Annotated in this window: 52 protein-coding genes and 3 rRNA genes (1 of these 55 only partly in view); 6 read left to right on the plus strand and 49 right to left on the minus strand. The window is 71.1% G+C overall.

What is annotated here, in order from left to right:
- A protein-coding gene (locus tag CMN_RS09570) for an acyl-CoA dehydrogenase family protein (RefSeq protein ID WP_015490612.1) crosses the window boundary here: on the plus strand, positions 1 to 738 show its 3' portion. It extends 606 nt beyond the left edge of the window; the window shows 738 of its 1,344 coding nt (coding positions 607-1,344); the start codon falls outside the window, past its left edge; the stop codon is at positions 736 to 738.
- 88 nt (positions 739 to 826) lie between these two features.
- Here the strand turns inward: CMN_RS09570 and der are convergent, their stop codons facing one another.
- The 20 genes from der to tyrS all read right to left on the minus strand — a co-directional run bounded on the left by der (position 827) and on the right by tyrS (position 24,867).
- The gene (gene der / locus CMN_RS09575; protein WP_015490613.1) at positions 827 to 2,335 is read right to left on the minus strand and encodes a ribosome biogenesis GTPase Der; all 1,509 of its coding nucleotides are present in this window, start codon (positions 2,333 to 2,335) and stop codon (positions 827 to 829) included.
- A 39-nt stretch (positions 2,336 to 2,374) separates the two neighbouring features.
- Positions 2,375 to 3,118, minus strand: coding sequence for a (d)CMP kinase (cmk, locus tag CMN_RS09580; RefSeq protein ID WP_015490614.1), 744 nt, complete (start codon positions 3,116 to 3,118; stop codon positions 2,375 to 2,377).
- Positions 3,115 to 4,233, minus strand: coding sequence for a prephenate dehydrogenase (locus CMN_RS09585; protein ID WP_015490615.1), 1,119 nt, complete (start codon positions 4,231 to 4,233; stop codon positions 3,115 to 3,117). Before CMN_RS09585 ends, cmk begins: the two co-directional genes overlap by 4 nt.
- Positions 4,230 to 5,102 carry a pseudouridine synthase gene (locus CMN_RS09590; protein WP_015490616.1) on the minus strand — a complete coding sequence of 291 codons (873 nt, stop codon included), beginning with the start codon at positions 5,100 to 5,102 and terminating at the stop codon, positions 4,230 to 4,232. Before CMN_RS09590 ends, CMN_RS09585 begins: the two co-directional genes overlap by 4 nt.
- Positions 5,086 to 5,703: an SMC-Scp complex subunit ScpB gene (gene scpB, locus CMN_RS09595; RefSeq protein ID WP_015490617.1), complete on the minus strand. Its 618-nt coding sequence runs from the start codon at positions 5,701 to 5,703 to the stop codon at positions 5,086 to 5,088. The genes CMN_RS09590 and scpB overlap by 17 nt, the downstream gene beginning before the upstream one ends.
- Positions 5,693 to 6,553 (minus strand): segregation and condensation protein A, encoded by an 861-nt coding sequence (locus CMN_RS09600; protein WP_015490618.1) that lies wholly within the window; start codon positions 6,551 to 6,553, stop codon positions 5,693 to 5,695. The genes scpB and CMN_RS09600 overlap by 11 nt, the downstream gene beginning before the upstream one ends.
- Positions 6,537 to 7,385: a ParA family protein gene (locus CMN_RS09605; RefSeq protein ID WP_374058281.1), complete on the minus strand. Its 849-nt coding sequence runs from the start codon at positions 7,383 to 7,385 to the stop codon at positions 6,537 to 6,539. Before CMN_RS09605 ends, CMN_RS09600 begins: the two co-directional genes overlap by 17 nt.
- Before the next feature lie 107 nt (positions 7,386 to 7,492).
- Complete coding sequence (locus CMN_RS09610; protein WP_015490620.1) at positions 7,493 to 8,479, minus strand: site-specific tyrosine recombinase XerD; 987 nt, start codon at positions 8,477 to 8,479, stop codon at positions 7,493 to 7,495.
- Complete coding sequence (locus CMN_RS09615; RefSeq protein WP_041465273.1) at positions 8,476 to 9,120, minus strand: NUDIX domain-containing protein; 645 nt, start codon at positions 9,118 to 9,120, stop codon at positions 8,476 to 8,478. Before CMN_RS09615 ends, CMN_RS09610 begins: the two co-directional genes overlap by 4 nt.
- Positions 9,117 to 10,859 (minus strand): CTP synthase, encoded by a 1,743-nt coding sequence (pyrG, locus tag CMN_RS09620; protein WP_015490622.1) that lies wholly within the window; start codon positions 10,857 to 10,859, stop codon positions 9,117 to 9,119. Before pyrG ends, CMN_RS09615 begins: the two co-directional genes overlap by 4 nt.
- A gap of 73 nt (positions 10,860 to 10,932) precedes the next feature.
- A complete protein-coding gene (gene recN / locus CMN_RS09625) occupies positions 10,933 to 12,648 on the minus strand; it encodes a DNA repair protein RecN (RefSeq protein WP_015490623.1) in 1,716 nt (571 codons plus the stop codon).
- Complete coding sequence (locus tag CMN_RS09630; RefSeq protein ID WP_045929227.1) at positions 12,641 to 13,600, minus strand: NAD kinase; 960 nt, start codon at positions 13,598 to 13,600, stop codon at positions 12,641 to 12,643. Before CMN_RS09630 ends, recN begins: the two co-directional genes overlap by 8 nt.
- Complete coding sequence (locus CMN_RS09635; protein ID WP_015490625.1) at positions 13,564 to 14,424, minus strand: TlyA family RNA methyltransferase; 861 nt, start codon at positions 14,422 to 14,424, stop codon at positions 13,564 to 13,566. Before CMN_RS09635 ends, CMN_RS09630 begins: the two co-directional genes overlap by 37 nt.
- Positions 14,417 to 14,599 carry a hypothetical protein gene (locus CMN_RS09640; protein ID WP_015490626.1) on the minus strand — a complete coding sequence of 61 codons (183 nt, stop codon included), beginning with the start codon at positions 14,597 to 14,599 and terminating at the stop codon, positions 14,417 to 14,419. Before CMN_RS09640 ends, CMN_RS09635 begins: the two co-directional genes overlap by 8 nt.
- 9 nt (positions 14,600 to 14,608) lie before the next feature.
- Entirely contained in the window at positions 14,609 to 15,649 is a 1,041-nt protein-coding gene (locus CMN_RS09645; RefSeq protein WP_015490627.1) for an HAD-IIA family hydrolase, read from the minus strand.
- Entirely contained in the window at positions 15,639 to 16,547 is a 909-nt protein-coding gene (locus tag CMN_RS09650) for a tetratricopeptide repeat protein (protein ID WP_015490628.1), read from the minus strand. Before CMN_RS09650 ends, CMN_RS09645 begins: the two co-directional genes overlap by 11 nt.
- 1,131 nt (positions 16,548 to 17,678) lie before the next feature.
- Positions 17,679 to 17,795: ribosomal RNA gene (rrf, locus tag CMN_RS09660) — 5S ribosomal RNA — on the minus strand.
- A gap of 118 nt (positions 17,796 to 17,913) precedes the next feature.
- Positions 17,914 to 21,033 (minus strand): 23S ribosomal RNA (locus CMN_RS09665).
- Between the two features lie 425 nt (positions 21,034 to 21,458).
- A 16S ribosomal RNA gene (locus CMN_RS09670) occupies positions 21,459 to 22,979 on the minus strand.
- The 16S, 23S and 5S rRNA genes sit together here, the layout of an rRNA operon.
- Positions 22,980 to 23,526: 547 nt before the next feature.
- Positions 23,527 to 24,867, minus strand: coding sequence for a tyrosine--tRNA ligase (gene tyrS, locus CMN_RS09675; protein ID WP_041465275.1), 1,341 nt, complete (start codon positions 24,865 to 24,867; stop codon positions 23,527 to 23,529).
- A gap of 171 nt (positions 24,868 to 25,038) precedes the next feature.
- Between tyrS and CMN_RS09680 the strand changes: the two genes are divergently transcribed.
- Entirely contained in the window at positions 25,039 to 25,716 is a 678-nt protein-coding gene (locus CMN_RS09680; protein WP_015490630.1) for a hypothetical protein, read from the plus strand.
- Positions 25,713 to 26,312, plus strand: coding sequence for a hypothetical protein (locus CMN_RS09685; RefSeq protein WP_015490631.1), 600 nt, complete (start codon positions 25,713 to 25,715; stop codon positions 26,310 to 26,312). Before CMN_RS09680 ends, CMN_RS09685 begins: the two co-directional genes overlap by 4 nt.
- 18 nt (positions 26,313 to 26,330) lie before the next feature.
- Here CMN_RS09685 and CMN_RS09690 read toward each other — a convergent pair whose 3' ends face one another.
- The 19 genes from CMN_RS09690 to infC all read right to left on the minus strand — a co-directional run bounded on the left by CMN_RS09690 (position 26,331) and on the right by infC (position 44,798).
- Positions 26,331 to 26,945: a DNA-3-methyladenine glycosylase gene (locus tag CMN_RS09690; RefSeq protein WP_015490632.1), complete on the minus strand. Its 615-nt coding sequence runs from the start codon at positions 26,943 to 26,945 to the stop codon at positions 26,331 to 26,333.
- 7 nt (positions 26,946 to 26,952) lie between these two features.
- Positions 26,953 to 27,090, minus strand: coding sequence for a hypothetical protein (locus CMN_RS15125; RefSeq protein WP_015490633.1), 138 nt, complete (start codon positions 27,088 to 27,090; stop codon positions 26,953 to 26,955).
- The gene (gene argH / locus CMN_RS09695) at positions 27,087 to 28,568 is read right to left on the minus strand and encodes an argininosuccinate lyase (RefSeq protein WP_015490634.1); all 1,482 of its coding nucleotides are present in this window, start codon (positions 28,566 to 28,568) and stop codon (positions 27,087 to 27,089) included. Before argH ends, CMN_RS15125 begins: the two co-directional genes overlap by 4 nt.
- A 4-nt stretch (positions 28,569 to 28,572) precedes the next feature.
- The gene (locus CMN_RS09700) at positions 28,573 to 29,814 is read right to left on the minus strand and encodes an argininosuccinate synthase (RefSeq protein WP_015490635.1); all 1,242 of its coding nucleotides are present in this window, start codon (positions 29,812 to 29,814) and stop codon (positions 28,573 to 28,575) included.
- Between the two features lie 48 nt (positions 29,815 to 29,862).
- Complete coding sequence (argF, locus tag CMN_RS09705; protein ID WP_015490636.1) at positions 29,863 to 30,786, minus strand: ornithine carbamoyltransferase; 924 nt, start codon at positions 30,784 to 30,786, stop codon at positions 29,863 to 29,865.
- Between the two features lie 149 nt (positions 30,787 to 30,935).
- The gene (locus CMN_RS09710; protein WP_015490637.1) at positions 30,936 to 32,153 is read right to left on the minus strand and encodes an acetylornithine transaminase; all 1,218 of its coding nucleotides are present in this window, start codon (positions 32,151 to 32,153) and stop codon (positions 30,936 to 30,938) included.
- Positions 32,150 to 33,061, minus strand: a complete 912-nt coding sequence (gene argB, locus CMN_RS09715) for an acetylglutamate kinase (protein ID WP_015490638.1) — start codon at positions 33,059 to 33,061, stop codon at positions 32,150 to 32,152. The genes CMN_RS09710 and argB overlap by 4 nt, the downstream gene beginning before the upstream one ends.
- 23 nt (positions 33,062 to 33,084) lie before the next feature.
- The gene (gene argJ / locus CMN_RS09720) at positions 33,085 to 34,239 is read right to left on the minus strand and encodes a bifunctional glutamate N-acetyltransferase/amino-acid acetyltransferase ArgJ (protein ID WP_015490639.1); all 1,155 of its coding nucleotides are present in this window, start codon (positions 34,237 to 34,239) and stop codon (positions 33,085 to 33,087) included.
- A complete protein-coding gene (gene argC, locus CMN_RS09725; RefSeq protein WP_015490640.1) occupies positions 34,236 to 35,285 on the minus strand; it encodes an N-acetyl-gamma-glutamyl-phosphate reductase in 1,050 nt (349 codons plus the stop codon). The genes argJ and argC overlap by 4 nt, the downstream gene beginning before the upstream one ends.
- A 119-nt stretch (positions 35,286 to 35,404) precedes the next feature.
- The gene (gene pheT, locus CMN_RS09730) at positions 35,405 to 37,948 is read right to left on the minus strand and encodes a phenylalanine--tRNA ligase subunit beta (RefSeq protein WP_015490641.1); all 2,544 of its coding nucleotides are present in this window, start codon (positions 37,946 to 37,948) and stop codon (positions 35,405 to 35,407) included.
- A 2-nt stretch (positions 37,949 to 37,950) separates the two neighbouring features.
- Complete coding sequence (gene pheS, locus CMN_RS09735; protein ID WP_015490642.1) at positions 37,951 to 38,988, minus strand: phenylalanine--tRNA ligase subunit alpha; 1,038 nt, start codon at positions 38,986 to 38,988, stop codon at positions 37,951 to 37,953.
- 130 nt (positions 38,989 to 39,118) lie between these two features.
- Positions 39,119 to 39,943 carry an amino acid ABC transporter permease gene (locus CMN_RS09740; protein WP_015490643.1) on the minus strand — a complete coding sequence of 275 codons (825 nt, stop codon included), beginning with the start codon at positions 39,941 to 39,943 and terminating at the stop codon, positions 39,119 to 39,121.
- Positions 39,940 to 40,587, minus strand: a complete 648-nt coding sequence (locus tag CMN_RS09745; RefSeq protein WP_015490644.1) for an amino acid ABC transporter permease — start codon at positions 40,585 to 40,587, stop codon at positions 39,940 to 39,942. The genes CMN_RS09740 and CMN_RS09745 overlap by 4 nt, the downstream gene beginning before the upstream one ends.
- Before the next feature lie 117 nt (positions 40,588 to 40,704).
- The gene (locus CMN_RS09750) at positions 40,705 to 41,628 is read right to left on the minus strand and encodes a glutamate ABC transporter substrate-binding protein (RefSeq protein ID WP_015490645.1); all 924 of its coding nucleotides are present in this window, start codon (positions 41,626 to 41,628) and stop codon (positions 40,705 to 40,707) included.
- Positions 41,629 to 41,776: 148 nt separating this feature from the next.
- Positions 41,777 to 42,565, minus strand: a complete 789-nt coding sequence (locus CMN_RS09755; protein ID WP_015490646.1) for an amino acid ABC transporter ATP-binding protein — start codon at positions 42,563 to 42,565, stop codon at positions 41,777 to 41,779.
- A 150-nt stretch (positions 42,566 to 42,715) separates the two neighbouring features.
- Entirely contained in the window at positions 42,716 to 43,516 is an 801-nt protein-coding gene (locus CMN_RS09760) for a TrmH family RNA methyltransferase (RefSeq protein WP_015490647.1), read from the minus strand.
- 62 nt (positions 43,517 to 43,578) lie between these two features.
- Entirely contained in the window at positions 43,579 to 43,971 is a 393-nt protein-coding gene (gene rplT / locus CMN_RS09765) for a 50S ribosomal protein L20 (protein WP_012038696.1), read from the minus strand.
- A 46-nt stretch (positions 43,972 to 44,017) separates the two neighbouring features.
- The gene (gene rpmI, locus CMN_RS09770; protein WP_015490648.1) at positions 44,018 to 44,212 is read right to left on the minus strand and encodes a 50S ribosomal protein L35; all 195 of its coding nucleotides are present in this window, start codon (positions 44,210 to 44,212) and stop codon (positions 44,018 to 44,020) included.
- Positions 44,205 to 44,798, minus strand: a complete 594-nt coding sequence (gene infC / locus CMN_RS09775; RefSeq protein WP_015490649.1) for a translation initiation factor IF-3 — start codon at positions 44,796 to 44,798, stop codon at positions 44,205 to 44,207. The genes rpmI and infC overlap by 8 nt, the downstream gene beginning before the upstream one ends.
- A gap of 372 nt (positions 44,799 to 45,170) precedes the next feature.
- Here infC and CMN_RS09780 point away from each other — a divergent pair, with 372 nt between their 5' ends.
- On the plus strand, positions 45,171 to 45,635 hold the full coding sequence (locus CMN_RS09780) for a DUF1844 domain-containing protein (RefSeq protein WP_015490650.1): 465 nt from the start codon (positions 45,171 to 45,173) through the stop codon (positions 45,633 to 45,635).
- A 57-nt stretch (positions 45,636 to 45,692) separates the two neighbouring features.
- Here CMN_RS09780 and CMN_RS09785 read toward each other — a convergent pair whose 3' ends face one another.
- From CMN_RS09785 to CMN_RS09805, 5 genes are all read right to left on the minus strand, one after another.
- Positions 45,693 to 46,460 (minus strand): SseB family protein, encoded by a 768-nt coding sequence (locus CMN_RS09785; protein ID WP_015490651.1) that lies wholly within the window; start codon positions 46,458 to 46,460, stop codon positions 45,693 to 45,695.
- On the minus strand, positions 46,457 to 47,206 hold the full coding sequence (gene priA / locus CMN_RS09790; protein ID WP_015490652.1) for a bifunctional 1-(5-phosphoribosyl)-5-((5-phosphoribosylamino)methylideneamino)imidazole-4-carboxamide isomerase/phosphoribosylanthranilate isomerase PriA: 750 nt from the start codon (positions 47,204 to 47,206) through the stop codon (positions 46,457 to 46,459). Before priA ends, CMN_RS09785 begins: the two co-directional genes overlap by 4 nt.
- 65 nt (positions 47,207 to 47,271) lie before the next feature.
- Positions 47,272 to 47,913, minus strand: coding sequence for an imidazole glycerol phosphate synthase subunit HisH (hisH, locus tag CMN_RS09795; protein WP_015490653.1), 642 nt, complete (start codon positions 47,911 to 47,913; stop codon positions 47,272 to 47,274).
- The gene (gene hisB / locus CMN_RS09800; RefSeq protein ID WP_015490654.1) at positions 47,910 to 48,518 is read right to left on the minus strand and encodes an imidazoleglycerol-phosphate dehydratase HisB; all 609 of its coding nucleotides are present in this window, start codon (positions 48,516 to 48,518) and stop codon (positions 47,910 to 47,912) included. The genes hisH and hisB overlap by 4 nt, the downstream gene beginning before the upstream one ends.
- Before the next feature lie 110 nt (positions 48,519 to 48,628).
- The gene (locus CMN_RS09805) at positions 48,629 to 49,009 is read right to left on the minus strand and encodes a LysM peptidoglycan-binding domain-containing protein (RefSeq protein ID WP_015490655.1); all 381 of its coding nucleotides are present in this window, start codon (positions 49,007 to 49,009) and stop codon (positions 48,629 to 48,631) included.
- Between the two features lie 361 nt (positions 49,010 to 49,370).
- Here CMN_RS09805 and lexA point away from each other — a divergent pair, with 361 nt between their 5' ends.
- The gene (lexA, locus tag CMN_RS09810) at positions 49,371 to 50,051 is read left to right on the plus strand and encodes a transcriptional repressor LexA (protein ID WP_012038705.1); all 681 of its coding nucleotides are present in this window, start codon (positions 49,371 to 49,373) and stop codon (positions 50,049 to 50,051) included.
- 90 nt (positions 50,052 to 50,141) lie between these two features.
- On the opposite strand, the gene hflX is transcribed toward lexA, so the two are convergent.
- Positions 50,142 to 51,707 (minus strand): GTPase HflX, encoded by a 1,566-nt coding sequence (gene hflX / locus CMN_RS09815; protein ID WP_015490656.1) that lies wholly within the window; start codon positions 51,705 to 51,707, stop codon positions 50,142 to 50,144.
- Positions 51,708 to 51,747: 40 nt separating this feature from the next.
- Between hflX and CMN_RS09820 the strand changes: the two genes are divergently transcribed.
- Positions 51,748 to 52,365 (plus strand): class I SAM-dependent methyltransferase, encoded by a 618-nt coding sequence (locus CMN_RS09820; protein ID WP_015490657.1) that lies wholly within the window; start codon positions 51,748 to 51,750, stop codon positions 52,363 to 52,365.
- Positions 52,366 to 52,407: 42 nt separating this feature from the next.
- On the opposite strand, the gene dapF is transcribed toward CMN_RS09820, so the two are convergent.
- Genes dapF through CMN_RS15325 form a run of 4 tightly spaced genes read right to left on the minus strand, consistent with a single transcriptional unit; the run spans position 52,408 to position 56,896 of the window.
- Positions 52,408 to 53,286 carry a diaminopimelate epimerase gene (gene dapF, locus CMN_RS09825; RefSeq protein WP_015490658.1) on the minus strand — a complete coding sequence of 293 codons (879 nt, stop codon included), beginning with the start codon at positions 53,284 to 53,286 and terminating at the stop codon, positions 52,408 to 52,410.
- Between the two features lie 9 nt (positions 53,287 to 53,295).
- Positions 53,296 to 54,219 (minus strand): tRNA (adenosine(37)-N6)-dimethylallyltransferase MiaA, encoded by a 924-nt coding sequence (gene miaA / locus CMN_RS09830; protein WP_015490659.1) that lies wholly within the window; start codon positions 54,217 to 54,219, stop codon positions 53,296 to 53,298.
- Positions 54,216 to 55,796, minus strand: a complete 1,581-nt coding sequence (gene miaB, locus CMN_RS09835) for a tRNA (N6-isopentenyl adenosine(37)-C2)-methylthiotransferase MiaB (RefSeq protein WP_015490660.1) — start codon at positions 55,794 to 55,796, stop codon at positions 54,216 to 54,218. The genes miaA and miaB overlap by 4 nt, the downstream gene beginning before the upstream one ends.
- Positions 55,797 to 55,846: 50 nt before the next feature.
- Complete coding sequence (locus CMN_RS15325) at positions 55,847 to 56,896, minus strand: regulatory protein RecX (RefSeq protein WP_227077672.1); 1,050 nt, start codon at positions 56,894 to 56,896, stop codon at positions 55,847 to 55,849.
- Between the last annotated feature and the right edge of the window lie 52 nt (positions 56,897 to 56,948).

Below are 56,948 nucleotides of genomic sequence, written 5' to 3' on the forward strand. Positions count from 1 at the left end.
GACCTCACGGTGCTCGAGGGCGTCCTCGAGGGCACCGACACGCACGTGTTCGCGATCGTGCCGACGGACCAGCCGGGCATCGTCTTCGGGCACGACTGGGACAGCCTCGGGCAGCGGCTCACGGAGTCGGGCTCGGTGGAGATCCGCGACGTGCGGGTGCCGTGGACCGACGCGGCCGGGTTCGTCGACAAGGTCTTCCAGCCGCTGGTCTACGGCACGCTCAACGTCCCCGCGATCCAGCTGGTGTTCGCGAACTTCTACCAGGGCATCGCCGAGGGCGCGCTCACGACGGCCGCCGCGTACACGCGCAGCACCACGCGCGCCTGGCCGTACGGCGGCGACGACAAGGAGCGCGCGACCGACGAGTGGTACGTGCTCGAGGGCTACGGGCAGCTGCAGTCGAAGCTCTGGGCGTCGGAGGCGCTGCTGGATCGGGTGGGCGCGGAGATCAGCGCCGTGCTGCACGCGCCGCGCGAGAAGCTCACCGAGCGGAAGCGCGGCGAGATCGCCGTCCGGGTCGCGGCGGCCAAGGCGCGCATCGTGGAGGACGGGCTCGAGGTCGGCACGCGCGTGTTCGAGCTGACCGGTGCGCGCGCGACCGCGTCCAAGGTCGGGCTCGACGTCTTCTGGCGGAACCTCCGCACGCACAGCCTCCACGACCCGATCGCCTACAAGCGCCGCGAGGTCGGCCGGCACGTGCTGCTCGGCGAGATCCCGGAGCCGACCTGGTACACGTGATCCGCGCCCGGGGGACGACGGACGGCGCCGACCCCGCGAGGGATCGACGCCGTCCGTCGTGCTGCGAGCCGAGGCCCGCAGAAGCCAGCTAGCGCTTCCGCTTCTCCCGCACGCGCATGTTGACGATGATCGGGCTGCCCTCGAAGCCGTAGATCTCGCGCAGGCGGCGCTGGATGTAGCGACGGTACTGCGGGTCGAGGTACCCGGTCGTGAAGAGCACGAATGTCGGCGGACGGCTGGAGGCCTGCGTGCCGAACAGGATGCGCGGCTGCTTGCCGCCGCGCACGGGGTGCGGGTGCGCCGCGGTGAGCTCGGCGAGGAACGCGTTGAACTTGCCCGTCGCGATGCGGGTGTCCCACGACTCCAGCGCCGTCTCGAGCGCCGGCACGAGCTTCTCCATGTGGCGGCCGGTGCGGGCGGAGATGTTGACGCGCGGCGCCCACGACACGTGCGCGAGGTCGGTCTCGATCTCGCGCTCGAGGTAGCGGCGGCGCTCGTCGTCGAGGAGGTCCCACTTGTTGAACGCCAGCACGAGCGCGCGGCCCGACTCGAGCACCAGCTCGATGATGCGGATGTCCTGCTCGCTGATGACCTCGGAGACGTCGATCATGACGACCGCGACCTCCGCCTTCTCCAGCGCCGCGCTCGTGCGCAGCGACGCGTAGAAGTCGGCGCCCTGGGCGAGGTGCATGCGGCGGCGGATGCCGGCGGTGTCGACGAAGCGCCACACCTTGCCGGCGATCTCCACCTGCTCGTCGACCGGGTCGCGCGTGGTGCCGGCGAGCTCGTTGACGACCACGCGCTCCTCGCCCGCGGCCTTGTTGAGCAGGCTCGACTTGCCGACGTTCGGGCGGCCGAGGATGGCGACGCGGCGGGGTCCGCCGACCTCCTCCTTGGCGACCTTGGAGACGAGCGGCAGGGTCTTCAGCACGAGGTCGAGGAGATCCGCGACGCCGCGGCCGTGCAGCGCGGAGACGGGGTGCGGCTCGCCGAGGCCGAGCGACCACAGCGAGGCGGCGTTCGGCTCCTGGCGCGCGTCGTCGACCTTGTTGGCCGCGAGGATCACCGTTTTCTTGGTCTTGCGGAGCAGGCGGACGACGTGCTCGTCCGTGCTCGTGGCGCCCACGTTCGCGTCGACGACGAAGAGCACGGCGTCGGCGAGGTCCATCGCGATCTCGGCCTGCATGGCCACGGACGCGTTGATGCCCTTCGCGTCGGGCTCCCAGCCGCCGGTGTCGACGAGCGTGAACCAGCGTCCGCCGTACTCGGCCTTGTAGGAGACGCGGTCGCGCGTGACGCCGGGGGTGTCCTCGACGACGGCCTCGCGGCGACCGAGGATGCGGTTGATGAGCGCCGACTTGCCGACGTTCGGGCGGCCGACGACCGCGAGCACGGGCAGCGCCGGCAGGTACGTGACCTGGTCGGGGTCGTCCGTCGCGGCCTCGAGGACCTCGAGGTCCTCGTCGTCCAGGTCGTAGTCCTCGAGCCCGGCGCGGAGCGTCTGCGCGCGCTGGGCCGCGAGCTCCTCGTCGATGCTCGACAGGCGCTCGTGGAGCCCGCTGTCGAGCTCGGGGAAGTCGTCGTCGTGATCAGCCATGTTGTCCTCTGGCGTGTCGGCCCGTCGCCGGGCCGCGCCTCAATCTGTTCGTGCGTGAACGAGATCGACCACCGCCTGGACGGTCTGGTCGAAGTCGATGTCCGTGGAGTCGATGGTGGTCACACCATCTGCGGCGTTCATGAAATCGACGACCTGCGAGTCGGCCCGATCCCGGGAGGCGAGTGATTCGCCGACCGCGGCTGCCGACTGGGTCGACGTCTCCGCGGAACGCCTGCTCATCCTAGCTTCCGGGGAGGCCGTCAGCAGAATGCGGACCTGGGCGTCGGGCGCGACGACCGTCGTGATGTCGCGGCCCTCGACCACGATGCCGGGCTTGTCGCTCGACGCCATGAGCGACCGGAACAGCTCCACCATGTAGTGCCGCACCTCGGGCACGCGGGCCACGCGGCTCACGACGGCGGAGACGCGGGGCTCGCGGATCGCCTCGGTGACGTCGGTGCCGCGAACGGAGACCCGGGTCTCGGACGGGTCGATCGCGATGTCGTAGTCGAAGCCCTCGATGAGGCTCGTGACGGTCGCGGGATCCTCGGTGTCGACGCCGCTCTCCAGCGCGAACCAGCTGAGCGCGCGGTAGGCGGCGCCCGTGTCCTGGTAGTCGAAGCCGAGGGCGCGCGCGGCGGCGCGGCTCACGCTCGACTTGCCGCTGCCTGCGGGGCCGTCGACGGCGACGACCGTGCGGTTGAGCGTGGCGTCGACCAGCAGGGCGTCCTCGAGGGGATCCCTCTCCACGGGGTCGGGTGCGTTCACAGCGTCTCCGGTCATCCGGCGATCCTCCAGTCACGTTCGTCGAGCCGCGCGACCAGGCGGTCGCGGGCCTCGGGCAGCACGGCGATCTCCACGAGACCCACCTGCGCGCCCTGGGAGTGCTCGAGGCGCAGGTCCTCGATGCTGACGTCGGCGGCGCCGACGTCGGAGATCAGCGCGGCCAGCTGGCCGGGGCGGTCGTCGATCATCACGGTCACGGCGGCGAAGCGGCGGTCCTGGCCGTGCTTGCCGGGGATGCGCGCGACGCCGGCGTTGCCCGCGTGGATCCGCTCGGCCACCCGCAGCCGGGCCCCCTGCGCGTCGACGTCGTCGAGCGCGTCGATCACCTCGTCGAGGTCGGTGCGGAGGGCCTTGAGGATCGGCACGATGCGGGAGGCGTTCGCGCCGAGGATCTGCACCCACAGCGCGGCGTCGCTCGACGCGATGCGCGTCGTGTCGCGGAGGCCCTGCCCGGAGAGGCCGAGCGCCGCCGCGTCGCCGTCGGCGAGCCGCGACGCCAGGAGGCTCGCGACGACCTGCGGCACGTGCGAGACGAGCGCCACGGAGGCGTCGTGCTCGTCCGCCGTCATCTCGATCGGCACCGCGCCGAGGTCGAGGATCAGCTGCTCGACGGGCGCGCCCGCGGCGTACGTGATGCCGTCGTGGCCCGCGATGACCCAGGGCCGGCCGAGGAAGAGGTCGCCCGTCGCGGAGACGGGGCCGCCGCGCTCGCGCCCGGCGAGCGGGTGGGAGCCGAGGTAGCGGGAGAGGTCGGCGCCCATCGCGGCGAGCTCCGCGAGCGGCGCGGCCTTCACGCTCGCGACGTCGGTGACGAGCGCGTCCGGGTGCGCGGCGAGCTCGGCGGCGACCACGCGCGCGGTCACGTCCGGCGGGACGCAGACGATGACGAGCGACGGCCGGTCGGGCGTCGGCGAGATGTCGGCGATGCGGCCCGCGCCCATGTCGGCCGCGAGGCGGAGCGTGGTCGGCGACGCGTCGGCCAGCACCACGTCGACGCCGCGCGCCCGCAGCCCGAGCGCGATGCTCGTGCCGAGGAGGCCCGTGCCGACGATGCGGACGGTCCCCTGCACGCGCGTGTCGGTGGCGGCGGCCGCGCCCGCGGCCTCGCTCACTCGCCGTCCTCGCGGTCCACGTCCCCCTGCGCCTCGGCGTCCGCGCTCGCGCCCTGCGGCGTCGCGGGTCCGGCCTGCGCGCGGGCCTCGCGCGAGATGGTGAGGAGCTGGCCGAGCTCGTCGGAGGTGAGGTCGCGCACGCGGCCGACCCCGAGGGATCCGAGGTGCAGCGGCCCGAACTGGCGGCGCACCAGCTCCTCCACCGGGTGGCCGACCTCGTCGAGCATGCGGCGCACGATGCGGTTGCGGCCCGAGTGCAGCGTGATCTCCACGAGCGTCTGGTCGCCGCCGCCCGAGAGGATGCGCGCGCGGTCCGCCTGGATCGGCCCGTCCTCGAGGTCCACGCCCTGCGTGAGGCGCTGGATCGTCTGCGGCGTGACCCGGCCCGTGACCTTCGCGATGTACGTCTTCAGCACGCCGAAGGACGGGTGCGCGAGCACGTGCGCCAGGTCGCCGTCGTTCGTGAGGATCAGCAGCCCGCTCGTCTCCGCGTCGAGGCGGCCGACGTTGAACAGGCGCTCCTCGAACTCCTCCGTGAACTCGCGGAGGTCGGGGCGCCCGCGCTCGTCGCGCAGCGAGGAGTAGATGCCGACGGGCTTGTTGAGCATGAGGTAGCGCTTGGAGGTGTCGAGCTGCACGGCCTGGTCGTCGACCGCGACCTCGTCGACGTCGGGGGCGATCCGGCGGCCGGGCTCGGTGACGACCTCGCCGTTCACGGTGACGCGGCCCGCGGCGATCATGTCCTCGCAGACCCGGCGGCTGGCGACGCCGGCGGCGGCCATCACCTTCTGCAGGCGGACGCCCTGCACCGGCTCGTCCGCCTGTGCATTCGAGTGGGGCTGCCAGGCATGGTCAGAGGAGGGGGTCATGGAAGCCTTCCGCCCCGTCGGGGAGCAACGGGGAGATCGGGGGGAGCTCGTCGAGCGAGTTGATGCCGAGCTGCGTGAGCAGGTGGTCTGTCGTACCGTAATGGATCGCGCCGGTCTCGCCGTCGGTGAAGGCCTCGGTCACGAGCCCCCGTGCGAGCAGCGTCCGCACCACCGAGTCGACGTTCACGGCGCGGATCGCGGCGACCTGGCTGCGGCTGATCGGCTGCTTGTACGCGATCACCGCGAGCGTCTCGAGGGCCGCCTGCGAGAGGCGCGTGGGGTTCTGCGTGAGCACGTGGTCGCGGATCACGGTGTCGTACTCGGGCCGCACGTACACGCGCCAGCCGCCGCCGACCTCGCGCAGCTCGAAGCCGCGGCGCACTCCCCCGGTCCGCCCGTCGAAGTCGTCGACGAGCCGCTGGATCGCGCGGCGCACCTCCTTCACGGGCGTGGAGGTGGCCGTCGCGAGGGTCGTCACGCTCTGCGGCTCGTCGGCGACCATGAGCAGCGCCTCGAGCGCTCGGTCGAGGTCGATCGGGGCGTCGGCGTCCGCCGGCTCGGCGACGGTGCCGTCTGCGGGATCCACCGGCTCAGCTGCCATAGCCCGCCCCCAGACTCGCGAGGGTGTCGTCGGTCCAGCTCTCGGCGGTCCACGTGAGCGTGAGCTCCCCGAGCGCCTCCGGCTGGTCGAACTCGATCGCGGCGACCCGGTACAGCTCGAGCACCGCGAGGAAGCGCGCGATGACGACGCCCGTGAGCCCCGCGTCCGCGACGAGATCCCGGAACGTCACCGGCACGCCGCTCCGCAGCCGCGCGACGACGACGGCGGCCTGCTCGCGGATGCTCACGAGCGGCGCGTGCAGGTGATCGAGCCCCACGGTCGGGATCTCGCGCGGCGCGAGCGCGAGCAGCGCGATGGCCGCGAGGTCGGCGGGCGACGTGGTCCAGACGAGCTCGGGCACCTGCGCGCGGAACCGCTCCTCGAGCGGCACGTCGCGGAACGCGCGGCCGGACTCCGCGGCCAGCCGCTCCTGGAACCAGCTGGCCGCCTGCTTGAACGCGCGGTACTGCAGCAGCCGGGCGAAGAGCAGGTCGCGCGCCTCGAGCAGCGCCACGTCCTCGGCGTCCACGAGCTCGCCCTGCGGCAGGAGCCCCACGAGCTTGAGGTCGAGCAGCGTCGCGGCGACCACGAGGAACGAGCTCGCCTCGTCGAGGTCCTCCGGCCCGTCGAGCCCGCGGATGTGCGCGATGAACTCGTTAGTCACGAGGCTGAGGCTCACCTCGGTGATGTCCATCTCGTGGCTGCCGATGAGCGACAGCAGCAGGTCGAACGGGCCCTCGAAGTTGCCGATGCTGACGCGGAAGGCGCGCTCCGGATCCGCCCGGACGACGGAGGCGTCGGCCGCGAGCTCCGGCTCGGCCAGGGGTGCGCCCCTACGCGACGGCGCCACGCGCGACGAGCTCCCGCGCCACCTTGCGGTACGCGAGCGCGGCCGGGTGCTCGGGCGCGAACTGGATGATGGGCTTGCCCGCCACCGACGCGTCCGGGAACTTCACGGTGCGGCCGATCACGGTCTCGAGCACGCTGTCGTCGAACGCCTCGACCACGCGCTGGAGCACCTCGCGCGAGTGCAGCGTGCGCGAGTCGTACATGGTCGCGAGGATCCCGTCGAGCGCGAGCCCCGGGTTCAGCCGGTCCTTGACCTTCTCGATCGTCTCGACGAGCAGCGCGACGCCGCGGAGGGCGAAGAACTCGCACTCGAGCGGGATGAGCACGCCGTGGCTCGCCGTGAGGGCGTTGACGGTGAGGAGGCCGAGCGACGGCTGGCAGTCGATGAGGATGACGTCGTAGTCGGCGCTCACCTTGCGCAGCACGCTGGCGAGGATCTGCTCGCGGGCGACCTCGTTGACGAGGTGCACCTCCGCGGCCGAGAGGTCGATGTTGGCGGGGATGACGTCGAGGCCCTCGAAGCCCGTGGTCTGGATGGCCTCGCGCGGGTCCTTCACGGTGCCGAGCAGGAGGTCGTAGATGGTGACGGCGTCGTGCGTCTGCACGCCGAGGCCCGCCGACAGCGCGCCCTGCGGGTCGAAGTCGACGGCCAGCACGCGGCGGCCGTAGCTCGCGAGCGAGGCGCCGAGGTTGATGGCGGTGGTCGTCTTGCCGACGCCGCCCTTCTGGTTGCAGAGGGAGATGATCTTGGCCGGTCCGTGGCCCTGGAGGGGCTCGGGCTCGGCGAACTCGCGCAGTTCCCGACCGGTGGGTCCGAGCACGGGGACGTCCATTCCCGGGAGCTCGGTCACATCTGGCTTGCGCGTCACGTGGATCTCTCTCTGCCGCTCGTCCGACGCGGGATCCCGCCGGATCCTGCGAGTCTACCCGGGAGGGTCGCTCACGCCCGGCGGGCACGCGGGTGCGCGGTCGTGTAGACGTCGCGCAGGGTGTCGACGGTCACGCGCGTGTAGATCTGCGTGGTCGCCACGGACGAGTGGCCGAGCAGCTCCTGCACCACGCGCACGTCGGCGCCGCCCGCGATGAGGTGCGTCGCGAACGAGTGCCGGAAGGTGTGCGGCGACATCTCCTCCGTGACGCCCGCGCGCTCGGCGGCGGCCTTGATCACGAGCCATGCGTTCTGCCGGGAGAGCGCGTGGCCGCGCAGGCCCAGGAAGAGCGCGGGCGTCGCGGTGCCGCGGGCCGCGAGGATCGGGCGGACGCGCACGAGGTAGGCGTCGACGGCCCGGCGCGCGAACGACCCCACGGGCACGATGCGCTGCTTGCCGCCCTTGCCGAGCACGCGCACGATCTCGGCGGCGGCGCCGTCGGGGCCGAGCACGTCGTCGACCGTGAGCGCCGTGATCTCGCTCACGCGCGCGCCCGTCGCGTACAGCAGCTCGAGCAGGGCCTTGTCGCGCACGCGGAGCGGCTCGTCGCCGTCGGTCGCGTCGAGGATCCGTCCCATCGTCTCGATGGAGACGGCCTTCGGCAGGCGGCTCGGCAGCTTGGGCGGCTTCTGCTCGGCGGACACGTCGACGTCGACGATGCCCTCCTCCACGAGGAACCGGTGGAAGCTCCGGACGCTGGAGAGCATGCGCGCGAGCGACGACGCCGTGAGGCCTCCGTGCTCGGGGTCGCGGACGCGCTGCGCGAAGCCGGCGACGTGCGCGGGGCGGGCGCCGGCCGGATCCACGACGCCCTCGGCCGCGAGGTGCGCCGCGTAGCGCGCGAGGTCGCGGCGGTACGCCTGGATCGTGTTGCGGGACAGGCCCCGCTCCACCTCGACGTGCCGGAGCCAGCGGTCGACGGCGCGCCGCAGCGCGACCGGGACCTCGGGGGCGGCGTCGGGCGCCGCTCCCCCGGGTCCGTCGGCCGCGTCGGTCACGAGGCGGACGCGCCTCCGCCGTCGCGCAGCTTCGGGTGCCGCGGCCAGGGCGCGTCGGCGGGGCCGAGCGTCGCCCAACCGCGCGAGCGCGCGATGTGCGCCTGCAGCACCGCGATCACGGTCGACGGGTTCTGGATCCGCCGCTCGAGCACCGCGGTGACGACCTCGTCGAAGTCCACCCAGCGCACCTCGATGTCGGCCTCCTCGTCGGTGCGCGCGAACGCCTCCGCCGTGGGGGTCAGGCCGCGCGCGAGGTAGACGCGGATCGCCTCGTCGCTGCCGCCGGGCGTCGTGTAGTACTCCGCCAGCACGCTCCACTCGGCGGCGACCAGGTCGGCCTCCTCCGCGAGCTCGCGCTGCACGGCCTCGAGCGGCGGCTCGCCGGTGATGTCGAGGAGCCCGGCCGGGATCTCCCATTCGCGCATGCGCACGGGGTGCCGGTACTGCTTGATGAGGAGCACGCGGTCCTCGTCGTCGATCGCGAGCACCGCGACAGCGCCCGTGTGGTCGACGAACTCGCGCGTGATCTCGCCGTCGCCGTACCGGAACGTCTCGCGGCGGATGTCCCAGATCTTGCCCTGGAACACCTTCTCGCTCGACGTGACGTCGTACGAGACCGGGTCGTCGCGCAGGTCGGTCACGCGACCGCCTCGGCGTCGTCCTCGACGAACAGCGTGCTGGCCGCCTGGCGGTCGAGCGCGGCGCGGATCAGGCCGGCGAACAGCGGGTGCGCGCGGTTCGGGCGCGACCGGAGCTCCGGGTGCGCCTGCGTCCCGATGTAGAACGGGTGCACCTCACGCGGCAGCTCCACGTACTCGACGAGCGTGCCGTCGGGCGAGGTGCCGGAGAACACGAGGCCGGCGTCCTGGATCCGCTCCCGGTACTGGTTGTTGACCTCGTAGCGGTGGCGGTGGCGCTCGTGCGACACGGGCGCGCCGTACAGCTCCGCGGCGAGCGAGCCGGGCGCGAGCGCCGCCTCGTAGAGGCCGAGGCGCATGGTGCCGCCCAGGTCGCCGCCCGCGATGATGTCGACCTGCTCGGCCATCGTCGCGACGACGGGGAACGCGCTGTCGGGGTCGAACTCGCTGGAGGAGGCGCCCGGGAGGTCGGCCTCGTTGCGCGCGTACTCGATCACCATGCACTGAAGGCCGAGGCAGAGGCCGAGCACGGGGATCTTGTTGTCGCGCGCGAACTTCAGCGCGCCGAGCTTGCCCTCGATGCCGCGGATCCCGAACCCGCCCGGCACGCACAGCGCGTCGAGGTCGCCCAGCTTCTTCGCGGCACCCTCGGGCGTCTCGCACTCGTCGGACGCGACCCAGCGCAGCTTCACGCGCGCCGAGTGGGCGAACCCGCCAGCCCGCAGCGCCTCGGTGACCGAGAGGTAAGCGTCGGGCAGGTCGATGTACTTGCCGACGAGGCCCACCGTGACCTCGTGCTTCGGGTCGTGCACGGCGTCGAGCAGGTCGCTCCAGCCGGACCAGTCCACGGCGTCCGCGGCCGGCAGCCCCAGGTGGTCGATGATGTAGCTGTCGAGGCCCTGCCCGTGCAGCATCTCGGGGATGTCGTAGATGCTCGGCACGTCGACCGCGTTCACGACGGCCTGCTCGTCGACGTCGCACATGAGCGCGATCTTCTTCTTGTTCGAGTCGGAGACGGGCCGGTCGCTGCGGAGCACGAGCGCGTCCGGCTGGATCCCGATGGAGCGCAGCGCCGCCACGGAGTGCTGCGTGGGCTTGGTCTTCTGCTCGCCCGACGCGCCCATGTACGGCACGAGCGAGACGTGCACGAAGAAGACGTTGTTCCGGCCGAGCTCGTGGCGCACCTGGCGTGCCGCCTCGATGAACGGCTGGCTCTCGATGTCGCCGACCGTGCCGCCGATCTCGGTGATGATCACGTCGGGCTGCGGCTCGTCCGAGGACTGCAGGCGCATGCGGCGCTTGATCTCGTCGGTGATGTGCGGGATGACCTGCACGGTGTCGCCGAGGTACTCACCGCGGCGCTCCTTCGCGATGACCTCCGAGTAGATCTGGCCGGTGGTCACGTTCGCCGCCTGGTCCAGCTCGATGTCGAGGAAGCGCTCGTAGTGCCCGATGTCGAGGTCGGTCTCCGCGCCGTCGTCGGTCACGAAGACCTCGCCGTGCTGGAAGGGGTTCATGGTGCCCGGATCCACGTTGAGGTAGGGATCGAGCTTCTGCATGACGACGCGCACGCCGCGCGCCGTGAGGAGGTTGCCGAGGCTGGCTGCCGTGAGGCCCTTGCCGAGGGAGGAGACGACGCCGCCGGTCACGAAGATGTGCCTGGTCGTCTTCGCCGTGCCTGTCGTGCTGGTGCTGCTGTCCGTAGAGCTCGGGTCTGTGTCCGCTGAGATGATGTCCGCCACGGGCTTCCATCCTACGTGGGATTCGGGGCGTCGCGACAGCCACGCCGCGCCGCGCCGACCGCGGGTCGTCGGCTCAGCGCAGCGAGGCCGCGGTCTCCACGAGCTCGCGCGCGTGCGCCAGGCCGCTCTCGCTGTCCGGCAGGCCGGAGAGCAGGCGCGCCATCTCCTGGATCCGCGCGTCGCCCTCGAGCTGCGTGACGCTCGACGCGGTGACCTGCCCGTCGCCGCCCTTCACCACGCGGAGGTGGTTGGTCGAGAACGCGGCGACCTGCGCGAGGTGGGTGACGACGATGACCTGCGCGCGCTCCGCGAGCCGGGCCAGCCGCCGCCCGATCTCGATCGCGGCCGCGCCGCCGACGCCCGCGTCGACCTCGTCGAACACGAACGTGGGCACGGGGTCGTCGCCGGCCACCACGACCTCGATGGCGAGCATCACGCGCGACAGCTCGCCGCCGGACGCCCCGCGTCCGAGCGGGCGCGCCTCGGCGCCGGCATGCGGGCGCAGCAGGATCTCGACCCGGTCGGCGCCCGACAGCGCGGGCTCCTCCCGCTGGCTGACCCGCACGTCGAGCGACGCGTCGGCCATGGCCAGGGCGCCGAGCTCGGTCGTGACGGCCGCGGCGAGCCGCGCGCCGGCCTCCTCGCGCACCGCCGTGACGCGCGCGGCCAGCTCGCCGACGAGCCGCTCGTCGCGCTCGACCTCGACGCGCAGCAGGTCGATCCGGTCGGTGTCGCCGTCGAGCTCGAGCAGGCGCGCGCTGCCGGTGTCGAGGAAGGCGAGCGCGTCCTCGACCGTGGGGCCGTGCGCGCGCGTGAGGGCGGCGAGCTCGGCGCGGCGGTCCTGCAGCGTCTCGAGCTCCCGGGCGCCGTCGGCGTCGAGCCCCGCGAGGTAGCCGGAGAGCTGCACGGCGATCTCCGCCACGAGGATCCGCGCGCTGTCGAGCGACTCGATGATCTCGGCGAGCCCCGGATCGTGCGCGGCTACCCGGTCGAGGCGGCGGTGCGCGGTGTCGAGCACGGAGGCGGCGTCGGCCATCTCGCCGGACGCGTCCTCGGACGACATGAGCTCGTGGGCGGCCGACGCGGCGGCCCGCAGGTCCTCCAGGTTCGTGAGGCGGTCGATGCGCTCGCGCAGCTCCTCGTCCTCGCCGGGCTGGGGCGCGACGGCCTCGATCGCGTCGATGGCCGCGCGCAGCTCCTCGGCCTCGCGCGTGCGGGCGTCCTGCTCGGTGACGAGGCGGTCGAGCTCGGCGCGGGCGGAATGCCAGCGGCGGAACACCTCCTGGTACTCGCCGAGGACGGGCGCGAGCGCGGATCCGGCGAACCGGTCGAGGGCCTGCCGCTGCGCGGTGGACGACCGCAGCCGCATCTGGTCGGACTGCCCGTGCACCACGACGAGCTGCTCGCCGATCTCCGTGAGCAGCGCCGCCGGCGCACCGCGGCCGCCGACCGACGCGCGGCTGCGGCCCTCGGACGAGAGCTGGCGCGTGACGATGAGCTCGCCTCGCGAGCCGTCCCCGAACGGGTCGACGTCTCCCCCGGCGTCGCGCACGCGCTCGGGCACGGGCCCGTCGGCCGCGATGATCCAGCGTCCCTCGACGACCGCGCGCTCGCTCCCCTGCCGCACGGCGCCCGAGTCGGCGCGCGCGCCGAGCAGCAGCCCGAGGGCGGTGACGACCATGGTCTTGCCCGCGCCGGTCTCGCCCGTGACGGCCGTGAAGCCGGGCCCGAGCGGCAGCGTGGCCTGGCCGATCACCCCGAGGTCGCGGATGGTGATCTCCTCAATCACGGTCGACCGGCCCCCTCCAGCCGGTGACCGGCAGCTCGAACTTGTTCACGAGGCGGTCGGTGAACGGCGACTGCTTGAGGCGCGCGAGGCGCACGGGGATGGCAGACCGGCGGGTCTCGACGCGCGCGCCGGGCGGCATGTCGCGCGTGCGGCGTCCGTCGCACCACAGCACACCGGATCCGGACGTGCGGCTGAGCACCTCGACGGCGACCGTGGACTCCGGGCCCACGACGAGCGAGCGGGCAAAGAGCGTGTGCGGGCTGAGCGGCACCACGAGCATGGCCTCGAGGCTCGGCCACACGATGGGGCCGCCGGCCGAGAACGCGTACGCGGTGGATCCCGTGGGCGTCGAGACGACCATGCCGTCGCAGCCGTAGGACGCGAGCGGACGGCCGTCGATCTCGACGACGACCTCGAGCATGCGCTCGCGGCTGGCCTTCTCGACGGTCGCCTCGTTCAGCGCCCAGGTGCGGTAGACGATGTCGGCGCCGACCTTGAGCGTGACGTCGAGCGTCATGCGCTCCTCGACGGTGTAGTCACGGTCGAGCACGCGGCGCACCGTGGCCGTGAGGTCCTCCCGCTCGCTCTCGGCGAGGAACCCGACGTGCCCGAGGTTGACGCCCAGCAGCGGCACCGACGTGCCGCGCACGATCTCGGCCGAGCGCAGGATCGTGCCGTCCCCGCCGAGGACGATCACGATCTCGAGATCGGCCGTCTGCACGTCCTCCCCGAGCACGGCGACGCCCTGCATCTCAGGGGCGAAGTGCAGGATGTCGGCCTTCTCGTCGGCCGTGAGCACGAGGTGCACGTCGGCCTCGGCCAGCTGCGCGCACACGCTGAGCGCCGCGTCGATGGAGTCGCGCCGTCCCGTGTGGGACACGACCAGGATGTGCCTCACGGGTCCAGCCACTTCGCTCACGCTCCTGTGATCTCGTTCGACGTCGATCTCCATTGTGTCGGATTGCCGCCCGCGCGACCGCTGAACCAGGCGAGGTACTCGTGGTTCCCGGCCCCGCCGACGATCGGGGAGGAGACGAGGCCGGCCGTGCCGAGCCCCAGGTCCCAGGCGGCCCAGAGCACGCGCATGACGGCGTCGTCGCGGAGGCCGGGATCGTGCACGATGCCCTCCCGGATCCCCGTGCGGCCCACCTCGAACTGCGGCTTGATCAGCAGCACGACATCCGCCCCGTCCGCTGCCGTGCTCGCGATCGCGGGCAGCACGAGGCCCAGCGAGATGAAGGAGAGGTCGCCGACCACGAGCGCGGGCCGCTCCCCCGCGAGGTCGTCGGGGGTGACGCCGGCGAGCGACTCCGGCGTCAGGTCGCGCACGTTGAACCCCTCGACGACGTCGACGCGCGGATCCTCGCGGATGAGCGGATCCAGCTGCCCGTGACCCACGTCGAGCGCCACGACGCGCCGGGCGCCCCGCTCGAGCAGCACCTGCGTGAACCCGCCGGTGGACGCGCCGACGTCGAGCGCCAGGCGCCCCGCGACCACGACCTCCGGGAAGGCGTCGAGCGCCCCGATGAGCTTGTGGGCGCCGCGGCTCACGTAGGCGTCGGTCCCGGCGACCTCGACGACGGATCCCGGCATGACGCGGGACGACGCCTTGATGACCCCGCGCCCGTCGACCGTGACGAGCCCGTCGGCGATGAGCCGCGCGGCGTGCGTGCGTGAGCGCGCGAGGCCGAGGGCCGGCAGGGCGGCGTCGAGCCGCAGGTCGCCGCCGAGCGCCTCGCCGGGCGCGGCGTCGGATCCGTCGCCCGGGTCAGCCACGCGCCGCGGCCCCGTCGCCGCCCTCGAGCCGCGTCCGCAGCTCGTCGTGCAGCAGCGCGAAGGCGGCCGCGCGGTCGCCGAGCGGCTGCTCCTCGATCAGCTGGAGCCGGGAGACCAGCTCCTCGGCGACATCGCGGTCGTCGTGCTCGTCGCGGTCCTCGGGCTCGTCGCTCACGGCGTCACGCTACGCCCGGCCCGCGTCGGCGGCACCGGCCGCGACGTAGAGGGACTCCTGCACGTCGAGCCCGTAGATCGGCCGGCCCGAGTTCCAGATGACGGCGCAGGCGGCGCGGAGCGTGTCGATCGTGGATCCGCCGTCCTTCACGACCTCGACGCGGTCGCCCGCGATGCGCACGGACGACCTGCCGACCGTGGCGACGCGGCCCTCCTGCGAGAATCGGGTCTCGGGGTACGGCTCGTGCAGCTGCCCGAGGTGCTCGAGGATGAAGGTCGGCCGTTGGTCCTCCTCGGCGGCGAGGAGCTGCTTCGCCCGGTCGATGCCGGTGAGCACGTGGACGGACGCCATCCCGGCGCGCGTGGCGCCGAGGATGTCGGTGTCGAGCCGGTCGCCGAGGAACACGGGCCGCTGGGCGCCGAAGCGCTCGCGCGCCACGTCGAAGATCGGCGTCTCCGGCTTGCCCGCGACGACGGGCAGGCGCCCGACCGCCGTGTGCACCGCGGAGACGAGCGTGCCGTTGCCGGGCGCGATGCCGCGCGCGACGGGGATGGTCCAGTCGGTGTTGGTCGCGACCCACACCACGTCCGGGTCGGCCAGCGCGAACGCGGCCTCGGCCAGCTGGGTCCAGCCCACCTCCGGCGCGAAGCCCTGCACGACCGCCGCCGGCTCGTCCTCCGTCGAGCGCGTGACGACGTAGCCGGCCTTCTCGAGCTCGTGGACGAGCCCCTCGCCGCCGACGACCAGCACCGTGGATCCCGCGGGCACGCGGTCCGCGAGCAGGCGCAGCGCGGCCTGCGGCGACGTCACGACGTCGTCGGGCGCGACCGTCAGCCCGAGCGAGCTCAGGTGCTCGGCCACGGACGCGTCGGTGCGCGAGGCGTTGTTGGTGATGTAGCCCAGGCGGATCCCGTCGTCGGCCGCGCGGTTCAGCGCGTCGACGGCGTGCGGGATGCTGTCGGGCCCGGCGTACACGACGCCGTCGAGGTCCGCGAGGATCACGTCGACGCCGTCCAGCGGGGCGCTCCCCTTCGCTGCCCTAGCGAACATCGCGGTCCGCCTCCTCGGCCTCGGTCGCGTCCGCGACAACGCCCGCGTCCGCGTCGTCGGCGCCACCGTTCCCGTCGGCCTGGAGCTCGTCGTCGACGTCGATCGCGATCTCCGCGCTGTCCCCCTCCTCGCTCGGCGGGACCGGCGCGCCGTCCGCGTCGGGATCGTCGTGCTCCAGGGACCTGTCGCCACCGCCGTCCTCGACGTCCAGCTCCTCCTCGACGACCTCGACCATGTCGTCCCAGCCCTCGTCCGGATCCGCGAACGCCGCCTCGGCCGCGTCGGCGCGCTGACGCCAGGCCTCCGCCTCGTCGGAACGACCGAGCTCCTCGAGCACCTCCGCGTAGGCGTGGAACAGGTCGGCGCTGTACGAGTACGCGACATCCCGGTTCAGCTGCGCGATGGACAGCTCGTCGAGGGCCGCGTCCGTCTGCCCCAGGTCGAGCCGGGCGCCCGACATCGCGATCGCGAGCGCGACCTGGTCCGCCGCCGGCAGCGTCTCCTTGGGCACCGAACGCCCCAGCTCCAGCGCCTTGTCCGGGCGCCCCTGGCCCCGCTCGCTGTCGACCATGAGGGCGAGCTGGTCGTTCTTCCCGGAGATGCGCCGGTAGGTCCGCAGCTCCCGCAGCGCCAGGGCGTAGTCGCCGACGGCGTAGGCCGTGATGGCGAGGGACTCCCGGACCACGGCGATGCGACCCGCGCGGCGTGCCGCTGAGGTGGCGTGCCGGTGCGCGAGCTCCGGGTCCTCCTCGATCAGACGGGCTGCCATGACCAGGTGCTGCGCGACGCCCTCGGCGTTGTCCTTGCTCAGCGTCTTCAGCTCGTTGCGGGCGACGCGGTCGAGGTCCCCCGGCTTGACGTCCTCGGGGATCTCCGGATCCTCGTGACGCGGACGCACGGAACGCAGCTCACGCGCGCGCAGCTGCTCCTCGGTCAGGGCCTCCTCGTAGCGAGGCGCGTCGCGATCGTTCCGCGCGGGTCGACCGTCCCGGGTCCAGAGCTTGTCGCCGTCCCGCGGCGGCCGCGCGCCGCCTCGACCGGCATCCCGCCCGCCTGCATCGCGGCCACCTCCCTTCGACCACGGCTTGCGCTCGCCATCACGAGCCGGACGAGACGCACCCGGACCGCCATCACGAGACCAGGGCTTGCGCTCCCCATCACGCTGCGGACGAGCAGCCCCGCCACCGTCCTTCGACCACGGCTTGCGCTCCCCGTCTCGCGACGGTCGAGCCGCACCCGGAGCGCCATCGCGCGACCAGGGCTTGCGCTCCCCATCACGCTGCGGACGAGCAGCCCCGCCACCGTCCTTCGACCACGGCTTGCGCTCCCCGTCTCGCGACGGTCGAGCCGCACCCGGACCGCCATCCCGCGACCACGGCTTGCGCTCGCCCTCACGCGCGGGCCGGTCACCGCCCGCGCCACGACCACCCGACGCACGACCGCCGTCGCGCGGGCCACGTGGAGCACCGGAGGACCCACGCTCGTACGGCGGCTTCGCACCATCCCGGCCCCGCGGCGAGTGCGACGATCCGCGGTCCTGGCCCTCGGGCCGGCTGTCTCGATCGGATGAGTCGCTCACTGTGCTCCTGTCGGCCCTGACGGCCAGATGATGTCTGTGGTGTTGTGGGTGTTGCGGAAGTCAGCTACCAGGCTAACCGGTGCCACCGCGCCCGCGCGCGGACGGAGGCCGGAGGCCCGAGCGAGATGCACGGGCACCCGGATTCTCACGACCCCGCCGTGACCACGGGATTCGAGCAGTCGGCGTCCCTCCGACGATCGTCCCGAGCGCGCGCGTGGCCAGGAGAGCGCGGGTGGCCACGAGAGCGCGGGTGGCCACGAGAGCGCGGGTGTCCACGAGAGCGGGCGTCGTGCGCCAGGCCGCACGACCGATCGCGCGGCACGAATGCCCGGGCCGGTGAGAACCATGCCTGTCGACGCCATGCCCAGAAGACCTCGGCGCATCGGCCGTCGACGCGGAAAGGCCCGCCGCACGATGTGCGACGGGCCTCCCCGATCATTCTCAAGTTAAGTCCGGCGGTGTCCTACTCTCCCACAGGGTCCCCCCTGCAGTACCATCGGCGCTGAAAGTCTTAGCTTCCGGGTTCGGAATGTGACCGGGCGTTTCCCTCTCGCTATGGCCGCCGAAACACCTCACACACACCCCTCAAGGGGCATGAAATCTGTGATGAATCGACCAGTCAATCTGGTTGTTCAATTAGTACCCGACCGTATATCGGGAACCACATAGTGGACGCAAGCAAAGTGTTTTCAAGATATCGGCTTATTAGTACAGGTCAGCTCCACGAGTCTTTAGTCCTCGCTTCCACATCCTGCCTATCAACCCGGTAGTCTAGCCGGGAGCCTTCACCCTGAAAGGGATGGAAATCTCATCTCGAAGCCGGCTTCCCGCTTAGATGCTTTCAGCGGTTATCCGTTCCGAACGTAGCTAATCAGCGGTGCTCCTGGCGGAACAACTGACACACCAGAGGTTCGTCCATCCCGGTCCTCTCGTACTAGGGATAGATCTTCTCAAATTTCCTACGCGCGCAGCGGATAGGGACCGAACTGTCTCACGACGTTCTAAACCCAGCTCGCGTACCGCTTTAATGGGCGAACAGCCCAACCCTTGGGACCTACTCCAGCCCCAGGATGCGACGAGCCGACATCGAGGTGCCAAACCATGCCGTCGATATGGACTCTTGGGCAAGATCAGCCTGTTATCCCCGAGGTACCTTTTATCCGTTGAGCGACAGCGCTTCCACAAGCCACTGCCGGATCACTAGTCCCGACTTTCGTCCCTGCTCGACTTGTCAGTCTCACAGTCAAGCTCCCTTGTGCACTTACACTCGACACCTGATTACCAACCAGGTTGAGGGAACCTTTGGGCGCCTCCGTTACTCTTTAGGAGGCAACCGCCCCAGTTAAACTACCCACCAGGCACTGTCCCTGAACCGGATTACGGTTCGAAGTTAGATATCCAGAGTGACCAGAGTGGTATTTCAACAATGACTCCACCCGAACTAGCGTCCGAGCTTCACAGTCTCCCACCTATCCTACACAAGCCACACCGAACACCAATACCAAGCTGTAGTAAAGGTCACGGGGTCTTTCCGTCCTGCTGCGCGTAACGAGCATCTTTACTCGTAGTGCAATTTCGCCGAGTTCGCGGTTGAGACAGCTGGGAAGTCGTTACGCCATTCGTGCAGGTCGGAACTTACCCGACAAGGAATTTCGCTACCTTAGGATGGTTATAGTTACCACCGCCGTTTACTGGGGCTTAAATTCTCAGCTTCGCACTTACGTGCTAACCGTTCCTCTTAACCTTCCAGCACCGGGCAGGCGTCAGTCCGTATACATCGTCTTGCGACTTAGCACGGACCTGTGTTTTTAGTAAACAGTCGCTTCCCACTGGTCTCTGCGGCCTTCAAACGCTTCAGGAGTAAATCCCTACACGCCTCAGGCCCCCCTTCTCCCGAAGTTACGGGGGCATTTTGCCGAGTTCCTTAACCACGATTCTCTCGATCTCCTTAGTATTCTCTACCTGACCACCTGAGTCGGTTTGGGGTACGGGCGATTGGAACCTCGCGTCGATGCTTTTCTCGGCAGCATAGGATCACTGATTTCGTCCGTGAGGACTACCCATCGGGTCTCAGGCTACATAGAAGACGGATTTGCCTATCTTCTGCCCTACATCCTTAGACCGGGACAACCATCGCCCGGCTCAGCTACCTTCCTGCGTCACACCTGTTAATACGCTAAACGCCCCAGCGTAGGGTCGTGTGCTAGGCCAAGACCGTCACCCCGAAGGGATCGAATCAAGGATTCAGACACTTAGCATTACTGGCTTGTCTTGGGCGGTTCTTCATCGGTACGGGAATATCAACCCGTTGTCCATCGACTACGCCTGTCGGCCTCGCCTTAGGTCCCGACTTACCCAGGGCGGATTAGCCTGGCCCTGGAACCCTTGGTCTTTCGGAGGACGGGTTTCTCACCCGTCTTTCGCTACTCATGCCTGCATTCTCACTCGTGTGGCCTCCACGGCTGGTTCACACCGCCGCTTCGCTGGCCACACGACGCTCTCCTACCCATCCATACGGCTGGACCACGAAGGCCTGCCTATAATATAAATGCCACAACTTCGGTGGCGTGCTTGAGCCCCGTTACATTGTCGGCGCGGAATCACTTGACCAGTGAGCTATTACGCACTCTTTCAAGGGTGGCTGCTTCTAAGCCAACCTCCTGGTTGTCTATGCAACTCCACATCCTTTCCCACTTAGCACGCGCTTAGGGACCTTAGATGGTGGTCTGGGTTGTTTCCCTCTCGACGATGAAGCTTATCCCCCACCGTCTCACTGCTGCGCTCTCACTTACCGGCATTCGGAGTTTGGCTGAAGTCAGTAACCTTTTGGGGCCCATCGTCCATCCAGTAGCTCTACCTCCGGCAAGAAACACGCAACGCTGCACCTAAATGCATTTCGGAGAGAACCAGCTATCACGAAGTTTGATTGGCCTTTCACCCCTATCCACAGCTCATCCCCTCCATTTTCAACTGAAGTGGGTTCGGTCCTCCACGACGTCTTACCGTCGCTTCAACCTGGCCATGGATAGATCACTTCGCTTCGGGTCTAGAACATGCGACTCATACGCCCTATTAAGACTCGCTTTCGCTACGGCTGCCCCTCACGGGTTAACCTCGCCACATATCACTAACTCGCAGGCTCATTCTTCAAAAGGCACGCTGTCACACCAACAAGGGTGCTCCAACGGTTTGTAAGCAAACGGTTTCAGGTACTATTTCACTCCCCTCCCGGGGTACTTTTCACCTTTCCCTCACGGTACTTGTCCGCTATCGGTCATCTGGGAGTATTTAGGCTTATCAGGTGGTCCTGACAGATTCACACGGGATTTCTCGGGCCCCGTGCTACTTGGGATACTCTCCGGACAGGCGACGACATTTCGACTACGGGGTTCGCACCCTCTATGACTGGCCTTTCAAGACCATTCGTCTATATCGCGCTCATTGCCCTCACAGCTCGGTAGAACTGTACGGAAAGTCCCGCAACCCCGACCATGCAACTCCTACCGGATATCACACATGATCGGTTTGGCCTCTTCCGGTTTCGCTCGCCACTACTAACGGAATCGCTTTTGCTTTCTCTTCCTGTGGGTACTGAGATGTTTCACTTCCCCACGTTCCCTCTACCCGCCCTATATATTCAGGCGGGAGTCACCAGGTCACCCAAAGGGCCTGGCGGGGTTTCCCCATTCGGAGATCCTCGGATCACAGCTCTATTATCAGCTCCCCGAGGCTTATCGCAGATTTATACGTCCTTCTTCGGCTCCAGATGCCAAGGCATCCACCGTTTGCTCTTAGAATCTTGAAATCACATGAGATTGAATCGTTTCGCCTCCCCTAGAGGAGACAGAATTGACCAATGATCTATAAATAGATCTTTGTGATCCACCGGAAAACCGGTGAATCTAAGATGCTCGCGTCCACTGTGTAGTTCTCAATATACGGGCGGTACCCCACCACCATCCACGAAAGGACGACGGAAAGGGTCCGACAAGAAACCAGACACACCCGAAGGTGCGGCCCGGTCCCTCAGGACCCAACAGCGTGCAACATGCCCTCGACACACCAGACCGCGTTCCCACCCCACAAGGAGGCGTACTAGCAGCCCGACACATCAGCCGGCATCAATGTCAATGTTCCACCCATGAGCGCCACCACCAGGACATACGCCTGACGCGTGACTTGGCACCGTGATCTCCCTGTATACAGAGGAGAGGTGCACATGCTCCTTAGAAAGGAGGTGATCCAGCCGCACCTTCCGGTACGGCTACCTTGTTACGACTTAGTCCTAATCACCGATCCCACCTTCGACAGCTCCTCCCTTGCGGTTAGGCCACTGGCTTCGGGTGTTACCGACTTTCATGACTTGACGGGCGGTGTGTACAAGGCCCGGGAACGTATTCACCGCAGCGTTGCTGATCTGCGATTACTAGCGACTCCGACTTCATGAGGTCGAGTTGCAGACCTCAATCCGAACTGAGACCGGCTTTTTGGGATTCGCTCCACCTTACGGTATCGCAGCCCTTTGTACCGGCCATTGTAGCATGCGTGAAGCCCAAGACATAAGGGGCATGATGATTTGACGTCATCCCCACCTTCCTCCGAGTTGACCCCGGCAGTCTCCTATGAGTTCCCACCATGACGTGCTGGCAACATAGAACGAGGGTTGCGCTCGTTGCGGGACTTAACCCAACATCTCACGACACGAGCTGACGACAACCATGCACCACCTGTATACCGACCTTGCGGGGCACACATCTCTGCATGTTTCCGGTATATGTCAAGCCTTGGTAAGGTTCTTCGCGTTGCATCGAATTAATCCGCATGCTCCGCCGCTTGTGCGGGCCCCCGTCAATTCCTTTGAGTTTTAGCCTTGCGGCCGTACTCCCCAGGCGGGGAACTTAATGCGTTAGCTGCGACACGGAGACCGTGGAATGGCCCCCACATCTAGTTCCCAACGTTTACGGCATGGACTACCAGGGTATCTAATCCTGTTCGCTCCCCATGCTTTCGCTCCTCAGCGTCAGTTACGGCCCAGAGATCTGCCTTCGCCATCGGTGTTCCTCCTGATATCTGCGCATTCCACCGCTACACCAGGAATTCCAATCTCCCCTACCGCACTCTAGTCTGCCCGTACCCACTGCAGACCCGAGGTTGAGCCTCGGGATTTCACAGCAGACGCGACAAACCGCCTACGAGCTCTTTACGCCCAATAATTCCGGACAACGCTTGCACCCTACGTATTACCGCGGCTGCTGGCACGTAGTTAGCCGGTGCTTTTTCTGCAGGTACCGTCACTTTCGCTTCTTCCCTACTAAAAGAGGTTTACAACCCGAAGGCCGTCATCCCTCACGCGGCGTTGCTGCATCAGGCTTGCGCCCATTGTGCAATATTCCCCACTGCTGCCTCCCGTAGGAGTCTGGGCCGTGTCTCAGTCCCAGTGTGGCCGGTCACCCTCTCAGGCCGGCTACCCGTCGTAGGCTTGGTGAGCCATTACCTCACCAACAACCTGATAGGCCGCGAGTCCATCCCCAACCGAAATTCTTTCCACGACCAGACCATGCGGCCAGTCGTCATATCCGGTATTAGCTACCATTTCTAGCAGTTATCCCAGAGTCGGGGGCAGGTTACTCACGTGTTACTCACCCGTTCGCCACTGATCCGCCAGAGCAAGCTCTGACATCACCGTTCGACTTGCATGTGTTAAGCACGCCGCCAGCGTTCGTCCTGAGCCAGGATCAAACTCTCCATAAATGCTTAAACGCACGACCACCCGAAAGCGATCGGCACATCTAAAGCCGGACGTGAACGGGAATCGAACACGAACCAGCAAGTTTGAAACCGACAGAACAAATCATTACTGACTTGCTTGTTTGTTTTAAATGTATTCCAAAGGAATCCGAAACGAGCATCCGAAGGACACCCGCAACGGGTATTTGGCATTTGACATTGTGCACGCTGTTGAGTTCTCAAGGAACGGACGCTCCCGACACCGACCATCACAGCCAGCCATCGGAACTCACACTCCACCGCTCCCCGTGGGAGTGATCCAGACCAGAAGGCCCAGCACTCACGTCGGAAGCAGAATCAGACCCTAGCTCAGTTAATGGTAAACACGCAACCCTCAAGGCCACGGCAACTTCTGTTTCACCAGGATCATCACCCACCAGAACAGCTCCGGAAGCCTTCCAGCTCCCCGCCCCTTCCGGCGACAAGAGGAGACATTACGCGGACCACCCCACCCCCGCAAAACAACCCGCATCCCGGGCGTGTCGCAACCGCCTCCCAGACAATATCGCGGTCAGGACGGGATTCCGGCGACCGTGATACCGGCGAGGGTCTTCTTGCCCCGCCGGATCACAGCGAAACGGCCGTGCAGGAGATCATCTACGACCGCGGCCGCGTCGCCCACCGCGACGTTGTTCACGTACACCCCGCCCTGGGTGATCGCGCGTCGGGCCTCCCCCGCGCTCGAGACCAGACCCGTGTCGATCAGGGCCTGGATCACGGTGGTGCCGACGGGGATCTCGGCGGACGGGAGTTCCCCGAGCGCAGCGCGGAGCGTGGGCTCATCGAGAGCGCTCAGCTCGCCCTGGCCGAAGAGCGCCTGCGCGGCCGCGATCGCGGACTCCGTCGCCGCGACGCCGTGCACCAGCGTGGTCACCTCCCACGCGAGTGCGCGCTGCGCCTCGCGCCGGAACGGCTCGGACTCCACGGCGCGCGCGAGCTCCTCGATGCGCGCCCGGTCGAGGAACGTGAAGATGCGCAGGCGGTGGATCACGTCGGCGTCGTCGGTGTTGAGCCAGAACTGGTAGAACGCGTACGGGCTCGTGAGCTCGGGGTCGAGCCACACCGCGTTGCCCTCGCTCTTGCCGAACTTGGTGCCGTCGGAGTTGGTGACGAGGGGCGTGCCGATCGCGTGCGCCGTCGCCCGCTCGCTGCGCCGGATGAGGTCGGTGCCGCTGGTGAGGTTGCCCCACTGGTCGCTGCCACCGGTCTGCAGCACGCACCCGTGCGTGCGGTGCAGCTCCCGGAAGTCGAGGCCTTGCAGGATCTGGTAGCTGAACTCGGTGTAGCTGATGCCCTCGTCGGAGTTGAGGCGCGCGCTGACAGCGTCCTTCTTGAGCATGGTGCCCACCCGGAAGTGCTTGCCCACCTCCCGGAGGAAGTCGATGGCGCTCAGGGGCGCCGTCCACTCCAGGTTGTTGACGATCCGCAGGGCGTTGTCGCCCTCGGAGCTGAGGAAGGCGGACACTTGCGCCCGGATGCGACCGACCCACTCCGCCACGACCTCCGGGCTGTTGAGCGTGCGCTCCGCCGTCGGTCGCGGGTCGCCGATGAGCCCCGTCGACCCGCCCACCAGGCCGAGCGGCCGGTGCCCGGCCAGCTGGAGCCGCCGCATGAGGAGAAGCTGCACGAGGTTGCCGAGGTGCAGGCTCGGCGCGGTGGGGTCGAAGCCGCAGTAGTAGGCGATGGGCGGACCGGACAGCAGCTCCTTCAGCGCGTCCTGGTCCGTGGAGACGTGCACGTACCCACGCCAGACGATCTCCTCCCACACGTCCTCGAAGGACGGGTCGTTGCGCTGGGCGGAGAGGCGTTCGGGATCGGCGTTCGTCACCCGATCACGGTACCAGCGCGGCATCCCCGGGCCGGAGGGTGCGGCGGCGACGACCGACGTGTCGGGGGTCGGTGGCCCACGTCATGCTGATGTCCACCGTCGGATGAGCGCATCAGCGCGATGGGATTGATCGTGTCGAGTCAAGTGCATGGCATTGATGTGCCATCATCAAGCTCAGAGACTTGAGGAGCGCGCATGTTCGTCATCACCGCCGACCAGAAGGCCAGCCGGCACGACATCGACCGCGCCGGGAGCGGACGGGACGACCTCGCTGCCCGCTACGAGGGCCGCCTGGTGCTCCCGGTCGACCGCACGTCCGGCGACGAGGTGCAGGCGCTCGTCGCCGACGCGGCCACGGCGCTCGACATGGTGCTGCTGCTCACGCGCGCCGGGCACTGGAGCGTCGGGCTCGGCATCGGGACGGTGCGGACCCCGCTCCCCCGCGCGACGCGCGAGGCGACGGGGCCGGCGTTCATCGCCGCCCGCGACGCCGTCACGGCGGCGAAGCGGAGCGCGACGCGGTTCGCGCTCGCGACGGATCCGCCGACCGCGCGCGCCGACGACGATCCGCCACCGGCGCTTCCGGGGCCCGCGGAGGTCGAGGCGCTCCTCACGCTGCTGCTGCTCGCGCGGGACCGACGCACCCCGCAGGGCTGGGACGTCGTCGACCGCATGGAGGGCGGCGGGACGCAGCGCGAGGTGGCGGCCGAGCTCGGGATCACGCCGCAGGCCGTGAGCACGCGGCTCCGCACGAGCGGGTGGCGGGCCGAGCGCGCCGCGATCCCCGGGCTCGCGGCGCTGCTCGCGCACCTCGACGCGGGAGCGACGGCAGCCGGGGAACCCGCCGCGACGCGGGACGGGCGCGACTCGTGATCCCCGCCGGCTCGCCCGCCGAGGTCGCGGCCTGGGTCGTCCTCTGCCTGCTCGCCACCGCGAGCCTCGTGCTCGCGCTGCTGGCCGTGCGCGCGCCACGCACGGGAACGGTCGCGGGGGCCGCCGCCGCCCTCGGCGCCGCGGTGGTGCTGGGCCTCGCGCTCGAGGGCGTCGCCTCGCCGCTGGTCGTCGGGTACCTCGGGCTCGTCGCCGTCGTGCTCGCGGTGCTGGGCGGCGGGTCGGCGTCCACCGTCGTGCTGGCCCTCGCCACCCGCGGCTCGGTGCCGCCCGGCGCGTACGGCGGGATCCTGGTCCCGCCGCGCGGGCAGGAGGACGACCCCTCCGCGATCCGTCGACCGACACATGAGGTGCTGCGCGGCGGCGCGACGATCGGCATGCTCGAGCGGCTGGCCGTCGCGGCCGTCATCCTCGCGGGCTACCCCGAGGCGCTGGCGGTCGTCATCGCCATCAAGGGCGTCGGCCGGTTCTCCGAGCTCGGCGAGGCGGCCGAGGCGCGCGAGCGCTTCATCATCGGCACCCTCGTGAGCTGGCTGTGGGCCGCGACGTGCGCGGCGGTCGTGCTCGTCGTCCGCTAGCCGGCAGGCCGGCACCGCTCAGCGGCGGACGCGGGCGACGTGCGCGCGATACGGCGAGACCGTGGGGTCGCCGGGCACCCAGAACCGCCAGGGGAAGAGCTCGCCGGATCCGCCCGGGCCGGACACGCCGACGCGCGGACCCGATGCCGGCAGCGCGAGCGGCGCGTCCGGCAGGACGAGACCGTAGGGCGCCGCGTCGAGCGCCGCGCCGTCGTCGGACAGCGGGATGCCGAGCGCGACGGTGAGGCGCGCGGGGCCGCGCGCCAGGTCGCGATCGCGGACGGCGGCACCCCGGCGGCTCCGCGCGAGGTCGGCGCCCTCGATCACCTCGCCCGCGCGTAGCAGGACCCCCGCGCTCATCCCCTCGGGGCCGCAGACGATGTTCGCGCACGTGTGCATGCCGTACGTGAAGTACGCGTAGAGATGCGCGGGCGGGCCGAACATGGTCGCGTTGCGCGCGCGCTTCCCCCGGAAGGCGTGCGAGCCGGGATCCTCGCCCACCCCGCGGTACGCCTCCACCTCGGTGAGGCGGACGGCGACGCGGCCCTCCTCCGAGTCGCGCGACAGGATGGCGCCGAGGAGGGCGGGCGCCACCTCGACCGCGTCGCGCGCGAAGAAGGCCGCGTCGATCACGCGGGGATCAGATCAGCTCGCCGTTGAGGCTCGCCACGACGACGACGAACACCAGGACGGCGACGGCCACCCCGACGACGAGCGGCAGGAGCCAGCGGTGCCGCGGCTCGGGCCGCTCGGGACGGCGGCCGTTCGAGAGCGTCACGCGGACACCTCGCCGGAAGCCGCCGCCCGGCGCTCGGCCGCGGCATCGGCTCGCGCCCGCAGCTCGGCCACCCGGCGCACCAGCTCGGCGCGCTGCTCGTCGACCCGGATGCGGGCGGTGCCGCCCACGCCGTCGCGGCTGGACACGGATCCCTCGATGCTCAGGACCTCGCGGACCTGCGGCACCAGGTGCGGCGAGACGGCGCGCAGCTCGTCGTCGCTGAGATCCTCGAGGCCGACGCCCCGGGACTCGGCGGCCTTCACGAGCTCGCCTGTGATCTCGTGCGCGTCGCGGAAGGCCACGCGGTGCTTGACGAGCCACTCGGCCACGTCGGTCGCGAGCGAGAAGCCCTGCGGCGCGAGCTCGGCCATGCGCTCGGTGTCGAAGCGGAGGGTCGCGATCATGCCGGTGAACGCCGGCAGGAGGACCTCCAGCGTCTGCACGGAGTCGAAGACCGGCTCCTTGTCCTCCTGGAGGTCGCGGTTGTACGCGAGCGGGAGCCCCTTGAGGGTCGCGAGCAGGCCGGACAGGTTGCCGATGAGGCGCCCGGACTTGCCGCGCGCGAGCTCGGCGATGTCGGGGTTCTTCTTCTGCGGCATGATCGACGACCCGGTCGAGTACGAGTCGCTCAGGGTGACGAAGCCGAACTCGCGCGTGTTCCAGAGGATGATCTCCTCGCTCAGGCGCGACAGGTCGATGCCGACCTGCGCGAGCACGAACGCGAACTCGGCCACGACGTCGCGCGCCGCCGTCCCGTCGATGGAGTTCTCGGAGCTGCGCGCGAAGCCCAGGTCGCGGGCGACCGCGCCGGCGTCGAGGCCGAGGGTCGATCCCGCGAGCGCGCCGGATCCGTAGGGCGAGACGTCCGCGCGCGCGTCCCAGTCGGCGAGGCGCTCGAGGTCGCGAACCAGCGGCCAGCAGTGCGCGAGCAGGTGGTGCGCGAGGAGGACCGGCTGCGCGTGCTGCAGGTGCGTGCGGCCCGGCATGATCGCGCCGCCCGCCGCCTCGGCCTGCGCGGCCAGGGCGTCGACGAGCCGCACGAGCATCGCGTGGATGACGGCCGCGTGGTCGCGCAGGTACATGCGGACGAGCGTGGCGATCTGGTCGTTGCGGCTGCGGCCCGCTCGGAGCTTGCCGCCGAGCTCGGTGCCCGCGATGTCCATGAGCCCGCGCTCGAGCGCGCCGTGCACGTCCTCGTCGGCCTCGGACGCGACGAGCGCGCCCGAGCGCACGCGCTCCTCCAGGGTGTCGAGCGCCTGCAGCATGGCCTGCCGCTCGGCGTCGGACAGGTAGCCCGCGGACGCGAGGGCACGGGCGTGCGCCCGGGATCCGGCGATGTCGTACGGCGCCAGCTGCCAGTCGAAGTGCGTCGAGCGGCTGAGCGCCACGAGCTCCGGCGACGGGCCGCCGGCGAAGCGGCCGCCCCAGAGGGCGCCCGCCTCGCTCGCTCGGGAGGACGGATCCGTGCTCTCGGTCATGCGGCTACTCCGCGGCGGGCGCGGCGTCGTCGGCCGCCAGCGCGGCCTGCTCGACCGCGAGGTCGCGGCGCGCCGAGATCTTGCTCGGCAGCGACCACAGCTCGATGAAGCCCTTGGAGAGCGACTGGTCGAACGTGTCGCCCGTGTCGTAGGTGGCGAGGTCGAAGTCGTACAGGCTCGAGTCGCTGCGGCGGCCGGTGACGACCGCGCGTCCGCCGCGGAGCGTCATGCGGATGTCGCCGGAGACGTGGCGCTGCGAGTCCTCGATGAACGCGTCGAGCGAGCGCTTGAGGCCGGAGAACCAGAGCCCGTCGTAGACGAGGTTCGCCCAGTCCTTCTCCACGCCGCGCTTGTAGCGGCCGAGGTCGCGCTCGATCGTGAGGGCCTCGAGCTCCTCGTGCGCCTCGATGAGGGTCATGGCGGCGGGCGCCTCGTAGACCTCGCGGCTCTTGATGCCGACGAGGCGGTCCTCGACGACGTCGATGCGGCCGATGCCGTGCGCGCCCGCGGCGGCGTTGAGCTCCTGGACGATGCGCAGCGGCGAGTAGCGCACGCCGTCGATCGCGACGGGGACGCCGGCCTCGAACGTGATGGTGACCTCGGTGGGGTCGCGCAGCACGTCGGGGTCCTGCGTGTACTCGTAGAGGTCCTCGATGGGGCCGTTCCACGGGTCCTCGAGGAAGCCGGTCTCGACCGCGCGGCCCCAGACGTTCTTGTCGATCGAGTACGGGCTCTTCTTGCTCTGCTCGATGGGCAGGTCGTGCTCGTTCGCGTAGACGATGGCCTTGTCGCGCGTGAGCGCGAGGTCGCGGACGGGCGCGATGGACGTGAGGTCGGGCGCGAGAGCGGCGACCGCGGCCTCGAAGCGCACCTGGTCGTTGCCCTTGCCGGTGCAGCCGTGCGCGACGCTGTTCGCGCCGAGCTCGTGGGCGACGCGCGCGAGGTGCTTGGCGATCAGCGGGCGGCTGAGGCCCGAGACCAGCGGGTAGCGCTTCTGGTAGAGGGCGTTGGCCTTGAGCGCGGGGACGATGTAGTCGTCCGCGAACTCGTCCTTGGCGTCCACCACGACGGCCTCGACCGCGCCGCAGTCGAGCGCGCGCTGCCGGATGACCTCCATGTCCTCGCCGCCCTGGCCGACGTCGACGGCGAGGGCCACGACCTCCTTGCCGGTCGCGTCCTTGAGCCAGCCGATGCCGACCGAGGTGTCGAGTCCGCCGGAATATGCCAGTACCACGCGTTCGGCCATGCCGTTCTCCGTTTCGTTGCTGAGGTGTCTCGGGGTGTGGGGGCTGCGTCAGGAACGGCGCAGGAGCCAGACGAGCAGCGCCTTCTGGGCGTGGAGGCGGTTCTCCGCCTCGTCCCAGACCACCGATCGCGGGCCGTCGATGACCTCGGAGGCCACCTCGTACTCGCGGTCGGCGGGAAGGCAGTGCAGGAAGATCGCGTCGTCGACCGCGTGCTCCATGAGCTCGGTCGTGACCTGGTAGGCGCCGAGCTCGGCCAGGCGAACGGCCTTCTCCTCCTCGCGGCCCATCGACACCCAGGTGTCGGTGACCACGACGTCGGCGCCCGTGACGGCCTCGACCGGATCGGTGAGGACGCGGACGGATCCGCCCGTGGACGCGGCGATGCGCTCGGCGTCCGCGACGACGGCCTCCGACGGGACGTAGCCGGCGGGGGCCGCGATGCGGACGTGCATGCCCGCGGTCGCGCCGGCGAGGAGGTAGGACTGCGCCATGTTGCAGGCGCCGTCGCCCAGGAAGGTGAGGGTCTGGCCGGCGGGGTCGCCGCGGTGCTCGCGGATGGTGAGGAGGTCGGCGAGGAGCTGGCACGGGTGGAAGTCGTCGGACAGGGCGTTCACGACGGGGACCGTCGTGCCCGCGGCCATCTCCTCGAGGCCGGCCTGGCCGTAGGTGCGCCAGACGATGGCCGCGACCTGGCGCTCGAGCACGCGCGCGGTGTCGCTCGCGGTCTCCTTGCCGCCCAGCTGGCTGTTGGCGGTGCTGATGATGAGCGGGACGCCGCCGAGGTCCGCGATGCCGACCGCGAAGGAGACGCGCGTGCGGGTGGAGGACTTGTCGAAGATCACGGCGACCGTCTGCGGACCCGCGAGGGGGCGCTCGGACCAGCGCTCGCGCTTCAGCTGCACCGCCAGGTCGAGGACCTCGGCCTGCTCGGCCGGGCTCAGGTCGTCGTCGCGCAGGAAGTGGCGGGTCATCGCATCGCTCGCTCTCGGGGGACTCGGGGGTCCGACAAGCCTAGGGGACGTGCGGGGGCGGATCCGTCCGCGGGCACCCCCGCGCGGGGGTGCCCGCCGACGGGTGCGGCGGGAGGCGCGGACGCACGTGTCGGCCGGCTCCCGCCGGGTCAGCGCAGGTGGCCGAGCGCGCGGCCGAAGCGCTCGCGGAAATCGCGCACCTCGGTGTCGCCGACGATGAGCGGCGGCGCGATGCGGAGGCTGCGCGCGTTGGGCGCGTTGATGATGAGCCCCTCGGCGAGCGCGGCGGCCGCGATACGCCCGGCGTCCTCGTGGCGCAGGCCCACGCCGATGAGGAGGCCCCGGCCGCGCACCTCGGCGATGAGCGGGGAGTCGAGGCCCGTGATGGCGGCGCGGATCTCCTCGCCGCGGCGCGCGGCGTTCTCGACGAGCCCGGCGTCCTCGATCTCCGCGAGCACGGCGTTCCCCGCGGCGGTGGCGAGCGGGTTGCCGCCGAAGGTGGATCCGTGCTGGCCCTTCTGCAGGAGGTCGGCCGCCTCGTCGAAGGCCACGAGCGCGCCGATCGGCACGCCGCCCGCGATGCCCTTGGCGATCGTGACCGCGTCGGGCCGGACGCCCTCGTGCTCGTACGCGAACCAGCGGCCGGTGCGACCGACGCCGGTCTGGATCTCGTCGAGGATGAGCAGCGCGCCGTGCTCGCGCGTGAGCTCGCGGGCGCGGCGGAGGAAGCCCGCCGGCAGGTCGACGACGCCGGCCTCGCCCTGGATCGGCTCGAGGATGAGCGCCTGCACGGTGTCATCGATCGCCGCCTCGAGCGCCTCGAGGGTCGGCGCGATGTGCTCGACGCCGTCCGGGAGTGGGAGGAACGGCGCCTGCAGCGCGGGCTGCCCGGTGAGCGCGAGCGCGCCCATCGTGCGGCCGTGGAAGGAGCCCTGCAACGTGATCACGCGCGTGCGCCGCGCGGATCCGTTGCGGCGCGCGAGCTTGAACGCGGCCTCGTTCGCCTCGGCGCCGGAGTTGCCGAAGTACACGCGGCCGGTGTCGCCCGCGCCCGTGATGCGGCGGAGGCGCTCGGCGAGCGCGATTTGCGGCGGGCTCGCGAAGTAGTTGGAGACGTGCGTGAGCGTGGACACCTGCTCGGTGACCGCGCGGATGAGCGCCGGGTGCGCGTGCCCGAGCGAGTTGACGGCGACGCCGGCGAGGAAGTCGAGGTACTCGCGGCCGGTCGAGTCCCACACGCGGCAGCCCTCGCCGCGCACCAGCATGGCGAGCGGGGGCGGGGACGAGCGCATCATCGCGGCCTGGAAGCGGTCGGACCACTCGCTCTCGGTCTGGGTGGTGCGGCGCTCTGGCTGGGTCGTGGTCATGCGGGCACGACCTCCGTTCCGATTCCGTTCGTGGTGAAGATCTCGAGGAGCATCGAGTGCGGGATGCGGCCGTCGATGATCGCGGCCTTGGGCACTCCCCCGTCGACGGCCTCGAGGCACGCCGCCATCTTGGGGATCATGCCCGACTCGAGCGAGGGCAGGAGGGCGCGGAGCTCGTCGGCGCGGATGTCGGAGACGAGGGATCCGCGGTCGGGCCAGTCGCGGTAGAGGCCGGCGACGTCGGTGAGGATCACGAGCTTCTCGGCGCCGAGGGCCACGGCGAGCGCGGCGGCCGCGGCGTCCGCGTTCACGTTGAGCGACACCTGCGGGTCGGACTCGTCGGGCGCGATGGAGGAGACGACGGGGATGCGGCCGGCGTCGAGCTGCGCGAGAACGGCCGTGGGATCCACCGCCACGACGTCGCCCACGAGGCCGAGGTCGACCTCGACGCCGTCGACCACGGCGCCGCGCCGGCGGCCGGTGAAGAGCCCCGCGTCCTCGCCGGCGACGGCGGCCGCGAGGGGCCCGTGCGCGTTGATGCCGCGCACGACGTCGCGGCTGACCTGCCCGGTGAGCACCATGCGGACGACCTCGAGGACCTCGGGGGTGGTGACGCGGTATCCCCCGCGGAACTCGCTCTCGATGCCGAGGCGCGTGAGCATCGCGCTGATCTGCGGCCCGCCGCCGTGCACGACGACCGGTCGGAGCCCCGCGTAGCGGAGGTAGACGACGTCCTCCGCGAAGGTGCGCGTGAGCTCCTCGTCGACCATGGCGTTGCCGCCGAACTTCACGACCACGATGCGGTCGTGGAAGCGCTGCAGCCACGACAGCGACTCGATGAGCGTCGCGGCCTTCGACTCGGCCTGCGCCTGGTCGCGCTCGGCGGCGTCCTGCGTGATGGCGGTCACGTCCGTCCCGTCTGCGCCGCCCATCAGCTGGCGTACGCGCTGTTCTCGTGCACGTAGTCGTGCGTGAGGTCGTTGGTGAGGATGGTCGCCGTCGCGTCGCCCGCATGCAGGTCGATGAGGACGTGCACGGCGCGCGGGTGGAGGTCGACCAGGTCGCGGCTCTCGTGCGGCTCGCCCGCGCGGCACACCTGGACGCCGTTGATGGCGACGTCAATGCCGTACGGGTCGAACGCGGCGCCCGTGGTGCCGACGGCGGCGAGGACACGGCCCCAGTTGGGGTCGTTGCCGAAGACGGCGGCCTTGAAGAGGTTGCTGCGCGCGACGGCGCGGCCCACCTCGACGGCGTCGTCGTCGGACGCCGCGCGCACGACCTCGATGGCGATGTCGTGCGATGCGCCCTCGGCGTCGGCCTGCAGCTGCTCGGCGAGGTCGGCGCACACCGCGGTGAGCGCGGCCTGGAACGCCTCGGCGTCGGGCACGACGCCGGACGCGCCGCTCGCGAGGAGCGTGACCTGGTCGTTGGTCGACATGCAGCCGTCCGAGTCGAGCCGGTCGAACGTGACGCGCGTGGCCTCGCGGAGGGCGGCGTCGAGCGCGGCGGCGTCGAGGTCGGCGTCGGTCGTGATCACCACGAGCATGGTGGCGAGGCCCGGCGCGAGCATGCCCGCGCCCTTGGCCATGCCGCCCACGGTCCAGCCGGCGTCGGATGCGCTGGCCGACTGCTTCGGCTTCGTGTCGGTGGTCATGATGGCGCGCGCCGCGTCGTCGCCGCCGCCGTCGGACAGCGCCGCGGAGACGCGGGCGACCCCGTCCTCCAGCTTCTCGAGCGGGAGCTGCTCGCCGATGAGGCCCGTGCTGCAGACGAGCACGTCGCCGCTGGAGACGTCGAGCGCGCGGCCGACCGCCTCGGCGGTGGCGTGCGTGACCTGGAAGCCGCGGGATCCGGTGTAGCAGTTGGCCCCGCCCGAGTTGAGGACGACGGCGCTGACCCGGCCGTCGCCGATGACCTGGCGCGACCAGAGGATGGGGTTCGCCTGGCAGCGGTTGCTGGTGAAGACCGCGGCGGCCGCCTGCGACGGGCCGGTGTTGCGGACGAGGGCGACGTCGAGCGCGCCCGTGGACTTGAGGCCGGCGGCGACCCCTCCGGCGACGAAGCCGCGTGCGGCGGTGACGCTCACGGGGCGACTCCGTTCACCGGGAGGCCGAGATGCTCCGGGAGGCCGAGCGCGATGTTGGCCGACTGGATCGCCGCGCCCGCCGTGCCCTTGACCAGGTTGTCGATGGCCGTGACCGTGACGACGCGGCCCGCGGCCTCGTCGACCGCGAGGCCCACGAGCGCGGTGTTGGATCCCGTGACGTCGGACACGTTCGGGAACGTCCCCTCCGGCAGCAGGTGCACGAACGGCTCGTCGGCGTAGGCGAGCTCCCACGCGGCGCGCACGTCGTGCGTCGAGAAGCCGGGGGCGAGGCGCGCGGTGGCCGTGGCGAGGATGCCGCGGGCCATCGGCACGAGCACGGGCGTGAACGAGACGCTCACGTGCCCGCCGCCCGCCGTCTCGAGGTTCTGCCGGATCTCCGGCGTGTGGCGGTGCGTGCCCCCGACCGCGTAGGCGCTCGCGGATCCGAGGATCTCGCTCGCCAGCAGGTTCGTCTTGAGGGCGCGCCCCGCCCCGGAGGGGCCGACCGCGAGCACGGCGACGATGTCCTCCGGCTCGATGACGCCCGCGCGGATGCCGGGCTGGAGCCCGAGCGTGATGGCCGTGACGTTGCAGCCGGGCACGGCGATGCGCTTCACGCCCGACAGGCGCGTGCGCTGGGTGCCGCCCTCCTCCGCGTGCAGCAGCTCGGGCAGGCCGTACGGCCACGCGCCCGCGAAGTCGCCGCCGTAGAACGCGTCCCACGCGGCCTCGTCGACGAGGCGGTGGTCGGCGCCGCAGTCGACCACGAGGGTCTGGTCGTCGAGCTCGGCCGTGATGGCGCCCGACTTGCCGTGCGGCAGCGCGAGGAAGACCACGTCGTGGCCGGCCAGCTGCTCGGCGGTCGTCTCGACGAAGGTGCGGTCGGCGTACGAGGTGAGGTGCGGGTGCACGTGACGCAGACGCTCGCCCGCGTTCTGGAAGGCGGTGAGCGTCTGGACCTCGAGGCGCGGGTGGTCGGCGAGCAGGCGGAGGAGCTCCCCGCCCGCGTAGCCGCTCGCGCCCGCGACGGCGACTGAGAATGACATGCGTCAAATCTAGTGCCGGTGCCGGAGTGGCCCCGCCGGGCCGCAGGGCCGGACGACAGCGCGGGCGGGCCATCCCTGGGGAGGAGCCCACCCGCGCGTCACGCCAGGTGCGCGCCGGACTACTCGCGGAGCGTCGCGCCGAACCGCTCGGCGGCCAGGCGCACGGATCCGTCGCGGGCCTCGCTCGCCTCGGCCGCGGTCAGCGTGCGGTCGGGCGCGCGGAAGCGGAGCGCGAACGTGAGCGAGCGGGTGCCGTCCGCGACGCCGGCGCCGCGGTAGTCGTCGACGAGCCGGGCAGTCTCGAGCAGGTCGCCCGCACCCTCGACCACCGTGCGGAGGAGCTCCCCCGCCGGGACCTCGAGCGGCACGACCAGGCTGAGGTCCTGCGTCGCGACGGGCATCGAGGTGAGCGTGCGCACCTCGACCGCCCCGCCCGCGAGGGCGACGAGCTGATCGAGGTCGACCTCGGCGAGCGCGACGCGCTCGGGCAGGTCGAGCTCGGCGGCGAGCGCGGGCAGCAGCTCGCCCGCGAAGCCCACGATGACGGGGCCGTCGGCGCTCACGGCCTCGACCACGGCCGTGCGTCCCGGGTGCATGGCGATGTGGGTGCCCTGCTCGAAGCGGATCTTGACGCCCACGGCGTGCGCGAGCTGCCGCACGGCGTCGAGCGCATCGACGAGGCCCGCCCGCTGCGCCGGGGTGCCGGGCTGCTTCGAGACGGCGTCGCCGAGGATCAGCACGCCCACGTGGCGCGGCTGCGGCGGGATCCCCGCGTCGAGCGCCTGAAGCGTCTCCGCGTCGGGACGCGCGGCCCCGGGCGGCATCTGCGGAGAGCCGTATGCGACCCCCGCCGACGGCAGGAACACGGTGCCCGTCTCGAACAGCGCGAGGTCCGTGGATCCGCGCGACAGGTTCCGACGCGCGATGTCGATGAGCCCCGGCAGCAGCGAGCGGCGGAGGTAGGGGAACGCGACGTCGAGCGGGTTGGCGAGGCGCACCGCGGGCGCATCGTCGCGATCGGCGGCGCCGAAGCGCGCGTTCTGCGCCTCGGACGCGAACGGCGACCCCATGACCTCGGTGAGCCCGCCCGCGGCGAGCGCGATCGAGGCCTGGCGGCGGACGCGCTGCGCGGCGGTGAGGCCGCGACCGGGAGGCGCGACGGGCAGCACGGCGGGGATCCGGTCGTAGCCGACGATGCGCGCGACCTCCTCCACGAGGTCGGCGCGGTGCCGGAGGTCCGGGCGCCAGGTCGGCGGCGTCACGACGAGCAGGCCGTCGCGCTCCTCGAGCGCGCAGCCCACGTCGACGAGCGCGTGGCGCACCTCGTCCAGCGTGTAGTCGACGCCGACGAGCGACGCCGGGTAGCCCCGGGGCAGCTCGATCGCCGCGCGCGGCACGGTCGTGTCGAGGATCGAGCCGAGGCCCTCCGCGTGACCGCCGGCGAGCTCCTCGAGGAGCTGCACGGCGCGCGCCGCGGCGGCCGGGGCGACGCGGGGATCCACGCCCCGCTCGAACCGCTTCGACGCCTCGCTCGGCAGCTTGTGCCGACGGGCCGTGCGCGCGATGGAGACCGGGTCGAAGCCCGCCGCCTCGATCAGCACGCGGCTGGTGCCCGCCCCGATCTCGGTGGCCGCGCCGCCCATGACGCCCGCGAGCCCCACGGGCCCCGAGTCGTCGGCGATGACGAGGTCCTCGACGTGGAGCGTGCGCTCGCGCCCGTCGAGCGTGACGAGCGTCTCGCCCTCGGCGGCGCGGCGGACGACGATGCCGCCCTGCAGCCGGTCGAGGTCGTACGCGTGCAGCGGCTGGCCGAGCTCGAGCATCACGTAGTTAGTGATGTCGACCGCGAGCGAGATGGAGCGGACGCCCGCGAGGGTCAGCCGCGAGACCATCCACGGCGGCGTGGGCCGGGACACGTCGAGGCCGGAGACCACGCGCGTGACGAACACGTCGGCGCCGACGCGACCGCGGATCGGGGCGCCGTCGTCGACGCGCACCTCCACGCCCGCCGCCGGCGCGTCGGCCGCGAGCAGCGCGAGCGCGTCCGCGGGATCGGTGAACGCGGCGCCCGTGGCGTGGGCGTATTCGCGGGCGATGCCGCGGATCGAGAACGCGTAGCCGCGGTCGGGCGTGACGTTGACCTCCACCGCGCGGTCGTCGAGGCGCAGGAGCGCGAGCGCGTCCGTGCCGACCTCGGGGTCGAGGCCCAGCGAGGAGAGGACGAGGATCCCGTCGTGCTCCTCCCCCAGGCCGAGCTCCCGCGACGACGCGATCATGCCGTCCGACACGTGCCCGTAGGTCTTCCGCGCGCTGATGGGGAACGGGCCGGGGAGCACGGCGCCCGGCAGGCTCACCACGACCTTGTCGCCGACGACGAAGTTGTGCGCGCCGCAGACGATGCCGCGGACGTCCTCGCCGCCGTCGGCCGCCGCGGCGCCCTCGGGAGCCACGCGGACGGAGCACCAGTTGATGGTCTTGCCGTTCGTCTGCGGCTCGGGCGTCGCCTCGAGCACCTGCCCGACGACGACGGATCCGGAGATCGAGAACGCGTGCACGTCCTCCTCTTCCAGGCCCACCTTCACGAGGGAGGCGTGGACGTCCTCGGGAGTGACCCCCGCGGGGAGCTCGACGTGCTCGCCGAGCCAGCTGATCGGGATCCTCACGACTACACCACCATCCCGAACTGCGCGCCGAATCGGATGTCGCCCTCGACGATGTCGCGCATGTCGGAGAGGTCGTTGCGGAACATGAGGGTGCGCTCGGTGCCCATGCCGAACGCGAAGCCCTGGTACTCGGCGGGGTCGATGCCCGCGGAGCGCAGCACGTTCGGGTTCACCATGCCGCAGCCGCCCCACTCGATCCAGCGGGGCCCGCCGGCCGCGGCCGGGTGCCAGACGTCCATCTCGGCGCTCGGCTCGGTGAAGGGGAAGTAGTTGGGGCGCAGGCGGATGCGCGCGTCCTCGCCGAACATCGAGCGCGCGAAGTGCTCGAGCGTGCCGCGGAGGTGCGCCATGGTGAGGCCGCGGTCGATCGCGATCCCCTCGATCTGGCGGAACGCGGGCGTGTGCGTCGCGTCGAGCTCGTCGCTGCGGAAGGTGCGGCCCTGCGCGATCGTGTACACGGGCAGCTCGTCGGCGAGCAGCGTGCGGATCTGCACGGGAGAGGTGTGCGTGCGGAGCACCAGGTGCGCGTCGGTCGGATCCACGTAGAAGGAGTCCTGCATGGCGCGCGCCGGGTGGTCGGGCGGGAAGTTGAGCGCGTCGAAGTTGAACCACTCGCTCTCGAGCTCGGGGCCCTCGTTCACCTGCCAGCCCATGCCGACGAAGATGTCGGCGATGCGCTCCTCGAGCATGGTGAGCGGGTGCCGTGCACCCGCGCGCCAGCGGCTCGGCAGCGCGGTGACGTCCACGGCCTCGGCCACGAGGCGCGCGGCGGCCTCCTGCTCCTGGATCTCCGCCTCGCGCGCCTGGAACGCCTGCGTGACGCGGGCGCGCGACTGGCCGACGAGCTTGCCGGCGTCCTTGCGCTGTTCGGGCGGCAGCGAGCGGAGCGATCCGTTCAGCCGGGCGAGCGGGGAGGCCTCGCCGATGTGGGCGGACCGGGCCTCGGCGAGCGACGCGGAGTCGGTGGTCGCGTTGAGCGCGGCCATCGCCTGCTCCACGGCGGCGCCGACGGTCTCCTCGGAGATCTGGGGTTCGGACATGAGGCCCGAGTCTACCGAGCGGCCGCCGCCGTCCCGGCCCGCGGCCGGCGTCGCCTCGGCGCACGACGGGCCGGCCGCGGCGTGCCTGACGGGCCCGTGCAGGCGGCGTGGTCCGCCCCGGTGGGAGGGGCTACGCGCCCTGCGACGTCCCGGCCGCGACGGTCTTCGCCACGCGCGGTCCGCGCTTGCGGGCCAGGCGCCGGGCGATGGTCGACACCGTGAGGTTCAGCACGAGGTACATGCCCACCATCACCACGAAGATCGGCAGCGAGTTGGCGCGGCTCGTGGCCTCGAGGATCAGCTCGCCCTGCTTGGTGAGGCCGACGAGGCTGACGATGGTGCCGAGCGCGGTGTCCTTGATGAGCACCACCAGCTGGGCGACGATGATCGGCAGCATCGTCCGGAACGCCTGCGGGAACTCCACGAGCAGCCGGTTCTGCAGCGGGCGCAGGCCGATCGCCAGCCCCGCCTCGCGCTGCCCGCGCGGCAGGCCGAGGATCCCCGAGCGCAGGGCCTCGCCGATGATCGCGCTGTTGTAGAGCGTGAGCGCGGTGACGACCGACCAGTACGGGCCGATGGGGAAGATCAGGTAGATGAACAGCATCATCAGCAGCACGGGCATGCCGCGGAAGAACTCGAGCACGACGGTGACGGCGTAGCGGATGACCCGGTGCTCGCTCATGCGGAGGAGCGCGAGCACCATGCCGAGGAGGATCGCGAGAACCGCGGCCACCGCGGCCGACTGCAGCACCACGACGAGGCCCCGGAGGAGGAGCCCCCAGACGAGCGGGTCGTTGAGCACGAGCCAGATGTCGGGGCTGAACTGCCCGGCCTGCTGCAGCTTCACGGCGGCGAAGGCGAGCACGGCCACGACGATGAGGCCCGTGACGACGGAGAGGATGCGGGAGCGACGGCGGGCCTTCGGGCCGGGGACGTCGTAGAGGACACTGCTCATCGGGAGACCGCCACTCGCTTCTCGAGGTGGTCCGCCAGCTGGCCGAGCGGGACCGTGATGATGAGGTAGAAGAACGCGACGCCCACGAACACCCAGACGACCGCGTCCCCGTTGGCGTTCGCGACGTCGCGGCCCACGTTGAACAGCTCGTAGATGAAGTACGCACCCGCGATCGACGTGTTCTTGGTGAGCGCGATGACGACGTTGATCAGCGGCGGGATGACCGTGCGCACGGCCTGCGGCAGGATCACCGACCCGAGCGTCTGCGAGAACGTCAGCCCGATGCTGCGCGCGGCCTCGGCCTGGCCGACGGGCACGCTGTTGATGCCGGAGCGGATCGCCTCGGCGAAGAACGGCGCCGTGTAGAGCGTGAGCGCGAGCACCGCCGCCGTCATGAACGGCAGCGCGCCCGAGATCGACGTGATCACGACGCTGAAGAAGGTGAAGACGAGCAGCAGCGGGGTGTTCCTCAGCAGCTCGACGTAGGCCGTGGAGGTGGCGCGGAGGCTCGCGAGCGGCGAGATCCTCATCGCGGCGATCACGATCCCGAGCGGGAGGGCGAACAGCACGGTGAGGCCGAGGAGGCGCAGCGTGCCGCCCAACCCCCGCAGGAACACGTCGAGATTGTCGAGGATCACATCCACGGCGCACCTCCTAATGGTCTGCCCCCGGCGCGGCCGGGCGATGGTCGGATCCGGGCTCGGGTGCCCGGACGAGGGAGGGTCCCGCGCGCGCATCGGCGCACGCGGGACCCGGTGGGACTAGTAGCGGTCGATCGCCGGGGGCTCCGGCGTGTCGATGACCGTGCCGGCCGTCGCCTCGAACAGGCGCGCCCAGGTGCCGTCGTCGTAGGCCTCCTGCAGCGTGTCGTTGATGAACGTGCGGAACGCCTCGTCGCCCTTGGCGATGCCGATGCCGTAGGGCTCCTGCGTGAAGGTCTCGCCGTCGCCGACGAGCTTGAACTCGCCCTCGTTCTGGTCGATGAAGCCGGACAGGATCACGTTGTCCGTCGTGACGGCGGAGACCTGTCCGTTGCGCAGCGGGTCGAGGCACTTGCTGTAGACGTCGGTCGGCACGACGACCGCGCCGAACGTGGCCTCGATGTTCGCGGCGGGGGTGGATCCCGCGACGGAGCACACCTGCTTGCCGCGGACGTCCTCGGGCGTGTTGATCGTGGTGTCGTCCGCGAGGACCATCAGCGCCTGTCCGGCGACGTAGTACGGGCCCGCGAAGTCCACGACCTCCTTGCGCTTGTCGTTGATCGTGTAGGTCGCGACGACCGCGTCGACCGAGCCGTTCTGGATGAAGGGCTCGCGGTTAGCGGACACCGTCTCGGTGAACTTGATCGAGTCGAACGGGATGCCCAGCTTGCTGGCGATGAGCGCGGCGATCGCGACGTCGAAGCCGGCGGGCTTGCCGTCGAGACCCGCGAGGCCGAAGAGCGGCTGGTCGTACTTGGTGCCGACCTTCATCTCGCCGGCCGCGGCCAGCCGCGCCATCGTCGTGCCCTCGTCGAACGTCGGGTTCTCCGCGAGCGCGAGCTTGTAGGGCCCGTCGCCGTTCTCGGGGGCGTTCGTGCCGGCGTCGATGCCGCTGTTCGACGCGCTGCCCGCGGCGCCGCAGCCCGTGAGGGCGACGACGACGATCGCGGCGACCGCGGCGATGGTCAGTTTCCTGTTCTTCATGGTTCCCGTTCCTTGGCTGGTGAGTGGATGACGGAGGCGAGGGGGATCGCTCCTGGTGCGGGTCGTGCCGGTGGTGCGGCGCCCGGGCGCGCCTGCCTCGGCGGCGTCCGGATGCGGGAGGCGGGAGGACGCGTGCCCTCCGCGCGCGTCAGTGGGCGAGGATCTTGGAGAGGAAGTCCTTCGCGCGCGGGCTCTGCGGGTCGTCGAAGAACGCCTGCGGGGTCGTGTCCTCCTCGATGGCGCCGTCGGCCATGAAGATCACGCGGTCGGCGGCCTTGCGCGCGAAGCCCATCTCGTGGGTGACGACCATCATCGTCATGCCGTCCTTCGCGAGGCCGACCATGACGTCCAGGACCTCGGTGATCATCTCGGGGTCGAGCGCCGAGGTGGGCTCGTCGAGGAGGATCAGCTTCGGGTCCATGGCCAGCGCGCGGGCGATCGCGACGCGCTGCTGCTGGCCGCCGGAGAGCTGGGCCGGCATCTTCTGCGCCTGGTTGGCGACGCCGACGCGGTCGAGGAGCTCCATCGCCCGCTTCTCCGCCTCGGCCTTGCCCTGCTTGCGCACCTTGATGGGGCCGAGGGTCACGTTCTCGAGCACGGTCTTGTGGGCGAACAGGTTGAAGGACTGGAACACCATGCCGACGTCGGCGCGGAGGCGCGCGAGCTCGGCGCCCTCGGACGGGAGGTCCTGACCGTCGATCGTGATGGTGCCGTCGTCGATGGTCTCGAGCCGGTTGATCGCGCGGCACAGCGTCGACTTGCCCGACCCGCTGGGGCCGATGACGACGACGACCTCGCCGCGGTTCACGGTGGTCGAGATGTCCTTGAGGACGTGCAGGTCCCCGAAGTGCTTGTTGACGTGGGATACGACGACCAGGGGCTCGCCGACCGCTACTGCGGCGGGCGAGGCGGGGTCCGCCGTCGGGCTCTGCTCCATGCGAACACCATATCCATCACGGTGTTTCGTCCGCGTTTCCGCGGGGCATCGTCACCCCATCGTGACGCGTGGCCGTCTTTCGGCCGGTCAGGACGGGTGGCGCCCTGCTGCGACGACAGAGCGGCCGTCAGGTGTCGGCGGATCCGGGGATCAGGCGCGCTGCGCGAACGCCGACTCGTAGAGGCAGACGGACGCGGCCGTCGCGAGGTTCATCGACTCCGCCTGGCCGTAGATCGGCACGACGACGGCGCGGTCGGCGAGGGCGAGGTGCTCGTCCTGGAGGCCGCGGGCCTCGTTGCCGAAGAGCCAGGCGGTGGGCCCGGCGAGGCCGCCCGACGTGCGCTCGGCGAGGAGGTCGTCCCCCTTCACGTCCGCGGCGAGGACCTGCAGTCCGGCCGCCTTCACGCGCTCGAGCACGGCGTCGAGCTCGGGCATGATGGCGACCGGCAGGTGGAAGAGCGAGCCCGTCGTGGCGCGCACGACCTTGGGGTTGTAGAGGTCGACGGAGCGGCCCGTGAGGATCACCGCGTCGGCTCCCGCGGCGTCGGCCGCGCGGATGATGGTGCCCGCGTTGCCGGGGTCGCGCACCTCCTCGAGGACCGCGATGAGGCGCGGCTCGTCGCCGAGGATCTGCTTGAGCGACGTCGGGAACTGCCGGCACACGCCCACCACGCCCTGCGGGGTGACGGTGTCGGCCATGGACGCGATCACGTCCTCGGTGACGAACTCCACCTCGACGTCCGCCTCGCGGACGGCGCGTGCCAGGTCCGGGTAGCGGTCGAGGGCCGTGGGGGTCGCGAAGAGCTCCAGCACGAGGTCCGGACGGAACGCGAGCGCCTCCGACACGGCCTGCGGCCCCTCGAGGAGGAACAGGCCCGTGTCGGCGCGCGCATCCCGCTTCGCGAGCTTGGCGACGCCACGGACACGTGGGGAGCGTGGGTTGTCGAGCATGGCCCAACACTAACGGCGCGCCCCCGGATGGGGACGCGCCGTCGGCGGTGGTGCGGGATGCGCTACGCGTTCGCCGCGACCTTGGGGGCCGAGGTGTTCGCGGGCAGGGCGGCCTTGGCCGTCTGCACGAGCGACGCGAAGGTGGCGGGCTCGTGGACCGCGAGCTCCGCGAGGATGCGGCGGTCGACCTGGACGCCGGCGAGCGAGAGGCCCTGGATGAGGCGGTTGTACGTGAGGCCGTTCGCACGCGCGGCGGCGTTGATGCGCTGGATCCAGAGGCGGCGGAACTCGCCCTTCTTGGCGCGGCGGTCGCGGTACGCGTAGACGAGGGAGTGGGTGACCTGCTCCTTGGCCTTGCGGTACAGGCGCGAGCGCTGCCCGCGGTATCCGGCGGCGCGCTCGAGGATGACCCGACGCTTCTTGTGGGCGTTGACGGCCCTCTTGACTCTTGCCATTTCAGTGATTCCTATTCGAGTTCAGGTGTCGCGGACGACGAGGGGCCTAGCGGCCGAGGAGCTTCTTGGCGACCTTCATGTCGGCCTTGGCGAGCGGCTGGTCCTGGTTGAGTCGCGCCTTGCGCCCGGAGGACTTGACCTCGAGGTTGTGCCGCATGCCCGCCTGCTGCTTCATGATCTTGCCGCTGCCGGTGACCTTGAAACGCTTCTTGGCACCCGAGTGGGTCTTCTGCTTAGGCATTGTTCTCTTCTCTCGCTTCTCGTGCGCTCGCCTTGGTGGCGTCGCGCTTCGCGTTGGCCTCGGCCTTGGCCTCGGACTTGTTCTTGTGCGGTCCGATGACCATGACCATGTTGCGGCCGTCGATCGTGGGGGTGGACTCGACGCTGCCGAACTCGGCGACGTCCTCCGCGAACATCTTGAGCAGTCGCACGCCCTGGTCCGGACGTGACTGCTCGCGCCCGCGGAACAGGATCATGGCCTTGACCTTGTCGCCGTCCTGCAGGAAGCCCTCGGCGCGCTTGCGCTTGGTCTCGTAGTCGTGCTTGTCGATCTTCAGGCGGAAGCGCACCTCCTTGAGGATGGTGTTCGCCTGGTTGCGACGCGCTTCCTTGGCCTTCTGCGCGGCCTCGTACTTGAACTTGCCGTAGTCCATGATCTTCGCCACGGGGGGCTTGGAATTGGGCGCGACCTCAACGAGGTCGAGGTCGGCTTCCTGCGCGAGCCGGAGTGCGACGTCGATGGATACGACGCCGACCTGCTCGCCTGCTGGGCCAACGAGGCGAACCTCGGGAACTCGGATTCGATCGTTGGTACGGGGATCGCTGATGGACTGCTCCTATTCGTGTCTTCGGGTGGCACGGCGGCGATGTGCCGCTCGGATTCGAGACGAGGAGAGTTCTTCACCAGGGTGCGACGGATCCGTCGTACTCGGCAACACGCCCGTTCCCCGCTGACGCGGGGCTCCCGTCGTGCGGTCCCGGTGAGGGGAGCCGCTCGGACGGGGGAGCGAAATCGACCCGGTAACCTATGGAGGCGGTCAAGCGCGGGTGGGAGATCAATCCTCTTTCGAACCGGGACTGTGACAGCCCCGGAGCCGTCGATCAGCATAGCAGACGCCGACCCCGCCCCGGAAGGGCGGGCGCCGACCGGGTCCGCGGCCGTCCGGCACCACCCGGCCGCCCCGAGCAGGAGGACAGACATGACCGACCCGACCCCCGACCCCGCGACGACCGCGCCCGACGCGCACGTCCACCGCTTCGAGGAGCCCGCCTCCACGACCGGCGACGGCGCCGCACCGTCCGCCGCGGGCGTCGCCGACGGCGACACCGCCGACTTCGTCGCCGACCAGTACGCGCGCGACATCGCGGAGGTCTCCGCCGTCGAGGTCATCACCACCACGGCCGTCCACCTCATGAGCGCCGCGGCCGTGAAGTGCGGGCTCGCCGACGACCCCGCCACGCAGACCGACCTCGCCGAGGCGCGGAAGCTGATCATCTCGCTCGCGGGTCTCGTCACCGCCGCCTCCCCGGAGCTGGGCGACCAGCACGCGCGCAGCCTCCGCGACGGCCTGCGCTCCCTGCAGCTCGCCTTCCGCGAGGCCTCGCCGTACCCCGACGCCGTGGGCAAGGGCCCGGGCGAGAAGTACACCGGGCCCGTCTCCTAGGCGACGGCCCGGACGGGTCGCGCGCAGCCTCCGCGACGGAGGGGCGCGACCCGCGCCTCAGCCGGCCGAGGTGATCCGCAGGCCCATGCTGTCGACCCGGTCGGCGAGCACCGCGCTCCTGGCCCACTCCCCCTGCAGCCGCGCGAGCAGCGCGTCGAGCGCCGGGCGGTCGAGGCCGTCGACGAGCTCGAGCGCGATCACCAGCTCCGGCCCCTCGAGGCGCGCGCGCGGATCCCCCGGCGCGGTGCTCAGGCTGACGACCGCGGGCTCCGCGACGACGCTCGCCTCCAGCGCCGCGGCGACCTCGGGATCCTCCGGGCTCGGGATCCACGGCAGCGACCGCGCGACCGCCCACACCGCCGGCCGCCGCAGCACGAACTCGGTGTCGGAACCCGGGTCGACGACCACGAGGTCGGTCTCCTCGCTCGCCGCCGCGAGCGCCACGCGGACGGCGTCGGCGGGGACGGGACGCGCCTTCGCGTTCCACCTGCCCATCGCGGTGACCGACGTGAAGACGGGCATGACGGTGCGGCCATCAGGGCCGGCGACCGTGATGATCGACAGCTCGGCGCTCTTGTCGGCCTTCAGGCCGTGCGCACCCTCGCCCTCCTCGCCGAGGCGCGCGACCAGCGGGATCAGCAGGCGCGCGTCGCGGAGCGCGTCGACGACGACACCCTGGCCGACCTCGCCGCGACGGTGCCGCGCGAGCGCCTCCGCGACCGCCGGCGGCGCGGAGCCGTCGTCATCCGGGAACGGCGTCGGCTCGAACGAACGGCCCGCCCAGGGGGTCCCGGCCGAGTCCGCGTTCGGAGTGGATCCCGTCATCGATCCCCGGCGACGTCGAGTGCCTCGCCCAGCGTGAAGGCCCCGGCGTAGAGGGCCTTGCCGACGATGGCGCCCTCGAGGCCGAGCGGCACGAGCTCGCGGAGCGCGGCGATGTCGTCGAGGCTCGAGACGCCGCCGGATGCGACCACCGGGCGCTCGGTGCGCTCCAGCACGTCCCGCAGCAGCTGGAGGTTCGGGCCCTGGAGCGTGCCGTCCTTGGTGACGTCGGTGACCACGTATCGCGCGCATCCCGCGTCCTCGAGGCGCTCGAGCACCTCCCAGATGTCGCCCCCGTCCTGCGTCCAGCCGCGCGCGGAGAGCGTGCGCCCGCGGACGTCGAGCCCGACCGCCACCGCCTCGCCGTGCTGGGCGATCACGCTGGCGGCCCACTCGGGGTTCTCCAGCGCCGCGGTGCCGAGGTTGATGCGCGTCGCGCCGCTCTCGAGGGCGACGTCGAGCGACCGGTCGTCGCGGATGCCGCCGGACAGCTCGATCTGCACGCCGTCGATGGCGCGGATCACCCGGGAGATGACGGAGAGGTTGTCCCCGCGGCCGAACGCGGCGTCGAGGTCGACGAGGTGCAGCCACTCCGCACCCTGCTCGGCCCAGTCCCGGGCCGCGTCGACGGGGTCGCCGTAGCCGGTCTCGGTGCCCGCCGCGCCCTGCGTGAGGCGGACGGCCTGGCCGCCCGCCACGTCGACGGCGGGCAGGAGGGTCAGACGGGGCGTGCTGGTGAACTCGCTCATGGGGGCCTTCCATCGATCGGGCGTGCGGGCGGGGCCGTCGGCGACGGCGGATGCAGGTGGGGGCGTCAGGCGGCGCGGAGGGTGCCGAGCCAGTTCGCGAGCAGCCGGATCCCGGCGGCCCCCGACTTCTCGGGGTGGAACTGCGTGGCGGTGAGCGGGCCGTTCTCGACGGCGGCGACGAACCGCTCGCCGTGCGTGGCCCACGTGACGTGGGGCGCCGGCAGCGGCGGGAGCGGGTCGATGCCCCAGGTGCGTGCGGCGTACGAGTGCACGAAGTAGAAGCGCTCGTCCTCCAGGCCCGCGAACAGAGCGGACCCCTCGGGGACCTCGACCGTGTTCCAGCCCATGTGCGGGAGCACGTCCGACTGGATGCGGTCGACCGTGCCGGGCCACTCCCCCAGGCCCGCGACGTCGACGTCGCGCTCGACGCCCCGGTCGAACATGACCTGCATCCCGACGCAGATGCCGAGCACCGGACGGCCCCCGGCGAGGCGGCGGTCGACGACGCGGTCACCACCGGCCGCCCGCAGCGCGGTCATGACGGCCGAGAACGCCCCGACGCCGGGGACGAGCAGGCCGTCGGCCTCGTGCGCGCGCTTCGGATCGCCCGTCAGCTCGACGTCCGCACCGGCCAGCTCGAGCGCCTTGACGGCGGAGTGGACGTTGCCGCTGCCGTAGTCGAGGACGACGACGGAGGGCCGCGTCACAGCGCGCCCTTCGTGGACGGGATGCCGGAGACGCGCGGGTCGAGCTCCTTGGCCTGACGGAAGGCGCGGGCGAACGACTTGAACTCCGCCTCGGCGATGTGGTGCGGATCGCGACCGCCGAGGACGGTGACGTGCACGGTGAGGCCCGCGTGGAAGGTGATGGCCTCGAAGACGTGGCGGACCATGGATCCGGTGAAGTGGCCGCCGATGAGGTGCATCTCGAAGCCGGCCGGCTCCCCCGAGTGGACGAGGAACGGGCGGCCGGAGATGTCGACGACCGACTGCACCAGCGCCTCGTCGAGCGGCACGAGCGCATCGCCGAAGCGGGCGATGCCGGACTTGTCGCCGAGCGCCTCGCGGATGGCCTGGCCGAGGACGATGCCGACGTCCTCCACGGTGTGGTGCACGTCGATGTGCGTGTCGCCCGTGGCGGTGACCTTCAGGTCAGTGAGCGAGTGCTTCGCGAAGGCGGTGAGCATGTGGTCGTAGAACGGCACCGAGGTGCTGATCTCGGAGGCGCCGGTGCCGTCGAGGTCGAGCTGGAGGTCGATGCTGGACTCGCTGGTCTGCCGCGTGACGTGCGCGGTGCGCGCGAGGGTGCTCATGGGTTCCATGCTACCGATCGCGCCAGGTCGGACCGTCGTCGTCCCCGGCCGCCACCGGGAACGACGACGGGCGCCGTGCCCATCCGCTGCGCGACCGCGAGCGGACGGGATCAGTGCGCGTACTCGGCGGGGACGGCGAGCTGCTGGCCGGCCGCGACGTCCGACGAGGGGAGCCGGTTGAGGTCGACGACCGACGCGATGACGTCGCGCGGGTCGGCCGACGGGGCGATCTCCTCCGCGAGGTCCCACAAGGACTGGCCGCTCGACACGGTGACGTACTCGAACGTGGTGCCCGACGCGTCCTTCGACGCGACGGCCGCGCCGCCGTTGAGGGCGACGAGCCCGGCGCCGAGCGCCAGCGGGGCCGCGACGAGCGCGGTGAGGACGACGCGGCCGCGCCGCGTGATGCGCAGGCGCGTGCGGGGCGCGACGGCGGCCTCCGCGACGGGTGCGACGGACGGGCCGGCGGGGGTGATGGCTGCGGTGTTCATGGTGACCTCTCGTGCGAGACGGTGGGGCGTCGATGCGACGCGCTCAGCGGTGCAGTGCGGTACGGCATGCGATGCGGGTCGGGCAGCTCGCACCCGGCTCTCGGCCGGGAGAGCCGGGTGCGGAGCTGTGTTCCGAACATACATTCGAAACCCGCACTCCGCAAGCCCCCATCGCCTCGATCCGGCGCCCAGCGACGCGACACGCTCGAACAGGTGTTTGTACGAGGTGCCCCGACTGGATACAGTTTCGAGTGCCTGGTGTCCATTCCACCCGGCACCACCGACATCGCCCCCGCGAGGGCGTCGGCCCGCCGGGCCGACCGTGCCGCGGAGGCGTCGGCGACGAGAGGCGGGCCGTGGCATGACGGACGAGCGAGCGGCGGGAGGCGGCGCGACGCGGCGCCGCAAGAGCCTCAGCGACAAGCAGATCTCGATCCTGGAGTTCATCCAGCGCACCATCGCCGGCCAGGGCTACCCGCCGAGCATGCGCGAGATCGGCGACGCCGTCGGCCTCGCGTCGCTCTCCAGCGTCACGCACCAGCTCAACCAGCTCGAGCTCTCCGGCTACCTCCGCCGCGACCCGAACCGGCCGCGCGCCCTCGAGGTCCTCATCGACCTGCCGGGCTCCGGCGCCGCGGAGAGCGGCGAGCCGTCGACCCCGGTGGGAGACGCCGCCATGGTGCCCATGGTCGGCCGCATCGCCGCCGGCATCCCCATCACCGCGGAGCAGATGGTCGAGGAGGTCTTCCCCCTCCCCCGCCAGCTCGTCGGCAAGGGCGACCTCTTCATGCTCCGCGTCGTCGGCGACTCCATGATCGACGCGGCCATCTGCGACGGCGACTGGGTGGTCGTCCGCCAGCAGAAGACCGCGGAGAACGGCGACATCGTCGCGGCCATGCTCGACGACGAGGCCACCGTCAAGGTGTTCCGCCAGCGCGACGGCCACACGTGGCTGCTGCCCCGCAACAGCGCGTTCGAGCCCATCCTCGGCGACTTCGCGGAGGTCGTCGGCAAGGTCGTGGCGGTCATGCGCTCGGTCTGATCCCCGCACGACGCAGGAGAGCGGCCGGTCCCCGAGGGGGTCGGCCGCTCTCGTGCGTGAGGGGGTCCGTGGTGGCTGGTGCGTCGCGGATCAGACCGCGGGGACCACCGAGTACGCCTGGACCTGCGCCTGCTGCTCCGCCGTCACGAGCGCGCGCACGCGCGTGCCCTCCTCGACGTACGAGGTCTCGAGGACCTTGGCGCCGTCGTGCAGCATCGCGACGACCTCGCCGTGCTCGAACGGCACCAGGAGGTCGACCTCGATGGTCGGCTGGGGCAGCAGCTCCGCGATGCGGCGACGCAGCTCCTCGACGCCCTCGCCCGTGCGGGCCGAGACGAACACGCCCTGCGGCGCGAGGCCGCGGAGCACCACGCGGTCACCGTCCGAGGCGAGGTCGCTCTTGTTGAAGACGACGATCTCGGGGATGGACGCGGCATCCACCTCGGCGATGACCTCGTGCACGGTCGCGAGCTGGGCCGCGGGATCCGGGTGCGAGGCGTCGACGACGTGCACGAGCACGTCCGAGTCGGCGAGCTCCTCGAGCGTCGAGCGGAAGGCCTCGACCAGCTGGTGCGGCAGGTTGCGCACGAAGCCGACCGTGTCGGCCAGCGTGTAGAGCTGCCCCTGGTCGGTCTCCGTCTTCCGGACCGTCGCGTCGAGCGTCGCGAAGAGCGCGTTCTCGACGAGGACGCCCGCCTTCGTCACCCGGTTGAGGAGCGACGACTTGCCGGCGTTCGTGTACCCGACGATCGCGACCGAGGGCACCGAGTGCCGGTCGCGGTTGGCGCGCTTGGTGTCGCGTGCCGGCTTCATCGCGGCGATCTGCTTGCGGAGGCGCGCCATGCGCGTGTTGATGCGCCGGCGGTCGAGCTCGATCTTCGTCTCACCCGGTCCGCGGGATCCCATCCCCGCGCCCGCACCGCCGACCTGTCCACCGGCCTGGCGCGACATCGAGTCGCCCCAGCCGCGCAGGCGCGGCAGGAGGTACTGCAGCTGGGCGAGCTCGACCTGGGCCTTGCCCTCGCGGCTCTTGGCGTGCTGGCTGAAGATGTCGAGGATCACGGCCGTGCGGTCGATGACCTTGACCTTCACCACGTCCTCGAGCGCGCGCCGCTGGCTGGGGGCGAGCTCGGTGTCGGCGATGACGGTGTCGGCGCCGACGGCGGCCACGAGAGCCCGCAGCTCCTCGGCCTTGCCGCGGCCGAAGTAGGTGCTGGGATCCGGGGTGGGACGGCGCTGCAGGAGGCCGTCGAGCACGACCGCGCCCGCGGTCTCGGCGAGGGCCGCGAGCTCCCGCATGCTGTTCTCGGCATCGTCGACGGAGCCCTGCGAGTACACGCCGATGAGCACGACGTTCTCGAGGCGCAGCTGCCGGTACTCGACCTCGGTGACGTCCTCGAGCTCGGTGGAGAGGCCCGGGACGCGGCGGAGCGCCTGCCGGTCGGCGCGCTCGCTCTGGTCGCCGTCCGAGCCCTGCTCGGTGTCGGGGTTCGCGGAGAGCGCCTGCGCGCCGGACCCGCGGAAGAGGGCGTAGCCGGCCGAGCGGTTCTCCGCTCGACCGAGGACGCGCGCGACGACATCGTCCCGGTCGGTGTTCTCGGTGGACGTCGTCGTCGTGTCCGCGGGCTCGTGGTCGTGCTCGTCGTGCGTTGTCATGTGCTCCCATCGTAGCGCGGGCGTCCGGTATCGTCCCGGTATGGCCGACGCGCACTACTTCTCCTCGTCGCCGGCCGGACCCCTGCGCACCCGCACCATCGTGGTCGAGCTGGGCGGGCGCACGGTGGACGTCGAGACCGCCGGTGGCGTCTTCAGCCCCGAGCACGTGGACCAGGGCACCCTGGTGCTGCTGCGCAACGTCCCCGCGCCCCCTGCCGAGGGGCATCTGCTGGACGTGGGCTGCGGCTGGGGTCCGGTCGCCCTCGACATGGCGATGCGGTCGCCCGCGGCCACGGTGTGGGCGGTCGACGTGAACGAGCGTGCGCTCGAGCTGACGCGGGCGAACGCCCGGTCCCTCGGTCTCGAGAACGTCGAGGCCGTGCCGCCCGAGGACGTCCCCGCCGACCTCGCGTTCGCCACCGTGTGGTCGAACCCGCCGATCCGCGTCGGCAAGGAGGCGCTGCACGGGATCCTGCTCGACTGGATGCCCCGACTCGCGCCGGACGCGGACGCCTGGCTCGTCGTGCAGCGCAACCTCGGGTCCGACTCGCTGCAGCGCTGGCTGGTCGACACCCTGCCCGCGGGCCTGGAGACGACGCGCGCGGCGTCCGACAAGGGCTTCCGGGTGCTGCGCGTGCACCGCGGCGCCGACACCTAGCCCGACGCCGCTCCCCCTGCGTCCGCGGGCGGGGCGGCAGGATCAGGCCAGCGCCACGACCCCGTCGAACACCAGCTCCGCGGGGCCCGAGAGGCCGACGTGCTCGCCGTCCTCCGTCGGGAACATCCGCACCCCGAGCACCCCGCCCGGCAGCTGCACGCGCCACTGGTGCGGTGCGGCGGCGCCGGCCCAGTGCCGCGTCGCGAGGGCGGCCGCCGCGGCGCCCGTACCGCAGCTCAGCGTCTCGCCGCTGCCACGCTCGTGGACGCGCATCGTGATGTGGCCCACCCCGTCCACGACGAGCGGATCGGCGGGCACCACGAGCTCGACGTTGGCGCCGTCGGCGGGCTCGGGATCCAGCTGCGGCACGAACGCGAGGTCGGCCTCCGCGAGCTCGTCCTCGCTCGACAGCGCGACCACCACGTGCGGGTTGCCCACATCGATGCCGAGGCCCGGACGCGCGACCTGGAGGTCCTTGGCGCGCACGAGCGGCTCGCCGCCCGCGAGGGACCACCGGCCGAGGTCGACCTGGAACCCGGATCCGCTGCGCTGCACGTCCCGTACGCCGGCCCGCGTGCCGATGGGGACCGTGCGGCCCGGGGGCAGCTCGATGAGCCCGTTCTCGATGAGGAAGAGCGTGAAGACTCGGATGCCGTTGCCGCACATCTCGGCCGGGCTGCCGTCCACGTTGCGGTAGTCCATGAACCACTCGGCGGCCGGGTCCTCGTCGAGGGCCGCGCGACCCTCGGGGATCCGGCTGGAGAGCACCGCGCGGATCGTGCCGTCGGCGCCGATGCCGAAGTGGCGGTCGCAGAGCGCCTGCACCTGCGTGTCCGTCAGGTCGATCTCGCCCGCGGGATCCGCGAACAGCACGAAGTCGTTGCCCGTGCCCTGGCCCTTGGTGAACTGCAGGTCTGCCATCCCGCCAGCCTACGGGCGCGCCGCCGGGAGGGCGTCGAGCGCGTGCGCGAGGAGCCGCTCGTCGCGCGCGTCCAGCCGCACGGCGTCGGCGTAGCGGCCGAACCAGGACACCTGACGGCGCGCGAAGCGGCGCGTGAGCGCGCGCGTCGCCTCGATCGCCTCGTCCTCGGTGAGCTCCCCCGCGAGCTGCCTGGCCGCCTGCGCGTAGCCGATGGCCCGGGAGGCGGTGACGCCGTCGGCGAGCCCGGCCGACAGCAGTCCGGCGACCTCGTCCACCAGGCCGTCCTCCCACATGCCGGACACGCGGGCGTCGAGCCGCGGCACGAGCTCCTCGCGCGGCAGCGTGAGCGCCAGGATCCGCGCCGGATGCCACGGGCGCGGCTGGGCGGATGCGCGCTCCGGTTGCGGTCCCGTCATCTCCACGACCTCGAGCGCCCGCACGAGCCGACGCCCGTTGTGCGCGCCGATCCGCTGGGCCGCCGCCGGGTCGAGCTCGCGGAGGCGCCGGTGCAGCATGCCCGGCCCGGTCGCCTCGAGCTCCTGCTCGAGGCGCTGCCGGATCTCGGGATCGGTCCCCGGGAAGTCGTAGTCGAAGAGCACCGACGAGACGTAGAGGCCGGATCCGCCGACGAGGATCGGGACGGCCTCGCGCTCGAGGATGCCGCCGATCGCCCCGCGCGCCTCCTCCTGGTAGGCGGCGACGGTGGCCTCCGCAGTCACGTCGAGGACGTCGAGCATGTGGTGCGGCACGCCCCGCCGCTCAGCCTCGGGCAGCTTGGCCGTGCCGATGTCCATCCCCCGGTAGAGCTGCATGGCGTCGGCGTTGACGATCTCCGCCGCTCGGCCCTCGGCCCCCAGCCGTTCCGCGATGTCGAGGGACAGGGCGGACTTCCCGGTGCCGGTGGCGCCGACGATCGCGACGATCGGGGTCACGCGCGGTGTCGCGGGTGCGCCGACCCGTCGCCCGCGGCGGTGGGCACACGGAGCGAGGGCAGCCCGAGCGAGACGCGCGGCGCACCAGCGGCGCTCGACCGCGCGCCCGCCGCTGGCGTCGGCACGCCGCAGGAGTCGGCCTGTGCCCGCTCCCACGCGTCGCCGGCGCGGGTGCGGCGGATGCGCAGCGGAGCCCGGTCGACCGAGGCGGCGATGAGGTGGAACGGCGCCGCGCGGGTGATCTCGACCTCGACGGCGTCGCCGGGCCGCGGCTCGCCGCTCCCCTCCGGGACGTCGAGGTGGACGAGGCGGCCGTCCTGCGCCCGGCCCGTGACCCGGCGCGTGTCGCCGTCCTTCCGACCCTCGTGCGCGCTCACGAGGACCTCGACCGTGCGGCCGACCACGCGCTGGTTCTCCTCATGGCTGATGCGCTCGTGCAGCGCGGTGAGACGCCCGTACCGCTCCTTCACGACGTCGGCGGGGACCTGCTCCTCCATCGTCGCGGCGGGGGTGCCCGGGCGGATGGAGTACTGGAACGTGAACGCGGAGGAGAAACGGGCCGCCTCGACGACGCGGAGGGTCTCCTGGAAGTCCTCCTCCGCCTCGCCCGGGAAGCCGACGATGATGTCGGTCGTGATCGCCGCATCGGGGATGCGGGTTCGCACCCGGTCGAGGATCCCCAGGAAGCGCTCGGAGCGGTACGAGCGGCGCATGGCCTTGAGGATGCGGTCGGATCCCGACTGCAGCGGCATGTGCAGCTGCGGCATCACGGCCGGTGTCTCCGCCATCGCGTCGATCACGTCGTCGGTGAAGGCGGCCGGGTGGGGGCTCGTGAAGCGGATGCGCTCCAGCCCCTCGATGGCGCCCGCGGCCCGCAGCAGCTTGCCGAACGCCTGCCGGTCGCCGAACTCGACGCCGTAGGAGTTGACGTTCTGGCCGAGCAGCGTGACCTCGACCGCACCGTCGTCGACGAGGGCCTGGATCTCGGCGAGGATGTCGCCCGGCCGCCGGTCCTTCTCCTTGCCGCGCAGCGCGGGGACGATGCAGAACGTGCAGGTGTTGTTGCACCCCACCGAGATGGAGACCCAGCCGCTCGCGATCTTGTCGCGCTTCGTAGGAAGCGTGGACGGGAACGTCTCGAGGCTCTCCAGGATCTCCAGCTGCGCCTCGCCGTTGTGCCGCGCGCGCTCGAGCAGCGCCGGCAGGGAGCCCATGTTGTGGGTGCCGAAGACGACGTCGACCCACGGCGCCTTCTCGAGCACGGTCGCCCGGTCCTTCTGCGCGAGGCACCCGCCGACGGCGATCTGCATACCCTCGTGCCGGCGCTTGACCCCGGCGAGGTGGCCGAGGTTGCCGTAGAGCTTGTTGTCCGCGTTCTCGCGGACGGCGCAGGTGTTGATGACGACGATGTCCGCCTCGGCGCCCTCAGCCGACACGTAGCCGGCCGCCTCGAGCGACCCCGTGAGCCGCTCCGAGTCGTGGACGTTCATCTGGCAGCCGTAGGTGCGGACCTCGTACGTCCTGGGCCGGTCGGCTTCGGGCGGGGCGACGCGGACGTGCTCGGCGACGGTGCTCATGATGTCTCGATCCTACGTGCGTGGACGCCCCGAGCTGCCCGGCGGCCGGGTCAGCGGAAGCGGACGCGGGACGAGCCGCGGCGGGTGGCGAGCGCCGCCTTCGCCGCGTCGCGTACGACGCCGCCCCCGTAGCCGCGCCGCATGAGGAACGACGCGAGCCGGCGCTCGGCCGTCTCGTCGTCGTAGGACGAGAGCTGCCCGACGCGCTTCATCGCGACCTCGGTCGCGCGCGCGAGCTCGTCGTCCGGCTGCTCGGCCATGGCCTCCTCGATGACGAGGGGGTCGAGCTTGCGACGGCGCATCTCCATCTCGACCGAGCGCCGCCCGAGGCCCTTGCGGTCGAGGTGCGTGTGCAGGATCTGCTCCGCCAGCGCCGCCTCGTCGATGTACTGCAGGGAGACGTAGCGGGCGAGCGTCTCCTCGGCGATGTCCGGGTCGATCTCCGCCCCGTCGAGCACCTCGCGCGCCTCCGCGAGCGAGAGCCCGCGACCCCGCAGCCGGTTGGCGAGGACGTTGTCCGCACGACGCCGCTGGCGCTCGGGCGTCCGCTCGGCGGCGCGCTCCTCCTCGGCCTCCGCCTCGCGGCGCTCGTCCGCGACGCGGTCCTCCTCGAGCCGGATCATGTCCTGCCGGTACGCCTCGTCCTGCTCCGCCTTGGCGCGCGCCCGCTCGGCCCGCTCCTGCTCGGCGCGCCACGCGGCCGGGGTCGGGTCGTCCGCGGTGTCGTCCTCCGCCGGCGGCGTCTCCGGGGACACGGCGACCGGGTCGCTGGAGGTTCGAGCCGCCTGGGCCTCGGCCTCCGCGAGGACACGACGCGCCTCCGCGATGCGCTCCTGCGCGGCGAGGGCTCGACCCGCCTCCGACTCGTCGACCGCCGCGCCGATCGTGACGATGCCATCGACCTCCGTGACCGAGCCGCCTCGCGCGGGATGCGTCGGCTCGACCCGCGGCGCGGACGGTTCCTCGACGGACGCCGGCGTCTCGACGAGCGGACGGGCCGCCGCACGACGCGAACGCCGGTCGGCGAGGGAGGCGACGGGCGCGATCTCGTCGGGCCCGGGGCCCGTGCCCTGCTCGCCCTCGGAGGGGAATCTGACCATGGTGCTTCCGTCCTCAGGAGGCCCGAGCGCGCATCACGCGGAACGTGACGCC

The organism is Clavibacter nebraskensis NCPPB 2581, assembly GCF_000355695.1.
In the GTDB taxonomy this organism is placed as follows: domain Bacteria; phylum Actinomycetota; class Actinomycetes; order Actinomycetales; family Microbacteriaceae; genus Clavibacter; species Clavibacter nebraskensis.

What these genes read in the sequence shown, in the direction of transcription:
- der (WP_015490613.1), bottom strand. Translation starts at nt 2,335, where the DNA reads ATGGCTGATCACGACGACGACTTCCCCGAGCTCGACAGCGGGCTCCAC.
- cmk (WP_015490614.1), bottom strand. Translation starts at nt 3,118, where the DNA reads ATGACCGGAGACGCTGTGAACGCACCCGACCCCGTGGAGAGGGATCCC.
- CMN_RS09590 (WP_015490616.1), bottom strand. Translation starts at nt 5,102, where the DNA reads ATGACCCCCTCCTCTGACCATGCCTGGCAGCCCCACTCGAATGCACAG.
- scpB (WP_015490617.1), bottom strand. Translation starts at nt 5,703, where the DNA reads ATGGCAGCTGAGCCGGTGGATCCCGCAGACGGCACCGTCGCCGAGCCG.
- CMN_RS09605 (WP_374058281.1), bottom strand. Translation starts at nt 7,385, where the DNA reads ATGGACGTCCCCGTGCTCGGACCCACCGGTCGGGAACTGCGCGAGTTC.
- CMN_RS09630 (WP_045929227.1), bottom strand. Translation starts at nt 13,600, where the DNA reads ATGGAGATCGACGTCGAACGAGATCACAGGAGCGTGAGCGAAGTGGCT.
- CMN_RS09645 (WP_015490627.1), bottom strand. Translation starts at nt 15,649, where the DNA reads ATGTTCGCTAGGGCAGCGAAGGGGAGCGCCCCGCTGGACGGCGTCGAC.
- tyrS (WP_041465275.1), bottom strand. Translation starts at nt 24,867, where the DNA reads ATGCCGCGCTGGTACCGTGATCGGGTGACGAACGCCGATCCCGAACGC.
- CMN_RS09680 (WP_015490630.1), top strand. Translation starts at nt 25,039, where the DNA reads ATGTTCGTCATCACCGCCGACCAGAAGGCCAGCCGGCACGACATCGAC.
- argH (WP_015490634.1), bottom strand. Translation starts at nt 28,568, where the DNA reads ATGACCGAGAGCACGGATCCGTCCTCCCGAGCGAGCGAGGCGGGCGCC.
- CMN_RS09700 (WP_015490635.1), bottom strand. Translation starts at nt 29,814, where the DNA reads ATGGCCGAACGCGTGGTACTGGCATATTCCGGCGGACTCGACACCTCG.
- argF (WP_015490636.1), bottom strand. Translation starts at nt 30,786, where the DNA reads ATGACCCGCCACTTCCTGCGCGACGACGACCTGAGCCCGGCCGAGCAG.
- CMN_RS09710 (WP_015490637.1), bottom strand. Translation starts at nt 32,153, where the DNA reads ATGACCACGACCCAGCCAGAGCGCCGCACCACCCAGACCGAGAGCGAG.
- argC (WP_015490640.1), bottom strand. Translation starts at nt 35,285, where the DNA reads ATGTCATTCTCAGTCGCCGTCGCGGGCGCGAGCGGCTACGCGGGCGGG.
- pheS (WP_015490642.1), bottom strand. Translation starts at nt 38,988, where the DNA reads ATGTCCGAACCCCAGATCTCCGAGGAGACCGTCGGCGCCGCCGTGGAG.
- CMN_RS09740 (WP_015490643.1), bottom strand. Translation starts at nt 39,943, where the DNA reads ATGAGCAGTGTCCTCTACGACGTCCCCGGCCCGAAGGCCCGCCGTCGC.
- CMN_RS09750 (WP_015490645.1), bottom strand. Translation starts at nt 41,628, where the DNA reads ATGAAGAACAGGAAACTGACCATCGCCGCGGTCGCCGCGATCGTCGTC.
- CMN_RS09755 (WP_015490646.1), bottom strand. Translation starts at nt 42,565, where the DNA reads ATGGAGCAGAGCCCGACGGCGGACCCCGCCTCGCCCGCCGCAGTAGCG.
- CMN_RS09760 (WP_015490647.1), bottom strand. Translation starts at nt 43,516, where the DNA reads ATGCTCGACAACCCACGCTCCCCACGTGTCCGTGGCGTCGCCAAGCTC.
- rplT (WP_012038696.1), bottom strand. Translation starts at nt 43,971, where the DNA reads ATGGCAAGAGTCAAGAGGGCCGTCAACGCCCACAAGAAGCGTCGGGTC.
- rpmI (WP_015490648.1), bottom strand. Translation starts at nt 44,212, where the DNA reads ATGCCTAAGCAGAAGACCCACTCGGGTGCCAAGAAGCGTTTCAAGGTC.
- CMN_RS09780 (WP_015490650.1), top strand. Translation starts at nt 45,171, where the DNA reads ATGACCGACCCGACCCCCGACCCCGCGACGACCGCGCCCGACGCGCAC.
- CMN_RS09785 (WP_015490651.1), bottom strand. Translation starts at nt 46,460, where the DNA reads ATGACGGGATCCACTCCGAACGCGGACTCGGCCGGGACCCCCTGGGCG.
- priA (WP_015490652.1), bottom strand. Translation starts at nt 47,206, where the DNA reads ATGAGCGAGTTCACCAGCACGCCCCGTCTGACCCTCCTGCCCGCCGTC.
- hisB (WP_015490654.1), bottom strand. Translation starts at nt 48,518, where the DNA reads ATGAGCACCCTCGCGCGCACCGCGCACGTCACGCGGCAGACCAGCGAG.
- CMN_RS09805 (WP_015490655.1), bottom strand. Translation starts at nt 49,009, where the DNA reads ATGAACACCGCAGCCATCACCCCCGCCGGCCCGTCCGTCGCACCCGTC.
- lexA (WP_012038705.1), top strand. Translation starts at nt 49,371, where the DNA reads ATGACGGACGAGCGAGCGGCGGGAGGCGGCGCGACGCGGCGCCGCAAG.
- hflX (WP_015490656.1), bottom strand. Translation starts at nt 51,707, where the DNA reads ATGACAACGCACGACGAGCACGACCACGAGCCCGCGGACACGACGACG.
- CMN_RS09820 (WP_015490657.1), top strand. Translation starts at nt 51,748, where the DNA reads ATGGCCGACGCGCACTACTTCTCCTCGTCGCCGGCCGGACCCCTGCGC.
- dapF (WP_015490658.1), bottom strand. Translation starts at nt 53,286, where the DNA reads ATGGCAGACCTGCAGTTCACCAAGGGCCAGGGCACGGGCAACGACTTC.
- miaB (WP_015490660.1), bottom strand. Translation starts at nt 55,796, where the DNA reads ATGAGCACCGTCGCCGAGCACGTCCGCGTCGCCCCGCCCGAAGCCGAC.
- CMN_RS15325 (WP_227077672.1), bottom strand. Translation starts at nt 56,896, where the DNA reads ATGGTCAGATTCCCCTCCGAGGGCGAGCAGGGCACGGGCCCCGGGCCC.